Raw genomic sequence first — 57671 nt, 5'->3', positions numbered from 1 at the left:
GAGCCCTGGCGCGAGGGCGCCGAGCTGCTGACGATGGTGACAGGACTGTCTCGGGGCGAAGACGATCTGCGGCGGTCCGCACGCAGGATCGCGGCCGTGCGCCACGCCTTCAACGTGCGCGAGGGCTGGACGCTCGCCGAGGACCGCCTGCCCGACCGCTTCCACGACGAGGCGCTCGAAGACGGCGCGTCGCTGAGCCGGGCCGACGTCGTGGCGATGGTCGACGCATACCACGCCGCCCGCGGGCACGTCCCGCAGGGGGGACCGTCGGAGCGCCTCCGCCGCGAACTCGAGCTCGATGCCTGGCTCACGGACGCCCCCCCCTTGCAAGGCCCCGCGTCGCTCGGCTAATGGGACCCCAGGTGACCAGGAGCGAGACGGAGGGGATCTGCGTCGAGGTGAAGACGCGCTACGTCGGCGGGCGAGCCCTGCCCGAGGGCGCACGCTTCGTCTTCGCCTACACGATCCGGATCTCCAACACCGGCGACGCGCCCGCCCAGCTGTGCCGCCGCCACTGGTTCATCACCGACGCCCACGGCGGCGTGCGCGAGGTCGAGGGCGAAGGCGTGGTCGGCTCGCAGCCGCTGCTCCACCCCGGCGAGTCGTTCGAGTACACCAGCGGCTGCGTGCTCGAGACGCCCCACGGGGCGATGCACGGCAGCTACACGATGTTCCGCCCCAACGGCGCCTGCTTCGAGGCGCTGGTCGACGCGTTCGTGCTGGCTGACCCTCAGGCCATTGCCTGAAGGACATATCCTTCGGGGCAGCTCGCCTGACGGGGTCGTCGGCGGCGGGCGCGGCTCGAGGCTCCTTGCACGCTGCGGCCGCCCCGCGACGGCCGTCGCGGCTCGACCGAGCCGCGCCACGATCGTCGCCCCGGCGACCCGCCCGCCGCGGTCATCGGCAGAACATGCCCGAAAGCGCATGCCCTCAAGAGCATGCCCCGAGGAGCGTGCTCTTGATGACATGTCCGAAGCGACCTACCCGAGCCCGGCGAGGAACGCCGAGATCACCGCCACGGTCTCGTCGGGCCGCTCGACCTGCACGTAGTGCCCCGCCCCGCGGATGACCGCCAGGCGCGCGCCCGCGATCGGGTCGACGATCGTCTGGCGGAGGAACGGCGGCGGCAGGAACGGGTCGTCGGTGGCGACCACCAGCGTGCGGGCGGTGACGTGCTTCAGGCGGTCGGCGAAGCTCAGGCTCGACCACGACTCGAAGCCCTCGGCGATGCATTTTGCGGGGATCGACGCCCCCGCGCCGAGCAGGCGCTCGCGAGCGCTCTCGGACAGGTTCGTGCACGCCATCCCGAGGATCGTCGCCTTCGACTCGCGGTTGTCGGCGCCGCGGAACAGCGCCGCCGCGTCGGGCGGGAACGGGATGCCGGAGGCCGGCACCGGGCACAGCAGCACCTGCCCTTGCACCCGTTCGGGCGCCGCCGAGGCGATCCACTGCGCGATCGCCCCGCCCATGCTGTGGCCGATCAGCACGAACGACCTGTCCCCGAGGACATCCATCAGCTCGGTCACGTCGGCGGCGTAGCGCTCGACCGTGTAGCCGGACTCGGGGCGGTCGGACTCGCCGGAGCCGCGGAGGTCGGGGATCACGAGGCGGAAGCCCGTGAGGTCGAGCCGCTCGGCCAGCTCGTCGTAGACGGTGCTGGACACCATCCAGCCGTGGATCGCCAGGATCGTCCGCGGCCCCTCGCCGAGCACGCGGTAGGCGATCTGGACCTTGTCGCTCGTCGTCATCGTCGACATAGGCGGCGATGATAAGCCGAACGGGCGCGGGCCGACACCGCGGCATATGGGGGCTGAAACGGCGAGAGGCGAGGCCCCGCGGGTGGGACCTCGCCTCCGCCGCTGCGACACCGCCGCGTTACAGCTCGCCGATCTGGCGCAGGAAGTCGGTCGCCTCGGTGCAGTTCGGGTCCTCCATCAACGCCTTCCTGCCCCACAGCACCGCCTTCTGGCGGTCGCCGCGCCGCTCGGCGATGAAGCCCTGGCGCAGGTACGCGACCGCGCGGCTCATCGGCGCGGCCTCCATCAGCGCGATGCTGCGGAGCACGCGGATGGCGAGGTCGTAGTCCTCGAGCTGCTCGGCCAGCGTCGCCAGCGCGACCGCGACGTCCCCGTTGTTGCGGTCGGTGTTGTGGGCCTCCTTGAGCCAGTGCAGCTCCTGCTCGTAGTTCTCCTGGGCCCCGGCGATCATCGCCTTGCGGTACTGCATGGCGCACAGGTCGGGCGAGCGGCGGCCCTTCATCGCCTCGATCGCGGCGTCGAGGATCGCGTTGGCCTCGTCGAACTGCTCGGCGGCGGCGTAGGCCTCGACGAGCAGCAGGTTGACCGCCTGATCGGCCGGGCGCAGCTTGAGCGCCCGCTTGAGCGCGTCGATGGCCGCGTCCGCGTCCTCGTCGAGCAGCAGCTCGCCGGCCTGGCGCAGCATGACGAAGCGGGTCCCCTCGTCGGTGATCACCTCGGCCTCGGAGATCAGCAGCCGCGCGAGCGCCGGATAGTTCTCGGTCTCCTCGAGGATCTGCTTCAGCCGCGCGCGCACGACCTCGTTCTTCGGCTGGGCCTTGTGGGCCGCCTCGAGCCCGGCCTGGGCGTCGTGCGGCCGGCCGACCCTCTCGCACGCGTGGACGAGCTGCATCACCGCCTTGATCTGCTCCTCGCCCGACTCGGCGGCCACCAGCTTGGTCGCCGTCTCGATCACGCTCTCCCACCGGCCGGCGGAGATGTCCATCGCCGTCAGCTGGCGCAGCGCCTCGGTGTCGCCCGGGGCGTGGTCGATCCACCCCGACAGCGCGTGGCGGGCCTGGTCGTCGGCGCCTTCCTTGCGCAGGATGTCGGCCAGCCGCAAGGTCGCGCTGCGCTCGCCGTCGCGGTCGCCGCGCTTGGCGGCCGCGCTGCGCCAGCGCTCGAGGCCGTCGATGAGGTCGGGGATCAGCTCGGCGCCGACCAGGCCGTAGGCCTCTTCGAGGTCGGCGGAGGCGCGGGCCTCGTCGCCGATGATCATGCGCAGCTCGGCGCGGCGGCGCAGGAACTCGACCTGTTCGTCCTGCTCGAGCGGGCGCCAGTCGATCGCCTTCGTCAGCTCCTCGACGGCGCTGGCGTGCTCGCCGGTGTCGCACAGGCGGGCGATGAACTCGCGCAGCAGCTCGTTGTCGTTGGGGTCGATGGCGACGGCGATCCGCAGCACCTCGGCCGACTTCTGCGCGTCCATCAGCTGGTCGACGTAGATCGACGAGGCCTCGCGCAGCAGCGTCACCGCCCGGGTCGGGTCGATCGCGCGGTCGGCCGAGGCGACCAGCAGCTCGGCGAGGCGCTCGAACTCGCCGCGCTCGCGGTACCACGCCTCGAGCCGCTCGCGCAGCACGTCGCTGTCGGGCGCCGCCTTGTGGCCGGCCTCGAGCACGCGGCTGGTGGCCTCGCGGTCGCCGAGCTTGTCGTACTGCGACGCGAGGTCGAGCGTCAGGCGGACCGCCGCCTCCCCGGTCTCGATCGCCAGCAGGCGCTCGCCGATCTCCGCCCGCTCGCGCGGGTCGTGCTCGCCCTCGGTCAGGCTCAGCATCGCCTCGATCAGCGCCCGGCTCTGCGGCGCGAAGTCGAGGGCGGTGCGGTAGACCGTCCGCGCCTCGTCGGGCTGGGTCTTGCGCAGCAGGTCGCCGAGCCGCAGCGAGGCCGCGATCACGCCCTCGCTGTCGCCCGCGCCCTGGGCCGTCAAGATCTGCTGGTTCAGCAGGTCGACCAGCTCGGAGTCGAAGCCTGTCTTTTCGAACACCTCGGCCAGCAGCGCCTCGGCCTGCTTGTGGCCGGGCTCCTCCATCAGCACGTCCTTGAGCAGGCGGACCACCTCTTGCTCGTGGCCCTCGCCCTGCAGCAGCGCCGCGACCAGGTCGAGCCGCAGCTGGTTGCGCTCGCCGACCTCGGCGAGGCTCGGCAGGGTCGACTCGACCAACTGCTGCAGCCGCGACTGGTCGCCGGTCTTGCGGTACACCTCCATCAGCGGCGCCCACACGGCCTTGTTGCTCGGCTCCTGCAGCAGCAGGTCCTCGTAGATCTCGGCGGCCAGCGCGAGCTGATCGGGCTGCGCGGCGGCGAGGCCGGCGATCTCGAGCTGCAGCTCGAAGGTCCGCGGCAGCTGCCAGCTCGCGGCCGACTCGCGCAGGTATTCGACCGCGCCGCGCAGGTCGCCCGCGGTCTTGCGCCGCTCGGCCAGCGTCAAGTACGTCTCGGCGATCGACTGGCCGCTGCCCTCGCGCTCGCCCGCCAGCTCGATCCGGCGGACCAGCAGCTTCTCCGAGCGCTCGGCCTCGCCGAGCTCGAGCGCCAGGTTCGACGCGTCCTCGGCGACCTGCGGGTCGATCCCCTCGACGTTGACCTTCTGCTCGAGCCAGGTCAGCAGCGCGTGCCGGTCGCCGATCTTGCGCACGACCTGCTCGTACAGCTCGCCGAGCTCCTTGTGATCGGGCGCCGCCGCGAGGGCCCGGCGCAGCACCGGCTCGGCCAGGTCGAGGCGCGGCTCGGTCTGCAGCGCGCGCCGCATCGCCGCCACGCCGGCGTCGCGCGACTCGGGCGCGGCCAGCTGCAGCTCGGCCAGGCCGAAGGCCGCGCGGGCGCGGACCTCCGGCGACATCGCGTCGTCGGGCGCGTTGGCGATCCGCTCGAGCAGCTCGACCTGCCGCGCCGAGTCGCCGCGGGCGGCGGCGAGCCGCGCCAGGCCCATCCACGCCTCGACGACCCGCTGGCCGCCGGCCTCGACCCGGCCGTACAGCTCGGCCGCGCGGGCGTGGTCGACGAGCTCGCGCTCGACGACGTCGGCTGCCCGAAGGAGCAGGTCGGCCTGCAGCCCGGCGTCTTGCTTGCGGCGGGCGCGGTCGACGAGGGCGAGCACGGCGTCGACGTAGCGCGCGCTCTGGCCGAGGCGCGCCGCCTGCTCGGCCGCCGACTGCTGCAGCGCGGGCGAGCCCGGGTCTTGCTGCAGCGCCTCGAGCCGCAGCCCCAGCGCCTCCTCGGCCTGGCCCGTGGCGTCGAGCGCGTCGGCGAGGTCGCCGAGCACGCTGGCGCGGGCGGCCGGGTCCTGCGCCGCGGCCAGGCGCGAGCGCAGCACCCGGACCAGCAGCGGCGCGTCGCCGCGGCTCCGCAGCGCGCGCTGCAGCTTGCGGGCCTCGCGGTCGTCCTGCAGCGCGGCCTCGATGGCCGAGCCGAGCAGCTCCTGCGCGAGGTCGGTCTGCCCGCGGCCCTCGGCCAGGCGGCTCAGCTCGTACTGCGCCTCGGCGATGCCGATCAGGCGCTCGTCGCCGTCGACCCCGCGGCGGCGCGCGGCCAGCAGCAGCGCGCGGTAGCTGCGTTCGGCGCGGGCGAGGTCACCTGCATCTCGGGACAGCTCGGCCAGCAGCTGCAGGCTGGCGACGTCGCCGACGTCGATCGCGGTCGCCAGCTCGAGCTGGGCCACCGCCGTCTTCGTGTCGCCCAGCGCGCGCGCGACCTGGGCCAGCTTGTAGTGGACGTGCGCGCGCTCGGGCGGGCGCCGGCGGCCGAAGTCGGCCAGCAGCCGCTCGAGCACCCCCTGCGCGTCGGCCCAGCGCTCGCCGCTGATCAGCGCGTCGGCCAGGTAGGCCAGCACGCCGCGGTCGTCGGGCACCAGCGCGTGCAGGCGCTCGAGCACCGGGATCGCGCGGTCGAGCTCGCCGAGGCGGTCGCGCACGATCGCCGCCGCCTCGTAGAGGAACGCCAGCACCTGCTCGCGGTCTTCGGTGTGCTCGGCCGCGACCTGCAGCAGCGACGCCAGCCGCTCCCAGTCGCCGGCCTCGCGCACCAGCTTGATCAGCAGGTCGCGCGTGCGCGCCTCGGCCGGGTGATCGCTGACCGCGCGGGTCAGCACCTCGATCGCCTTGACGTTGCGACCGGCGCCGAGCAGCGCGCTCGCCAGCCCGAGCACGACGTCGGTCCGCTCCGGCCCGTCGGGCGTGCGGACCAGCCGCTCCGTCAGCCACGGCACCGCCTCGGCCGGCTCGCTCCTGGCCACGTGCAGCCGCGCCAGCGCGTCGAGGTTGTGGAAGTTGGGCGCCAGCGCGGCGGCGCGGCGGTGGCTCGACAGCGCCAGCTCGACGTCGCCGATCCGCCGCTCCGCCAGCTCGGCCAGCTGCGTCCACAGCCGGACCGCGCGCGGCTTGTCGTCGACCTGCTCGAGCCGGGCCGCGTGCTCGCCGAGGAACTTCGCCAGCTCGTCGGGGCTGGCCTTGTCGGCCAGGATCTCGGTCAGCGCCGCCAGCGACGGGTCGTGGCTGGGGTCGTCCTGCAGGTTCGACCGCAGCGCCTCGACCCGCCCGCCGCGCTGCTCGATCACCCCGACCAGCCGGGCGATCTCGAGCCGCAGCTCGAGGCGGCGGGCCGCGTCTGGCTCTTTGGACAGCTCGTGCTTGCGCAGCTTGAGCAGCTCGGGGAACCGCTCCTCGGCCTGCAGCAGCGGGCCGAGCAGGCGCAGCACCTGGAGGTCGTCGGGGTTCGAGTCGAGCGCGACCTCGTAGAGGGCGATCGCCCGCTGGCGGTCGCCGAGCTCGGCGAAGATCCCGGCTGACCTTACGCGCATGTCCTGAGCGACAGGCTGTTCGAAGGGCAAGGTCGAGACCTTGGCCAGCAGCTCGGCCGCGGCCTTGCGGTCGCCGTCCTGCTCGTGCAGCTGCGCCAGCTTCTGCGCCGACCAGCCGACGCAGGCGGCGTTGCTGCGGGCGCCGGTGGTCGCGACCCCGCGGCTCCACAGCGCGGTCGCGCGGGCCAGCAGGCGCTGGAGGATGTCGCGGGTGATGTCGGTGTCGCCGAGCAGCCCGAGCGCCAGCTCCGAGGCCTCGTAGAGCGAATCGAAGTCGGTCTCGCTGAGCCCGTCGAGCGCCAGCAGCGTGTCGATCAGCGCCGGCTCCGGCGCCGCGCGCTGCAGCTCGGCCAGCGTCCGCAGCCGCTCGCGGTGGCCCGGCTGCGCGGCGACGGACCGGAGCAGCGCCTCGCGGGCGGCCGCGCCGTCATTTCGCCGGTCGCGGTGCCACAGCGCCACGCGGGCCGCCACGAACGCGTACAGCTCCGGCGTGAGCGAGCCCTTGCCGGCGTTGGCGGCGGCCTCGAGGGACAGGGTCAGGCGGTCCCAGCCGGCGTGCTCGCCGGCGAGGCCCTCGACCAGCGCGAAGGTGGCCTCGTCGATCTTCTGGTCGCCGACGATCTGCCCGAGCAGCGCGTGCGCGGCGGCCGAGAAGTCGCCCACCGCCGCGGCGGTGCGGATCGCCCCGCGGACCGCCTCGGCGTCGCTGCGGGTCGCCGACAGCACCGCCTGGTAGGCCGCCAGCGCCCGCGCCGCGTCGCCCAGCTTGTGCTCGGCCAGCCGCGCCTCGGCCAGCCGCAGCTCGGTCGCGCGGTGCGGCTCGCCGGCGATCGGGACCCCGGCCGCCTGGTGGAACGCCGTCGCCGCGGGCCCGAAATCACCTGTCTCTTCGGACAGTCGCAGAAGGTCGCGCTCGATCGAGCGGTCGGCCGGCGCCAGCGGGAACGCCCGGGCCAGCGCCGCGACGGCGGCCGGCTTGTCGCCGGTGTGCGCCTCGTGCAGGCGGGCCGTCTCGCGCAGGATGTCGACCTGCTTGACCGCGTCGCCCTCGGCCCCCGCCATGCGGGCGTCGACGATCGACGCCAGGTCGGCCCACTCGCCGCGGCCGCGGTACAGCTTGCCGAGCACCTCGACCGCGCCGGCGCGGGCCTCGGTCTCGAGCGTCGCCAGCAGCCCGGCGCGGGCGCCCTCGTGGGCCGGGTCGGCCGTCAGCGCGGTGTCGTAGCAGGCGACCGCGCGGCCGGGCGCGTCGAGCTGGGTGCGGAACACGTCGCCGAGGCGGGTCGACAGGTCGGCCAGGCGAGCGGTGCCGCGACCGGCTGCCCGATCGAGCAGGTCCGCGAGGTCAGGCCAGCGCGTGACCTGGGCCAGCAGCGACGCCAGCGCCTCGACCGTCTGCTCCGACTCGCCGAAGCCGCGCACGATCTCCTGCCAGGTCGCGATCGCCCCCGGCAGGTCGGCGAGCTGCTCGGCCTGGATCCCCGCGATCCGCACCAGGTCGGCGCGGCGCTGGTGCTCCGGCACCGGCCCGCCCGCGCGCTGGCGCAGCACCTCGACCACCTCGCCCCAGCGGCCGAGGCCCTCGAGCACCGCGATCGCGGCCGTCAGCGCCTCGGGGTCCTCGGCGTCGAGGGCCAGGCGGGCGCGCCAGCTCTTCAGCGCGCGCTCGGGGTCACCTGACCCGAAGGCCAGCTTGGCCGCCTCGCCGAGCACCGTCGTCTGCGCCGGCCCCGTCTCGAGCTCGCCGAGCCGCTCGAGCACCGTGAGCCGCTCCGCCGCCTGTCCCGCCTGCGCCAGCAGCTCGTCCAGGAGTCGCGCGACCCGCAGCGCCAGCGCCCGGTCGGCCTGCGGCTCGCCGAGCACCTGCTGGTACAGCCCGATCGCGCCGGCATGGTCGCCGAGCGACTCGCGGTGGACGTCGCCGGCCTCGGCCCACAGCGCCGCGCGCCTGGCCGGGTCGGGCTCGCTCGCGGCCGCGGCGGCCAGGCCCTTCACGTGCAGCGCGTGCTCGCCGTGCAGCTCCGCGAGGTGCCGCAGCCGCCGGTGATCGCCCTCCGAGCCGGGCAGCGCGCCGACCACCGCGACGTAGTGCTCCATCGCCGGCGCCGGCCGGCCCGCGGTCACCAGGCGCTCGGCGAGCTCGCGGTGGAGCCCGATCGCCGCCTGCGGCTCGGCGAACCCGAGCGCGACCCCGAGGATCCGGATCACCTCCTCGCGCAGGCCGGCCGCGTCGTAGCTGGTGCGCAGCAGGTCGAGGGCCCCCGTGCGCACCGCCGTCGACGCCTCGCCGAGCACCAGGATCCGCTCGAGCAGCGCCCACGCCTCGCGGTTGCCGACATCGTCCTTCAGCAGGCCGCGCAGCTCCTCGAGCGCCTCGCCGGGCTGGGCCAGGCGGTCGAGCCACAGCTCGGCGATCTTGACCGGCAGGCCCGTCGTCGCCTCGCGCCCGAGCAGCCCGATCCGCCGCTTGTACAGCGAGATCAGGTCGCGGTGGCGGCCCTGCTTCTCGAGCAGGCGCTCGAGCGCCGCCTCGAGCCGCGCGTCGCTCGGGCGCAGCGCGAGCAGCTGCTGCATGTAGTCGACCGCGTGATCCGGCTGCCCGGCGAAGTCGCGGGCGATGTCGGTGGCCTCCTCGAGGATCCCGATCCGGCGCGCCTCGTCGAGCGTCGCCTGGGCCAGCACCTGGTCGTACAGCGCCAGCAGCTCGCTCCAGCGCTCGTTCAGGGTCAGCACCGCGGTCAGCCGCTGGAACGCCCAGCCGTCGCCGGGCTGGACCGCGAGCACGCGCCGCAGCACCTCGGTGAGCGCCGCCTCGTCGCCCGGGAACCACTCCTCGAAGAACGCGACGGCCCGCTGACCGACGACGGTGGCCGCGGCGGGGGTGAGGTCCTTGGCGAGGATCTCGCGATAAAGCGCCGCGATCGCGGCGGCGCGCTCCGGCTCGCCGAGCGCCTCGACCTGGTCCCAGCGGTCGGCCCGCTCGGGCTCGCTGCGGACCGCCGCCGCCGCGCTGTCGAAGCCCTGCTCATCGGGGATACGCGAAGATGTGTCTGCCATCGGATGCCTCGTGCCTGCCCTGACCGACGCCGCGCCTGCCCGCACACCAGGCGCGCGTCAGCGCTTTCGGCCAGGGTTGCACCATACCAGGCTTTGCCTATCCCGCGGGCCGGCCGGGCCGCGCACCCCCGCGCCTGCCGTGACGTCCTCGCGAGCCGCCGCGCGACGTACCGCCGTCACGTTTCCGCGCGCTGCGTCCTCGCGTCCGCGACGCGTCGACGCACCACCGGGCTCGAGCCGCGCGCGCCGAGCCGATCGATTCACGCGTGGCGAGCAGTGACACGCAAAGTCTCGCGCTCCTCGCCGCCGATCCTCCGTCACCATCGCCGCAGCTCACCGGCTGCGCGCGCCCGAGTCTCGCACCTCCCGCGGCCGAGCCTCCATCACGCGCCGCGCCTCCGCGCGCCCGCCACCGCCGCGCCGCCCGAGTCTCGCACCTCCCGCGGCCGAGCCTCCATCACGCGCCGCGGCTCCGCGCGCTCGCCACCGCCGCGGCGCCCGAGTCTCGCACCCCTCGCGGCCGAGCCTCCGTCACGCGGCGCCCGCAGCTCGCCCCCTCGCGGCCGGGCCTCCGTCACCCTCACCGGCCCGCGCAGATCACCCCCTCGTCACGGCCGAGGCGCTCGCGCGCCCCTCGCCGGCCGCACCTCGGCGTCCGCGCGGCTGTCACTTGCGGGCGCGCGGTCTCTCGCCGCCGTCATGTTCCTGCGGCCCGCGCTCGGTCGTCACGCCGAGGAAGCGTCGCAACCACGCGTGGCAGCGGGGCAGCACCCGCTCGGGCGCCAGCGACACCGCGTCGGGCATGTGCAGCAGCAAGATCTCCGCGACTCGCTGGGGCGCCCACGATTGCCGGGCCACCCACTGCCAGTCGGCCGCGATCTGCCCGCGGCGCTCCTCGGGGAACGCGGACGCCACCGTCTCCGGCCGCGTCAGCGCCAGCAGCAGCGCCGAGACATCGTTCCGCCGGATCTCCGCGCGCGTCGGCACCAGCCGGCGGTCGATCGCATATAAAAGGATGACGACCACGAACGCCGCCAGGCGCTGCAGCCGCGGCTCGTGCTCCGTCGCCGCCCCCGCGCGCGCCAGCTCGAGGTCGCGAGCCAGCTCGGGCGCGCCGTCGGGCGTCAGCCGGCTCGCCAGCTCGAGCGCCGCGTCGATGTGCAGCAGCCGCGGGCTCAAGTTGCCCGCGCTGCGCGGCCCCGGCGGGCGGGTCTCGCCGAGCTCCGCGAGCAGGGCCCGGTCGAGCGCCGCGTCGAGGTCCTGGTCGCGGGCGAGGACGACGTCGAGCACCTCGCGCTGCAGCACCTCGTCGTCGGCGGCGACGCTGACGAGGGTCAGCTCGAGCAGGAGGGCGCGCTGGAACAGCTCTCGCACCGCCCGCACCTCGGGCGGCGGGGTCTCGGCGAACAGCGCCGCGGTCGTCACCGGGCAGGCCGCGCCGCCCTCGGCCAGCAGGTAGCCGAGCGGCGCGGCGCGCAGCAGCGGCAACGCGAACGTGCCCCACATCTCCTGCAGGCCCGCCAGCGCGTTGAACAGCGGCCGCGGCCGGATCGCCGCCGCTTCGACCTCGAACAGCCGCTCGCGCCCCGGGAGCCCGCGGTGCAGCACGAACGCGTGCTCCGGCCGCCACCAGCCCGCGCGCTGGCCGAACACCAGGAGCCGCGCCATCGCGTCGTCGCGGTCGCCGACGTGGCCCGCGGCCAGCGCCGTCAACTGCTGGGGCACCAGCGACTGCACCGCCGCGATCGGGCACCCGCCCGCGGCCCAGCCCTGCGCTGCCGCGCGCAGCACCTCTCCGCCCGTGAGCGCCAGCGCCGGATCGCGGCCGAGCGCGTCGCCCAGCTCCGGGTGGTCGTGGACCCCCGCGGCGGCGACCAGCGGCGCCACCCACTCCGCCCGCTCGGCCGACGCGATCGGGCTGTCGCGATCGGCGACGATGCGGGCGACGAGCAGGCGGTGCGCCGGCCGCTGCGGGTCGAGCACCGCGAGCAGCTGCCGCTGCAGCTCCTCGAGCGAGTCGGGCGCGACCTCGGTGCGGGCCAGCAGCACCGTCAGCATCGCCAGCGTCACCGGCCGGCGCGCCAGGGCCCGCCGCGCCGGCGAGCCGTCGATCGCCGCCCGCACCCGCCCCGCCGCCGCCGGCTCGAACGCCCCCGGCAGCCGCACCCAGCGGTCGACGAAGCGATCGATCGCCGGCCGGGCCAGCGGTTGCAAGTACACCCGCCGCAGCGACCCGGCCGCGCGCAGCTGCTCGAGCTCCGGCACCTCGGCCGAGCGCGTGGTCAAAAGGACAGGTGCTCCCGCGGCGCACAGCTCGGCCGCCCACCGCCCCACGGCCGCGCGCGTCGACTCCGGCAGCTCGTCGAGCCCGGCCACCAGCAGCAGCGGCCGCCCGCGGCCCGCCCGCAGCTCGGCCGCGACGAACCCCGGCGCGAACGCCCGGCGCACGTCGTGCTCGACCAGCGCCCACCAGCGCTCCAGCGCCTCCGCCGCCGTCTCGCAGCTGTCCCAACGGACATCCATGCCCAGCATGCCCAGCGGCCCGCGCACCGTCCGCCCGCACACCACCAGCGGCACCGGCAGCACGTCGCCCAGCCGCGCCCGCGCCGGCGCCCCGGCCGGCCCGCACAGCCCGAGCAGCAGGTCCTGCACCAGCGTACACCCGCCGGCGCGCGTCGACCCGACCGCCCACAGCGGCGACATGTCCGTGTCACCCTGTCCGAGGAGACATGTCTCGAGAGACTCGCCGCAGCCGTCGAGCGCCTGCTCTTCGTCGTCGTCGCCCGCCGGCTCGGGCCCGACCCGGAGCGAGCGGCACAGCTCGTGCCACACCACCGCCTGGTCGGGCGACATCAGGTCGTCGATGAACGATTGCCCGAGGCGGAGCTCCAACCACTGGCGGTAGGTCTCGTCGGCCGCGGGCATCACTCTGGATCGTGCCCTACCCTCGGCGCCGGCGCCAAAACCCCGGCGCCGCGAGCGGCCCGAGCCCGGCAGGCCGGCGGTCGTCCGTTCGCGCGCGCGCACCGCCGGGCCCGCCGGGGCCCGTACGCGCGCACAAAGGCCTCCTTCGCGGGCCCATGCGAGATCGCCCGGGCCGGACGGGCCCACGGCCGGATCGTGGTCCTCGGCCCCCGTTCGATCGCCCCGCTCGCGGGGCCCGCGAGCCGATCCCTGGAAAACCCTCGCTCGCCCGGATCGACATCCACGCGATCCTTCGCCGATCCGTCGCCGATCCGGCCCCCCGTCAACCCGCCGCGCGGAGCTCGTGGGCCAGGCTGTCGAGCAGGCAGTCGAACCCGGCCGAGAGGTCGGTGTTGCAGGTCGACTCGAAGCAGCAGCGGACCTGCGACTCGTCGGCCGGCGTGTCCGGATCGTCGGCCACGTCGAGCGCCTCGCAGACCTGGCGGATCCGCCCCGGCGGCAGGCCGTTCCCGGTCGCCGGACTCGTGCAGCCCGGCCCGATCCCGTAGTCGAATTCCTTCTCCTGCGGCGAGTCCGGGTCGCCGGGCAGGATGTCCTCCTGCGCCCAGCCGCGGTGGACCAGATCCTCGATCCCGCTCGTCGGGATCCCCGTCACCACCAGCATGTACACCGGCTTGTCCTGCTGCACCCCGAGCGCCTCGACCAGCAACTCGGTGTAGCGCGAGACCGGCTGCAGCACCCCCTTCTCCTCCGGCACGCACGAGTCGTACGCGAGGTCGGGGTCGGTGTCCTCGCAGGTCATGCTCGCGTTCCAGCAGATCGCGCTGGTCGGCTCGCCCTTGACCCCCGGTAGGCCGGGCAGGTCCTCCCAGAACTGGTTGAACTCCGGGTCGTCCACGTTCTTGGGATCGAAGTGCCGCAGGTCCAGGGCCGAGCAGTCGGTCTCGTCGCCGACGAGGACGATCGCCAGCGCCGCCCCCGGGCGGAGGAACGGCGCGGGTCCGACGTTCCACGCCGCCTCCGGGTCGAGCGCCTGCAGCATCGACTCGAGCGGCGACTCGAAGCCGCAGCCGTCGATGCCCTGGGGCACGATGCACTCGAGCGCCTCGATCACCCGATCGCCCTCGCCGCTCGCCTGCACGTTGTCGCCGTCGGCGTCGAACTGCACGTAGGGATCGACGGGCACGGCGATCTGTCGCTCGGGACAGGCGTCGAGGCAGACATCGGGCCGTGACGGCGCGTTGCCGCCGAGCCCGGAGAACCGCTCCAGCCGCTCCGCACAGGCGCTGGCGATCGGCGCGCCCCGGGCCGGGTCGTAGTCGACCTTCTCGAACGGCTCGCAGTACGGATGTCCCATGTCGGTGGTCGTCACCATCACATGCACGTCGGGCGCCACCGGCAGCCCGTCCGCGCCGACCAGCGCGCGCAGCCGCGTCACCAGGTGCGGCAACGCGGCCACCAGGTTCTTCTGCTCGTCGGCCATCCCGCTCGAGTTGTCGATCACGAACAGCAGGTCGAGGCGGTTGCACCCGCCGGTGGCCTCGCAGGTCGGCACGCCGCCCGTGGTGGTGTCCGGTGGCCCGAGGTCGAGCCCGGCCTCGCTCGTCCCCGTCGCCCCGGACGTCGGCCCCGTCGTCCCGCCGGACGTCGTCGGCGGCGCGTCGACCGTCGTCAACCCGGTCGTCGTGCTCGCGGAGTCGGCCGTGTCGGTCGCCATCTCGGGACCCTTCGGTCCGCACGCGACGAGCGACAGGAGCACCACGGAACCGAGCGAGACGGCGCGCATACGACCTCCACCCGACCTCGTATCACGGCCCCGGGCCGGCGCGAGCAGGCCGCGGCGTGCGCTCGCGTCCCCGGCCGATGCGACGGAACCGCGGCTGGCCGGCCACCCCGCGCCCGCCCGGGGGCGGATCACCACATGACTTATAAACCATGTCCGAACCGCCATGCGTGGCCGTCGGCTCGCGATCCGACCGGACCGCCAGGACAGCTCGTGGGCGCCTCCCGGGCACCGCCGAGTGGCGCCTCTCAACCTGTCCACAAGGACAGCTCGCGGGCGCCCTGCCCGGCGTCGCGCCGTGAGCCGCGCGCATTGCCGAGCGGCGTCCCTCAACCTGTCCGCCAGGACAGCTCGTGGGCACCCCCCCCGGCGTCGCGTCGTGAGCCGCGCGCACCCCGGGTGGCGCCCCTCAACCGGACCGCCAGGACAGCTCGTGGGGCCCCGCGCGCACGCCGAGCGGCCCCTCTCAACCTGTCCGCCAGGACAGCTCGTGAGCGCCCCGCCCGGCGTCGCGCCGTGAGCCGCGCACCGCCGAGTGGCGTCCCTCACCTGTCCGCCAGGGCAGCTCGCTGCCTATGCTCGCCACCGCGGCCTCGCCAGCCGCTCGCACCGGCGGGGACAGCTCCATGCCCCTGCCGGCACCGCGGCCTCGCGCGCCGCTCGCCCCCCGGCGGGACCTTGGATCTGTCCCTCAGGCCAGCTCATCGCCGGCGCCGGCGGAGCCACAGCAGCCCGCCGACCAGCCACCACGGCGCCGACTCCGGGCCGCTGGCGCAGCCGCAGCCGCGGCGCTCTTGCGGGCACGTCTCGTGCGCGGGCGCGGGGCCGGCGGCGGCCGGGCCCGGGGCGCCCTCGCCGACCTGCGCGCGCGCCCCGGCGACGCGCAGGCCGCCGACCCCGAGCTCCTGCAGCAGCGCGTCGGCGTCCTCGACCTTGTCGAGCAGCCACAGCAGGTAGCGCACGTCGACGACGATGTTGCGCGAGCGTTCGCTGTAGCCGAAGTCGCCAGCGATGTTCTCCCACACGCGGTCGAAGTTGAGGCCGACGAACTCGCCGCGGCCGTTGATCACCGGGCTGCCGGAGTTGCCGCCGGTGGTGTCGCCGGTCGACAGGAACGCGATCGGCACGTCGCCGAGGATCGGGTCGGCCCAGTAGCTCTCCCTGGCCTTCGGGACAGCCGCCAGCACCCGCTCCGGCATCGTGAACGGGTCCTCGCCGGTGACCTTCGCCATCTGCCCGGTCAGCGTCGTCTGCGGCGTCGCCACCAGCCCCTCGCGCGGCTTGTAGCCCTGGATCGACGCGTACGACAGGCGCAGGGTGCCGTTGGCGTCGGGGTAGACCGGCCCGGAGCGGACCTTGCGGAGCATCGAGAAGTACGCCGGCCCGAGCCGCGACAGCGCCCCCGCCCGCGTCTCGGCCCGCGCCTCGGCCGCCTCGATCGCCGGCGCCAGCGCCAGCGCCAGCGCGACGAACGGGTCGCCGCTGGCCGCCAGCGCGGCCGGGTCGGCGGCGTCGAACAGCGCCTTCGCCTTGCCCTCGCCCAGCAGCTTGGTGCGGGCGATCAGCTGCCGCGCCTGCTTCAGGTAGCGCTCGCGCCCCGAGCCTGACTTTGCGGCCATGTCCTTCGCGCCATCCGCCCCGGGCCTCGCCGCGACTGGCTCCGGGGACATGTCCTTGAAGGCATCCAGCTTCCACGCGGCCGGCAGCGCCTGCGCGCGGGCGATCACCGACGCCAGCAGGTGCGCGTCGACCTCCGGGTCGAAGTCGCGGAGGCGCCGCTCCTGGCGGTCCCACAGCTTCTTCTCGTTGCGGTCCATGTAGCCCGACGAGCGCTCGAGGTCGGGCTTTTGCCGCTCGCGCGCGCGGCGGACCAGGTCGATCGCCAGCCCGAGCAGGTTCGGTCCGTTCGGCACCTGCTCGAGCAGGTAGTCGTGGGCGAAGCTGTCCTTGCGCTCCTCGCTGAGCTTGCGCAGGGCCGGCAGCGCCTCGCGGTGCGAGCGGTCGCCCGAGTCCGCGGCCCACTTCTCGAGCTCGGCCTCCTCGGCGCGGCGGCGCTCGAGCAGGCCGATCGCCGCGAACCCGGCGAGCATGCCGCGGGCGTTCTTCAGCCGGTTGGCGAGGCCCTTCTTCGCGGACGCCACCTTGATCGCGCGCGCCGGGTCGGTCGCGCCGAGCTCCTCGAAGATCGCCACCCACTCGCCGAGGAGGTCGATGCGGGCCGGGAAGATCTGCGACGCGTAGCGCTCGACCTCCGACAGCGGCAGGTAGCGCTCGGTGTTGCCGGGGTAGCCCAGCACCGCCACGAAGTCGCCGGCCTTGACCCCTGAGTGCGCCACCGGCAGCCACACGTCGGGCTTGTACGGCACGTTGGCGTCGGCGCGCTCGGCCGGCTCGCCGCCGGGCCCGACGTAGGCGCGCAGCAGCGTGAAGTCGCCGGTGTGCCGCGGCCACATCCAGTTGTCGATCTCGCCGCCGAACTCGCCGATCGCCGAGGGCGGCGCGTACACCAGCCGCACGTCGCGGAGCTCGCGGTAGGTGAAGCGCTGGAACAGGCTCATGTTGTAGAACGCCGCCACCTCGCAGCGCAGGCCGCCGCCGGGCTTCTCGCAGGCGTCGACGATCTGCTTGCGCGCGCGGTCGATCGCCTGCGCCCGCGCCCGGTCGTCGGTCAGCTCCGCCGCGCCCGCCAGCACCTCCGCCGTGACGTCGTCGATGCGCTCGAGCACCCGCACCGACAGGCCCTTGCCCGGCAGCTCCTCGGCGCGCGTGCGGGCGAGGAAGCCGTCCTTGAGGTAGTCGTGCTCGACGCTGCTGACGGCCTGGATCGCCCCGTGCGCGCAGTGATGATTGGTGGCGATCAGGCCCTCGGCCGACACGAACGCCGCCGAGCAGCCCGAGAGGTTGACGGCGGCGCGCATCAGCCCGGTGTTGTCGCTCCAAAGCTGCTCCAGCGGCAGCTCGAGGCCCATCGCGCTCAGCTTGGCGCGGTCGAGCTCGACGATCTGACCGGGCATCCACTGCCCCTCGTCGGCGCGGGCCGGCGAGGCCACCAGCGAGACGGCGGCGGCGAGCCCGAGGCAGCGGGCGGAGCGCGAGAGGACGAGGTGCGGCCGGGTGTGCATCCCGGCCACCATACCAGCGCGAGATCGGCGCTCAAAGCCCGACGATGTTGCGGGCGCGACGGGCGAAGCCGAAGTGCAGGCCGGCCAGCTCGAGGAACTCGACCATCACCATCACGGGCCCCATGAGCCACGAGATCGGCCGCTTGAGCAGCGCCGGCTTGTTGCCCTCGATGCGGTGCCCCGCGATCTGGAACGCCCAGCCGATCGTCCAGCCGATCACGAACATCTTCCAGCTCAGCGTGGCGACGGCGCCGACGCCGGTCACCACCAGGATCGGGACCCCGAACATGTGGGTCAGCCGGTTGAGCGGGTGGCGGTGCTCGTGCAGGTAGTACGCGAACTCGCGGGTCCAGAACTCGTCGATGCTGGCGATCCGATCCAGGGTGCTCACGGGTCCTGTTGTATCGCATCCCCGGCGCCGTCGGCACACCCGCCTGCGCGCCGGCGCGCGTGCCGTCGCTGGCCGCCGGTGCGCCCGACTCGCGAGCCCGGCGCCGGAAGTGCCAGCACCGCGGGCGCGACGAGGTCGAGCGACGGCGCCGATCCTCGCTGCAGCGCACCCCGACCGGCCTTCGGCGGTGAATTTGGCGGGTGGTCGCTGCCGGAGGTCCCCGCCGCGCAAGGCGAGCCGCGCCTCGGCGCTGACTCCCGCCAGGTGGCCCGAGGTCTGGCCACGCGAGGCGAGCCGCACCTCGGCGGTGATTCCCGCCAGGTGGCCCGAAGTCTGGCCCCGCGAGGCGAGCCGCGCTGATTCCCGCCAGGCGGCCCGAGGTCTGGCCTCGCGAGGCGAGCCGCACCTCGGTGGTGATTCCCGCCAGCTGGCCCGCCGGAGGGCAGGCGAGCCGCACCGCGGTGATTCCCGCCAGGTGGCCGCGGGCCACGCGGGCGCGAGGTGACCGGCACCTCGGTGACTCCGTCAGGCGGCCGCCGGAGGTCTCGACCGCGCGACGCGACCGCCACCTCGGCGGTGATGCCCGCCAGGTGGCCGCCCGCCGGCGCGAGCGCGAGGCGACCGGCACCTCGGCGGCGAACTTCCCCGGGAGGTCACCGCCCGAGGTCCCGCCCGCGCGGGGCGAGGTGAGGGCGGTGGCTCCTGCGAGCCCGCGGTGGCTTCCTGGCTGTCCTTTCGGACAGCTCGGAGATCTCGGCCCCCTCGCCCGCCGATCGGCCGCGCCCCGATCCCGCGTCGGTGCCACGCGGGCGTCTGGCGATGCTGCCGGCGTCGGAGCCACGCGGCGTGGTCGGCATTCGGCTGCGGCGCTCGACGCCCTCGCCGCCCTCGCCGCCCTCGCCGGCGTGGCCCTCGCGACCGCGACGACGAGGACGCCGCCGCCTCGCCGACGGGACCCCGCGCACGGACAATTGCCCGGCGGCCATCGCGGTCGGCGAGCTCGACGTGTGGGTCCGATTCGCGACGGCGCCGCCCGCATTTTTCCGTCGACGTCGCGGCCCGAAGGATCCATAGTTCGCCGGCGTTGGACATGGCAAAGGCCCCCTTCCCCGAGCCGCTCTCCGAAGCGGCGCGTCGCTGGCTGCTTCACCTCGCCCGTCGGGCGTTGCGCGACGCCATGGCCGCGAAAGATCCGGACGCGACGGATCTTGCGGTCGGCGTGGCCGAGCGCCCTGACGAGGAGCCTCGACTCGAGGCGCCGGCGCGGGTGTTCGTCTCGTGGCACGACGTGCGCGAGTTGGTCGGCTGCATCGGCTCGCTCGAGCCGTGGCCCAACCTCGAGCAGGCCGTGGTGCGCTACGCGGTGCAGGCGGGGCTCCACGATCCGCGGACCTCGCCGGCCCGGCCGTCCCGCTGGCACCGCATGAACGGGGAGATCTCGATCCTCGGCGAGCCGCACCAACTCGAGTGCGTCGGCTTCGACGCGATCGCCGAGGCCATCATGCCCGGCCGCGACGGCGTGATCCTCGGCATCGGCTCGCGCCAGGCCGTGTTCTTGCCGGTGGTGTGGCGGCAGCTGCCGCGCCCGCACGACTTCCTGGCCGCGTTGATGCGCAAGGCCGGGCTGTCGCCGATCCACGACGGCCCCCGGATCCGCGCCCGCGTGTTCCTCACCGAGACCTTCGGCGAGCCCGTGGTCGCGCCGGCTCACCCCGGCGCCGCGGCCAGCCACGCGGGCGGTCACTCGCTGCTCGTGCAGTACGTCCACTGAGCCGCACGCCTGCTCGATCCTCTCTTTGTGTGGCTGACCGACGCGGCTCGCCCTCCGGCGGGCCGCTCGCAATTTCGGGCCCGCCTCCGCGCGCAGAGCCTCGACCTGTCGCCCGCGACCTCTCCTTCTTTACGGACCGACGCGGCTCGTCTTCGGACGGGCCGCCCGCACTTTCGGGTCCGCACGCAGCCCGTCGACCTGCCGCCTCGAACCTCTCCTTGCTTCACGAACCGACGCGGCTGGTCCGCCCGACGAGCCGCTCGCAATTCGGGCCCGCACGCGGCCCATCGCCTGCCACCTCGAACCTCTTTACTTCACGAACCGACGCGGCTGGTCCGCCCGACGAGCCGCTCGCAATTCGGGCCCGCACGCGGCCCATCGCCTGCCACCTCGAACCTCTTTACTTCACAAACCGACGCGGCTCGCCCTCCCGACGAGTCGCTCGCAATTTCGGGCCTGACTCCGCGCAGGACTTCGACCTGCCACCTCGCAACCTTCTCCTTGATACACGACGCGATGCGGCTCTCTTCGCGAGCCGCCCGCGCAGACTCGGCCTGCCACCTCGCGGCCTCTCGCACCGGTGCGGCACGAGCAGCACGCTCCTTCTTTCCCACCGGCTCTGCGCACGGCGGGCGTGCCTGAACCGCGGCGCTGCTTCCTCTCCCGGACGCCCCGCGCGGCTCGACCGGCCGCCGACCTCCTCCGCCCCTCACCGCCCCGCTGCCGAGCCACCTGTGCGGCCGGCTTCACGGCGCCGGGCGGGAGCACGCGCCGCGATCGCGAGCCGCGCGGCGATCTTCTTTCTCCGTGATCCTGGCCCCGGCTGCGGCGCTGCGCACCCGCGTGATCGCCCGGGTCGGACCTCCGGGGCGGTTTGCGCCGCGCCGGGGTCGGCGGGCGCGCGGTCGGAAACCTTGCGGGTCCCCGCGGGCCCGTGTCACAGTTGCCGCGCCAACGGGCCTTTTCGCGCATGTGCGCGGCGGGGCCCGCACCACCTGAGAGCTTCTCCTCTATGCGTACGATCCTCATCGGCCCGCCCGGCGCCGGCAAAGGCACCCAGGCCCAGTACATCGTCTCGACCCACGGGATCCCCCACATCTCCTCCGGGGACATGCTGCGCGAGGCGGTCCGCAACGGCACCGAGCTGGGCAAGAAGGCCGACGCGGCGATGAAGCGCGGCGACCTCGTCCCGGACGACGTGGTCATCGGCATGGTGATCGAGCGGATCCAGCGGCCCGACTGCGCCCGCGGCTTCCTGCTCGACGGCTTCCCGCGCACGCGGGCGCAGGCCGAGGCGCTGGACGTCGCGCTCGCCGCCGCCGGGGTCGCGCTCGACGCCGTCGTCCTGTTCGAGGTGCCGGACTCGCTGATCGTCGAGCGCGTCACCGGCCGGCGCAGCGACCCCGAGACCGGCGCCATCTATCACCTCAAGTTCAACCCGCCGCCGGCCGAGGTCGCCGGTCGTCTGGTCCACCGCAACGACGACTTCGAGACCGCCGTGACCGCGCGGCTCGACAAGTACCACCGCGAGACCTCGCCGATCGTGCCGTTCTACGAGGCCAAGGGCCTGCTGAAGCGGGTCGACGGCGTCGGCTCGCCCGACGAGGTCACCGCCCGGCTGCTGGCGGTGCTCGGCGCGCCGCGCTCCGCCGGCTGAGGCGAATCATGTCGAAGGTCCCGTACCTCGCGCCGAACTTCATCACCGTGGGCGCCATGGCCTGCGGCCTCGGGGCGATGCTGCTGGCGCACCGCGGCGACTACGTCGCCGCCGCCTGGCTGCTGCTGTTCTCGACCTTCCTCGACCGGGCCGACGGCTTCGTCGCCCGCCGGCTGCAGGCCACCAGCAGCTTCGGCGTGCAGATGGACTCGTTCGCCGACTTCTTCAACTTCGGCGTGGTCCCGCCGTTTCTGGTGTTGACCGCGCTGAGCTCGACGCCCGGCCTGCCCTTCGGGTCAGGTTCGGGCCTCGCCTGGGCGCTGCTGGCGGCCGGCCTGTGGCTGGCCGCCGCGGCCGTGCGGCTGGCCCGCTTCAACGTCCTCAGCGACGCCGAGATCACCGACAAGACCATCTTCCACGGCGTGCCGACCACCCTCGCCGCCGGCCTTTTGGTCAACTGGTTCCTCGTCTGCCTCAAGTACGGCGGGCCCGACAACCCGCTCGCCGCGCCCGACCGGTTCGCCGAGGGCCGGCTGTTCGGCGACCTGCAGCTCGGGCCCGAGGTGTGGGGCGCGTTCCCGTGGGCGATGATCGTCGGCGCGCTGCTGATGGTCTCGAACCTGCGCAACAAGAAGTTCGGGGCGCTGCGCGCCCGCTGGGCCAACCTCGTCGTCGCCGCGCTGTCGCTGGTGGCGATGGCGTTCCTCGTCATGCGCGTCTACCCCGAGTTCATGGTCCTGCTGCCGTCGACCTGGCTGGCGATCTGGCTGGTGTGGGGCCAGATCGGCCCGGAGTACCGCGGCCAGCCCAAGCCGCCGCTGTTCCCCGTCGGCGACGAGTGAGCCGCGCCCGCGGCGAGCAGTCCTCCTGGCGGCTCGCCGCGCCCTGTCCCTTCGGGCAGCAGGGCACGCCTGTCCTCTCGGACAGCCCCTGCCGAGCGCGGCCCCCGGCCGCGACAGCGCGCCGCGTCGGTCTCTCCGGCAAGCCGCGCCTGTCCTTCCGGACAGCCGAAGCGGCTCCGCATAAAGCCGAAGGGACATGTCCATGCAGACATGTCCCTCGAACCATCCGCGCGCCCTCGGGCGCGCCCGCCGGGCGTCACGCCGGGATGGCGCAGGCGCCGATGTTCTCCTGTCCCGGAGGGGCCATGCCCTCGGTGTACCAGGGCACGCACTCCTGGCCCTCGGAGGCGCCGGGGCAGGTGTTGGGCTCCTGGATGTTGCAGTACGAGCTGCAGCAGCCGTCGGCGTTGTCGCAGCCGGGGACGGCCTCGGGCGGGGCGCAGTACAGGCCGTAGTCGCACACGTTGACGTACGCGCACGGGTCGCCGTAGGCGCCCATGTCGCCGCTGGCGTCGAAGTCGCAGATGAACTGGTCGACGAAGTCCCAGAAGCAGATCTGGCCGGCCGGGCAGCTCTGGACCAGCGGGTCGCAGGTCTCGAGGCAGAGGATCAGCACGCCGTCGTTCGACACGTCGCAAGTCTTGCCCATGTCGCAGGTCGGCGCGTCGGGCGTGCCCTTGCACATGTCGATGCAGGAGCCGTTGTTGTTCTCGTCGAAGTACCAGCAGAGCAGGCCGACGTCGCAGGTGTCGACGCCGCTGACCGCGCTGCCCTCGACCGTGCACGGGTCGCCTTCCTTGCCCGGGTTGGCGTCGACCGGCGAGCACTTGGTGGCGTTCCACGAGCTGCTGCCGTTGTCCGCCCACGGCATGCACTTCTGGCCGGCCGGGCAGTCTTGCGTCCACACGTCGCACTCCTTCACGCCGCCGCCGCCGTCGGGCGGGGTGATGAAGGAGCCGGTGCTCTCGGTGCCGGCGCTGTCGGTGACGACGCCGGTGGTCGGGTTCGGCGGATCGCTGGTGGCCGGGGACGCGGTCGTCGTCCCGTTGGACGTCGGGTCGCCGCCGCTGCCGGTCGAGGTGTCGCCCTCGGTGGCGTCGTTGGTCGGGTTGGTGCTCGGGTTGGTCGCGTTGGTGCCGCTGCCCTTGCCCTCGCTGTCGTTACAGGCCCCGAGCGCCAGGGCGGCGCCGATCGCGGTGAATCGAACGTATTTACGCATGATCTTCTCCTTCAGCCGGCGCATGCGGCGCTCGTCTCGGCGATGATTGGCCAAAGCGCGCCCGGACGCAAACCCGATCCTGCCAGGATACCCGGGTCCGATCGGACCTCGGCGTCTTCAGCCGATCTGGAGCGCATAGATCATGTTCTTGGTGCCGGCCGACGCGCAGAGCGCGTGGGCCACCGTCTTGAGCCCGGGTGTGGCCACGAACTTGCGGTCCTTGAACACCTTGAACGGGTAGCGCTCGCGCAGCGCGCGATAACGCGCCTGCTCCTGATCTCGCAGCCGGTCGCGCAGGAGCGGCGAAATCGGGTCGTTGCTGCGTTCCTCGCGGATGTCGATCGCGGCCGAGTCGGTGGCGAACGCCGCCAGCAGCTCCGGCCGCTCGTGCTCGGCCGCCCCGGGGCCGACCGACCACGCGTGCCACTCGCGACCGAGCGCGTCGTCGGGGGCCTCGGCGGTGCGGACCACCTGGACCCCGCTGCCGGTCGGCACCGCGAACAGCACCGGCCCGATCACGCCGCGCTGGACCCGCTCGACGCTCACGCCCTCGGCCCCGTGCAGGCGTATGAACAGCGCCTCGGCGTCGAGGTCGGCGCAGCGGTACACCATCGCCCGGAACGCCTCGCTGGCGGCCGCCGTCTCGCCGTCCTTGTCGAGGTCGATCACCTTGCGCCGCCACAGCGACGACACCTGCGTCAGCTCGATCTGCAGGCGCACGTACACCCCGCTGGCGTCGAGCTTCGTCAGCTCGATGCGGAACGCCGCGGTGCCGCTGGCCGGGTCGTGGCGGCGCAGCAGCACCCGCTGGTGGTCGACCGGCGCCAGCTCGCGGTCCTGCAGCTTCTCGTAGTAGGCGTGCTTGGCGGCCAGGCGGGCGAACAGCTCCGCCTCGCCGGCGCGGGCCTCGAGCGCGGCGCGGTCGCCCATGCGGGCCAGCGACTCGCGGGCCACGCTCTTGTCGGTCAGCGGCCGGGTGAAGCTGGCGAGGTTGGGCAGGCCGGCGCGCGAGTCGACGTAGAGCTCGCCGTGGAGCCCGAGGCGCAGCGACTCGGCCAGCGTCTCGAGCGACTGCTGCAGCGGGCGGCGCTCGGGGAACGCGCTCGACAGGCGGGCCGCGTGCAGCGAGCGGCCGAGCAGGTCGAGGTAGGTCGCCGCCTCGGGCAGGACGAGCGCCTGGGTGTGCAGCGCGACGACCGTCATCGCCCCCTCGCCGAAGGCGTCACGAGGCGGCCGGGGCCGACGACGGCGAGGCCGGGGCGGCGGCCCGCTTGACCGCCTTGTCGATCGCCGCCTGGATCCGCGCCTCCTCGATCTCCTTCGACTTGCGGAGGTTCTCCTCGAGCACCGACGTGGTGTTCTCGTCGAAGGTGTCGAGCTCCTTAATCAGCGTGTCGAGGTTGCTGCGGAAGAAGATCTGGGTGTCGCTGACGAATTGGGTGGTGACGTTCATCGACTCGGTCATGACGTCGAGGCTGCGCTTCATCTCGAGCATGACGGTCGAGGCGTCGGCGGCGCGGCCGATCGCCTGGATCTGGGCCGAGGCCATGTCGAGCTTGATCGACGACGCCGTGGTGTACTGCTGGATGTCCTGGGCCAGGTTGCGGATCGTCTCGGCCAGCTTGCGGGTGTTTTCCTTGAGGCGGGCGTAGCGCTCCTCGGCCGAGCCGTACAGCTGTACGTTGGTCGAGTGCTCGGCGAGCTTGGCGCGGACCTTGTCGATGTTGGCCTGGATGTCGCGCTGCTCGACGCTGCCGGCCTCGACGGCCTGCTCCTCGGCCTCGAGCTGCTCCTGCAGCGTCTTCAGCTCGAGCACGTAATTGAGCGCCTCGCGCTCGTTCTTGGCCATCTCGACGATGCGCACGTTGATGCGGTCGATCTCTTTGTAGAGGTCCTGCTCGCTCTGCTTGAGCGTGTCGACGTACTCGGCGGCCTCCTTCACGCGGCGGGCCGAGATCTGGTACTGCGCCTTCAGCAGCTCCTCGATCGACCGCTGGCTCATGCTCATCGACCCGAGCCCGGGGATGTAGCTCAGGACCTCCTTGAAGCCGGCCCAGAACCCGCCCTTGGTGGCGGTGCCGTTGAGGTAGTCGCTGAACTTGCGCAGCTTCTTCAGCTCCTCGGCCATCGCGGTCTGGATCGACACGTTGCGTTCGCGCAGGACCTTGAGCTCCTCGACCTTGTTGTCCTGGATCGTGCGTTCTTTTTGGATGTCCGTCTCGAGCGACTTGACGGAGATCCCTTCACCGGAGTACGCGACCTGGCGGCTCAGGACGTCGAGGTTTGCCTTCGAACTCATCGTGGGCGAAGGGTGACACAAATCGGCCGTGAAGGGGGCGGCAAGTCGCGCCGCGAGCCTCGCCTCGGGTCCGCGCCCTCGCGCGCGCCGCGGGACCGACGCGAGGCCCTCGGCGGCCGGCCGCGACGCGCCGGCGAGACCTCGCCCCGCGTGCCGCCGAAACCCGCGTGACGCCCGCGCGGGCGAGCCGCCGCCGCTGCGGCGCGAGGTCGCCTGTCCGCCGCGCGATCTCCGCAGCAAAACGATCGCGGCCGCGGGGCCCCCCTGCGTTGTCACGAACGCGCAAACGAGTATGCTGCGGCCGCGCCTATGGATATCGAATCCACGCTCAGCGGGCACAACCTCGCCTTCCTCGAGGCCCTGTACGAGGCCTACGAGAACGACCCGAACTCGGTCGATCCGCAGTGGGTGCCGATCTTGCGCGAGCTGGGCGCCAGCGGGGGCAAGGCCCCCGCGGCGCTGCGGGTCGACAGCCGCGAGGCCGAGCAGCTGCTCCTGCAGAGCCGCGTCGACAAGCTGATCGAGCACTACCGGCTGCACGGCCACACGGCGGCGCAGATCGACCCGCTGGGCCGCCCGCGCGAGGCCCCGGCGACCGGCCTCGACCCGGCTTACTTCGGCCTCGGCGAGGAGCACATGGACCGCGAGTTCGACCCCGGGCTGCTGATGCCGGGCCGGCGCGCGACCCTGCGCCAGATCTTCACCAAGCTGCAGAACACCTACTGCCGCAGCATCGGCGTCGAGTACTGGCACATGCACAACCTCGAGCAGCGCACCTGGCTGCAGGCGCGCATGGAGGCGTGCGAGAACAAGGTCGTGCCGTCGCCGGCCGAGCAGCAGCGGCTGCTCAACCAGCTCGCCGGCGTCGAGGACGTCGACAAGTTCCTCCACACCAAATTCCTCGGCGCCAAGCGGTTCTCGGTCTCGGGCGCCGAGGCGATGATCTCGCTGGTCGACACCGTCATCGAGGAGTCGGCCGAGCTCGGCGTCGGCGAGGTGTGCATCGGCATGGCCCACCGCGGGCGGCTCAACGTGCTGATGAGCATCATGGGCAAGCCGTTCGAGGACGTGTTCCTCGAGTTCGAGAAGTCGAACCACCCCGAGGAGCTGCTCGGCGCCGGCGACGTCAAGTACCACCTCGGCCACTTCCGCGAGTACAAGACCTCGCGCGGCCACGACATGTACCTCGCGCTGGCCTTCAACCCGAGCCACCTCGAGGCGATCACCCCGGTCATCGCCGGCCGCGTGCGCGGCAAGCAGGACCAGATCGGCGACGCCGACGGCAGCCGGGTCATGGGCCTCACGCTCCACGGCGACGCCGCCTTCATCGGCCAGGGCGTGGTCCAGGAGACGCTCAACCTGTCGCGCCTGGCCGGCTATCGCACCGGCGGCAGCGTGCGCGTCGTCATCAACAACCAGGTCGGCTTCACCACCGACCCGAAGGACGCCCGCTCGACGCCCTACGCGACCAGCATCGCCCACATGCTCGACGCGCCGATCTTCCACGTCAACGGCGACGACGTCGAGGCCGTGGTGTGGGTCGCCAAGCTGGCCGCCGGGTTCCGCCAGCGCTTCAAGACCGACGTCATCGTCGACCTGGTGTGCTTCCGCCGCTTCGGCCACAACGAGGCCGACGACCCGACCTTCACCCAGCCGGTGATGTACGACCTGATCAAGTCGCACCCCTCGGTGCGCACGATCTACCAGCGCGAGCTGCTCGCGCGCGGCACCCTCACCGCCGCCGAGGCCGAGGCGATCGACGCCGCCTGGCTGGCGACCTTCGACCGCGCGCTCGCGGTGGCCCGCGGCGAGAACGCCCACAAGCCGCGCCTGCGGCCGATGCACGGCGTGTGGAGCCAGTTCCGCGGCGGCCCCGACCGCGACACCCCCGAGGTGCCGACCCGCCTGCCGCGGGCCCAGCTCGACGCGCTGGCCGAGCGGATCGTCCGCTGGCCGGCGGACTTCAACCTCCACAACAAGGTCCAGCGGTTCGCGGCTGAACTGAAGGACATGTACTCCGGGGCAGCCCCGCTGACGTGGCAGGCCGCCGAGCTGCTGGCCTACGCCAGCCTGCTCAAGGCCGGCCACCCGGTCCGCTTCTCCGGCCAGGACGTCCAGCGCGGCACCTTCAGCCACCGCCACGCCGTCTACACCGACACCAAGAGCGGCCGCTCGTGGTCGCCGCTGTACGAGCTCGGCGAGGGCCAGGCGCGGTTCGAGATCTTCAACAGCCCGCTGTCGGAGTACGGCGTGCTCGGGTTCGAGTTCGGCTACAGCATCTGCTCGCCGGAGTCGCTGATCGTGTGGGAGGCCCAGTTCGGCGACTTCGCCAACGGCGCCCAGATCATCATCGACAACTTCATCGTCGCCAGCGAGGACAAGTGGAACCGCCTCAGCGGTTTGACGCTGATGCTGCCCCACGGCTACGAGGGCCAGGGCCCCGAGCACTCGAGCGCGCGGCTCGAGCGGTTCCTCCAGCTGTGCGCCGAGGACAACATCCAGGTCTGCAACCTCACCACCCCGGCGCAGGTGTTCCACGCGCTGCGGCGGCAGGTGCTGCGGCCGTGGCGCAAGCCGCTGGTGCTGATGACGCCGAAGAGCCTGTTGCGCTCGCGGCCGTCGTTCTCGCCGATCGAGGCGTTCACCGACGGCGGGTTCGCCCGCGTCCTCGACGACGACCGCGCCGACCCGGCGCAGGTCGAGCGGATCATGCTGTGCACCGGCAAGATCTTCTACGACCTCGCCGAGGAGCGCGAGCAGCGGAAGGAGGGCCGCGTCGCCATCGTCCGCGTCGAGCAGCTCTACCCGTTCCCGGAGGCGCCGCTGCTGGCGGTGCTGAACCGCTACCCGGCCGCCCGCGAGCTGTTCTGGGTGCAGGAGGAGCCGCGCAACTCCGGCGCCTGGAGCTTCATCCGCGGCTGCCTCGGCGACGCCCTCGCCGCCCGCAACCAGCAGCGCCCGCTCAAGTACATCGGTCGAGCCGCCAGCGCCAGCCCGGCGACCGGCTCGCCCGACAGCCACGCCTACGAACGCAAGCTCATCCTCGAAGAAGCCTTCGCCAACCTGCCCGAAGCCGCCCGGAGTGCCGCCAATGCCTAGCCCGATCAAAGTCCCGCCGCTCGGCGAGTCCATCACCGAGGCCGTCGTCTCGTCCTGGCGCGTCAAGGCCGGCGACCGCGTGGCCGTCGACCAGCCGCTCGTCGAGCTCGAGACCGACAAGATCACCGTCGAGGTCCCCTCGCCCGCCGCCGGCGTGATCGCCGAGATCTCCGCCGAGCAGGGCGCCAAGGTCAACGTCGGCGACACCATCGGCCTCATCGGCGAGGCCGGCGCCGCACCTGCCCCTTCGGGCACGTCCCCCGCGCCAGGTGCTTCGGGACAGGCTCCATCGGACAGGTCGCAACAGGCAGCCGCCGCGCCGGCCCAGCCGCAAGTTCAGGCCCAGCCGCAGGCCAAAGCCGGCGGCGAGCCGATGCCGGCCGCCCGCGCCGAGGCCGGCCGCACCGGCGTCGACCTCGGCAGCGTCGAGGGCACCGGCCGCGGCGGCCGCGTGCTGAAGGAGGACGTCCAGCGCGCCGCGGCGGCCCAGGCCCAGTCGGCGCCGGCCCAGCCCGCGCCGGCCCAGCCCGTGCCGGCCCAGCCGGCCGAGGCGAAGAAGCCGGCGCCCGCCGCCGAGAGCAAGCCGGCCGCGCCGCCCCCGACCCCGCGCCCGCAGGCCGGCGGCCGCGAGGAGATCGTCGCCATGACCCCGCTGCGCCGGCGCGTCGCCGAGCGGCTGGTCCAGGCCCAGCAGACCGCGGCGATCCTGACCACCTTCAACGAGGTCGACATGTCGGCCGTCTACCGCCTGCGCAACGCCTACAAGCAGGGGTTCGTCGACAAGCACGGGGTGAAGCTCGGCTTCATGTCGTTCTTCGTCAAAGCGGCGGTGTCGGCCCTGCAGGCGTTCCCGGCGGTCAACGCCGAGATCCGCGGCGACGACATCGTCTACAAGCGCTACTACGACATCGGCGTGGCCGTCGGCGGCGGCAAGGGCCTGGTCGTCCCGGTCGTCCGCGGCGCCGACCAGCTCGGCTTCGCCGACATCGAGAAGGAGATCGCCCGCCTGGCCGTGCGCGCCCGCGAGAACAAGCTGACGCTCGACGAGCTCAGCGGCGGCACCTTCACGATCTCCAACGGCGGCATCTACGGCTCGATGCTGTCGACCCCGATCCTGAACCCGCCGCAGACCGGCATCCTCGGCCTCCACAACGTCGTCGAGCGCCCGGTCGCGGTGAACGGCCAGGTCGAGATCCGCCCGGTCATGTACCTCGCGCTGTCCTACGACCACCGCCTGGTCGACGGCCGCGAGGCGGTGCAGTTCCTGGTCCACATCAAGGAGCGCATCGAGGCGCCCGAGCGCCTGCTCCTCGACGTCTGACCGTCAAGACATGCTCCTGAAGCCAGGTCCGTAACACCATGTCCCAAGAGACCTACGATCTCGTCGTCATCGGCTCCGGCCCCGGCGGCTACGTCGCCGCCATCCGCGCCGCCCAGCTCGGCCTGCGCACCGCCTGCGTCGAGAAGGACCCGACCCTCGGCGGCACCTGCCTCAACGTCGGCTGCATCCCCAGCAAGGCGCTGCTCGAGTCGAGCGAGCGGTTCGCCGCCGCGCGCCTGCACTCGGCCGAGCACGGCATCAAGCTCGCCGGCGTCGAGCTCGACCTGCCGACGATGCTGGGCCGCAAGGACAAGATCGTCAAACAGCTCACGGGCGGCGTGGCCGGCCTGTTCCGCAAGCACAAGATCCACTGGGCCAAGGGCCTCGGCAGGATCGTCGCGCCGGGCAAGGTCGAGGTCACCGGCGAGACCACCGAGGTGCTCGAGACCCGGCGGATCCTCATCGCCACCGGCTCGGTGCCGGCCACCATCCCGGGCGTCGCCTTCGACGGCGACCGCATCGGCCACTCGACCCACGCGCTCGCCTACCCGAGCGTGCCCGAGCACCTGATCGTCATCGGCGCCGGCGTCATCGGCCTCGAGCTCGGCTCGGTGTGGGCCCGCCTCGGCGCCAAGGTCACGGTGCTCGAGTACATGCCGGCGCTCCTGCCGATCATGGACCCCGACGTCAGCAAGGTCGCGGCCAAGCTGTTCGCCAAGCAGGGCCTCGACATCCGCCTCGGCGTCAAGGTCACCGGCGCGACCCGCAAGGGCGACACCGTCGAGGTCGCCTTCACCGCCCCGGACGGCCAGGCGCAGACGATCACCGGCGACCGCGTGCTCGTGTCCGTCGGCCGCAAGCCCAACACCGAGGGCCTCGGCGCCGAGGCCGTCGGCGTCCAGCTCGACCGCCGCGGCTTCGTCCAGGTCGACGCCCACTACGCCACCGCGGTGCCCGGCATCTGGGCCATCGGCGACGTCATCCCCGGCCCGATGCTGGCGCACAAGGCCGAGGAGGAGGGCATCGCCGCCGTCGAGGGCATGGCCGGCCAGCCGGGCCACGTCAACTACGACGCGATCCCCAACATCATCTACACGCACCCGGAGATCGCCAGCGTCGGCAAGACCGAGCCCGAGCTCAAGCAGGCCGGCGTCCCGTTCAAGAAGGGCAGCTTCCCGTTCCTCGCCAACGCCCGCGCCAAGGCGCTCGGCGAGACCGACGGCCTGGTGAAGGTCCTCGCCCACGCCGAGACCGACCGCGTCCTCGGCGTCCACATCATCGGCCCGCGCGCCGGCGACCTCATCGCCGAGGCCGCGGTGGCGATGGAGTTCTCCGCCAGCGCCGAGGACATCGCCCGCAGCGTCCACGCCCACCCGACCCTGTCCGAGGTGGTCAAGGAGGCGGCGCTCGACGCCGGCGGCCGCGTCCTCAACATCTGAGGCCGCGGGCGGACCCGGCCGTCGGCTCCGGAACGGGCTGAAGGCCGCCCTGCGCGGCTTTCAGGCCCGTGATCTCGCGGCCCGCGCCCGTGTTAGGCTGGCCTCGTCATGGCGCGCCAGGCTCCGATCAAGCGCTCGAGCACCGGTCAACGGACCATCGCCGGCTCGAAGTCCGCCGATGTCGCCAACCTCGACGATCGCCCGCTGTCGATCCACATCACCCGCGACGGCAAGCACCTCGTCGTCCCGCTGCCGTACGAGCTGTGGGTCCTCGGCGTCAGCAGCTTCGAGGTCGTGCGCGCGATCGAGTGTGCGAACCCCGAGCCGTCGGTCAGCGAGGGCGCCAAGGACGGCCAGCTGTGGATCGGCGGCCACCACCTCTACTTCGGCAGCGTGTTCTCGACGGCGCTGACGAAGGTCGGCAGCAAGCTCGGCGACTTCGTCGACCGCGTCGCGCTGGTCCGTCCGAACGTCCTGTGCGGCGTCGGGGCGACCGGCGAGATCCTGTTCGACATCGACAAGGAGGCCCCGCTGCACCGGCGCAAGGTGTCGGAGCGGACCGTCACCGGGCTCGTCAACCTCGACGGCCGCGCGCTGTGGGCCGACGGCTCGGCGACCGCGTGGCTCATCGATCCCGACCGTCCGTCCGGCTACACCCAGCTGAAGCTGCGCGCCACCAGCCCGACCGACGTCGACGCCGAGGGCATCGCCGCGCTCGGCACCACCACCACCGGCCGCGCGATCCTCTGCGCCCGCGACGGCGCGGTCGCGTGGACCGGCAAGCACCTGCGCGTCGACGGCGAGCGCTTCCCTCGCCTGGCCGCGCGCCAGGCCGCCCCGCTGGCCTGCGGCGGCGACGAGCGCCACGTCTACGTGCTGCGGCCCAAGGGCCTGCTGCAGCGGTTCCTGATCGAGCAGCCGAAGCCTCAGCCTGGCGAGGAGGACAGCTTCGTGCCGCTGCCCGAGGCCGAGGAGACGCGGCTGCAGTGGCCTGCCACCTGCATGCTGGTCCTCGGGACAGGTCACGGCGGGGCCCGGATCGTCCTCGGCGGTCCGCAGGCCGAGGGCATGCTCGGCCGGCTGTGGCGCGTCGATCCCGACGCCCTCACCTGGCAGAAGATCGCGCCGGGCAAGCGCACTCTGGTCGAGCCGCGCCCCGCCGAGCCCGAGGAGGCCAACAAGCGCCCCGACTTCACGCCGACCCGCAGCAAGCTGACCGGGGCGCCGATCTCCGCGCTCAAGGTCGACGCCGTGCTCGGCGCCGACGCCTCGCAGGTGTTCGTCACCCACGGCCACGGCACCCTGCTCGAGCGCCCCGTCGTGCGCCGCCTCGCCAGCGACGTCCTGCCCGGCGACGCGCTCCTGCTGCCGGCGATGGTCCGCTTCCGCGAGGGCACGGCGCGCCCGGCCCTGGTCCTGTGGCCGGGCACGCCGGACGCGACGCGTGAGCCGCCGCCGCTGCGCTGGCTGGCGTGGGCCGACAACCCGCGCGGGTGGATCGAGCTGGTGACGCCGGAGATCCGCAAGCAGGGCTGGTCGCGCGCCGACGTGTTCCCGCTGCAGGTCGCCGTCGCCGCCGCGCCGACGGTCGCCGGCAACCGCGAGCCGATCCCCGACAAGTGGGTCGACCCCGAGCTGTTCGCCGCCCTCGCCCGCGAGTGCAAGAAGCTGCTCAAGGTGCTGTGGGAGTGATCCGCCCGGCAGGACATGTCCTCGCGAGCATGTCCTGAGGAGCATGCGTCGAGGCGCATGTCTCCCCAAACATGTCCCCGGATGAAGGGCGAGCGCGCACGAAAAAGGGCGACGCGGTCGCCCGCGTCGCCCTCTACGATTCGCGCGGCGCTCAGCCGCCGGCGATCACGGCCTTCACTTCCTCGGTGGTGAGGGTGTGGTTCTGGCTCTTGGCGAAATTGAACACCCGGTCGACCAGCTCGTCGGACGGCTCGTAGCCGTGCTCGCGCAGCCAGAAGATCACGTTGGAGCGGCCGCTGTAGTGGCCGATCTCGATCTCCTGCTTGCGACCGAACACCCGGGCCGGCACCGACGAGTACACGCGGTCGGCGAGGTCGAGGTCGCCGGTCTTGGTCGCCTTGATGATCGCCGCCGCGTGGACGCCCGTGGCCGTACGGAACGCGTCGCGGCCGGCCAGCGGGTAGCTGGGGTGGATCGGCACGCCGGTGGCCTCGCTGATCTTCTCGACGTACTCGACCAGGCACGACAGGTCGTGCTGCTTGGGGTCGAGCTGGCCGAGCAGGTACAGGTTGAGCAGCAGCAGGTCGAGCGAGCAGTTGCCGACGCGCTCGCCGATGCCGAGGCCGCAGCCGTGGACGCGGTTGAAGCCCCACTCGAACGCGTAGAGCCCGAGCACGAGCGCCAGGCCGCGGTCGTTGTGGCCGTGCCAGTCGAGCTCAACGGTGTCCTCGAGGTCCATCGAGCGCAGCACCCCGCGCGCGAAGTTGAGGAGGTTGCGCAGGCCGTCGGGCGTCGCGTGGCCGCAGGTGTCGCACAGCACGAGGCGGCCGGCGCCGGCCTCGAGCGCGGTCCGGAACAGCACGTCGAGCGTCTTCGGGTGCGAGCGCGTGGTGTCCTCGGTGACGAAGCCGACCGGCAGCCCATGGTCGACCCCGAGCTTGACCGCCTCGTGGGTGTGCTTCTTGAGCCGGTCGTTGTCCCAGCCCTCCGTGTAGCCGCGGATCGGGCTCGAGCCGATGAACGTCATCACCTCGATCGGCACGCCGACCTTCTGCGAGATGTCGATGATCGGGTGGATGTCGGAGGCCACGGTGCGCGCGGCGCAGTTGGCCGTGATCCGCAGCTTCTCCTCGACCATGAACCGCAGCAGGCGCTCGACGTCCTCCTGCGCGCGGCGACCCGCGCCCGGCAGACCGAGGTTGACCGCGTGGACGCCCATGCGATCCATCAGCCGCACGAGCTCCATCTTCTGCTCGATCGACGGGTCGCGCACCGACGGCGACTGGATGCCGTCGCGGATGCTCTCGTCGACGAAGCGAGGCGCCCGCCGCAACAGCGGTGCGGTCCGCTCCTTCTCGTTCCAGTCGTAGATCAGGGCCGCCGTGTTCGCGTGGGTCGTCGCCATGGGCTGTCAGTCCTCCGTTCCGGTCGCCACCTCGAGCCCCTCCAGGCGGAAGAAGCGGCGCAGCTCGTCGACGAGACCGATCATCAACAGCTCGGGGATGTCGTCGTCCCCTTCGATCTCGTCGAGCAAGAAGTCTCGCATGAGCACGATGCTGTCCAGCCGCGCCTCGGCGTCGTCGGTGCGTGCGCGACCGACGAAGGTGACGATCCCGCGCGGATCCGCCCCGGCCTCGACCTGCGCCGCGGTCGGCCGGTCTTGCACCGTGATCGGCGCGCTGGCGACCAGCTTGAGCACCTGGTCCGGGATGTCCTCGAGCAGCGCCTCGAACTGGCCGCGCAGGTCCTCTGCCAGCTCCTCGCTGACCGGCTCGTGGTCCTCGAGATCGCGCGCGTCGAGCTCGAGCACCTTGAGCATCTCGGCCCGCGCGCCCGCGACGTCGCCGAGCACCTCGAGCGCCTGGCCGTACCAGTAATGGACGTCCGGGTCTTCGGGGTCGACCGCGACCGCGCGCCCGAGCGACTCCGCCGCCTCCTTCGGGCGGTTCGAGTTCATCAGCACGAACCCGTGGATGCTGAGGTACGCGGCGTCGTTCTTGCGCTCGGCGCTGATGCCCTCGAGCAGCTCGAGCGCCTCGTCGGTGTCGTCGTCGCTGAGGCGGATCTGCGCCAGCAACAGGCGCGCCTGATCGATCGAGTCGGTGTCGGCGCCCTCGAGCCGGAGCACCGCGCGCGCGGCCGCCTCGGCCTCGTCGAGGTCCTCGCCGTGCGACAACAAGCACTCGGCGCAGTCGAGGTAGATCTGCGGGTCCTCGGGCGCGCCGTCGGCGGCCTGCATCAGATAACCCGCCGCCTGATCGAGGCGACCCTGCGCCCAGGCGACCATCCCGGCCAGGTGCAACACCCGCACGTGGTTCTCGCCGCCGAGCCGAGCCGCCTCCTCGAGGGCGTCCTCCGCCGTCTTGAGGTCGTCGTCATCGACGGCCGCGAGCCCGCGGTCGACGATTGCATCCAGTGACTGCTGCTTCATGGGCGCGAACTCTAACACGGCGTCTCGCGCGACCGACCGCGGCGTGCGGCCGCGCGCTCGAGGTAGAAGCGGACTCGACATGCCGCCTGCCGCCGAATCGCCCGCCCCGCCAGACGTGAGGCTGCTCATGAGGCTCTTGCAGGAGCGCTGGGTCATCGCCCTCGCCACGCTGGCCGACGACGGTCTGCCCTACGCGACTCCTCTCTTCTACGCCGCCGCCGGCTTGCCCGGCTCGGCCGCGCCGATCGTCGTGTTCGCCAGCCGCGCCGACACCTGCCACGGGCGGTCGATCGGCGACGGGCCGACGGCCGTGGCCGCCGCGCTCTACCTGGAGACCGAGGTGATCGGCGAGGTCCGCGGCCTGCAGCTCCGCGGCGAGGTCGTGGTGTGCAGCCGGCTACACGGAGACGCCGCCGCGAGCCTGCGCGCCGCCTATCTCGAGCGCCACCCGGTCGCCGCGGCCCACCTCGGCGAGCGCGACCGGCTGTACGCGCTGGCGATCACGTGGGCCAAGTTGACGGACAACCGGATCGGGTTCGGCAAGCGACTGGTGTGGACCTTCGAGCCGCCCTGGCGCGAAGAATTTCCCGCCGGGCCGGGTGAACAAACCGCGCTACGCTGACGTCGTCGGGAATTGCGCATGATCACTCGGCGACTTTGGCTCTCGGCGGCGGCAGCGATCGCGATGACTTCCATCACCGGCCCCGCGATCGCGGCCGAGCCGCTCGAAGTCGCCGTCCCCACGCGCGTGCTCGGGGCGATCGTCGCCGCCGAGGGTGGTGCGGCGGTGGTCGTCCGCGTCGACGCGGCGCTCGGACCGGCCGACATCCGCGTCGGCGGCGCTGTCCACAGCGTCGCCGCCAGCCAGCGCGACCTCCTCGACGACCCGCGCAACGCCCCCCGCGTCGGCGCGGGCGTGCGCAAGATCCTCTCTGCCGTACGACCCGACCTCGCGTCGACGTTCGAGGCCAACCACAAGGCGTGGACCATGACCTTCGTGCGCAAGGTGCTGGCGTGGAACGCTCGCCTCGCCGCCTCGCCGGTCCGCGGCAAACGAATCAATAATTCCTTTGATCGCGCCGCCTTGCTCGCGTGGGCCGGGGCCGTCGTCGACCCCAAGGGACAGCCGTCGCCGCCGGCTCTCGCGCGAGCGCCGAAGGACGCGACCGCGGCCACGCTCGAGAGCTACGTCGCATATGTCGAAGCGCTCGTGCGCAGCCTCGAGTGAGCCGCGACAACACGCGTCGACGTGGCGCACGTAGCTTGTGCTGGCTCACGGGCCTGGCCGAGGGCCCGCGATGACAACGAAACCGACCACGGCGCATACTCTGACACGCGCGCGCGCCACGGCTGCGCGCGCTCGTTGCGGTCATGGATACGTTCGCTTCCACAAATTCGACCTCCCAGCGCGAGCTCATCGAATCGGTCGTGATTCGCTTCGCCGGCGACTCCGGCGACGGTATGCAGCTCACCGGCTCGCAGTTCTCCGACACGACCGCGCTGATGGGCAACGACCTGTCGACGCTGCCCGACTTCCCGGCCGAGATCCGCGCCCCCGCGGGCACGACCTTCGGCGTGTCGGGCTTCCAGGTCCACTTCGCCGCGCACGACATCATGACGCCGGGCGACGCGCCCGACGTGCTCGTGGCGATGAACCCCGCGGCGCTGAAGGTCAACCTGCGCGACCTCAAGCCGGGCGGTCTGCTCGTCGTCAACACCGGCGCCTTCACGGCGGGCAACCTCAAGAAGGCCGGCTACGACAAGAACCCGCTCGAGGACAGCAGCCTCGACGGCTACCGCCTGCTCAAGATCGACATCACCAAGCACACGCTGCAGTCGGTCGAGTCGTTCGGCCTCGGCAACAAGGAGGCCGTGCGCGCCAAGAACATGTGGACGCTCGGCCTGATGATGTGGATGTTCGGGCGCGAGCGCGAGAGCACCGCCGAGTGGCTGCGCGGCAAGTTCGCCAAGAACCCGAACATCGCCGAGGCCAACATCGCCGCGCTCAACGCCGGCCACGTCTACGGCGAGACCGCCGAGATGCCGCAGGGCATCCACGCCTACGAGGTCCCCAAGGCCAGGCTGCAGGAGGGCCACTACCGCAACGTCACCGGCAACGAGGCGACCGCGTGGGGCCTGCTCACCGGCGGCAAGCTGGCCGGCCTCGAGCTCGTGCTCGGCAGCTACCCGATCACGCCGGCCTCGACGATCCTGCACACCCTGTCGAACCTGCGCGCCTACGGCATCACCACCTTCCAGGCCGAGGACGAGATCGCGGCGGTGTGCGCCGCGATCGGGGCCTCCTACGCCGGCTCGCTCGGCATCACCACCACCTCGGGTCCGGGCCTCGCGCTCAAGACCGAGGCGATCGGCCTCGCCGTCTCGACCGAGCTGCCGCTGGTCGTCGTCGACGTCCAGCGCGGCGGCCCCTCGACGGGCCTGCCGACCAAGACCGAGCAGAGCGACCTGCTGTTCGCGGTCTACGGCCGCAACGGCGACTGCCCGCTGGTCGTGCTCGCCGCCTCGACCCCCGGCGACTGCTTCACCATGGCGGTCGAGGCCGTGCGCCTCGCCACCAAGTACATGACCCCGGTCATCCTCCTCACCGACGGCTTTTTGGCCAACAGCGCCGAGCCGTGGAAGATCCCGGACATCAACAGCTTCGAGCCGTTCCCGGTCAAGCACCGCACCGACCCGGCCGGCTTCCACCCGTTCCTGCGCGACCCGCAGACGCTCGCGCGCAACTGGGCGATCCCCGGCACCCCGGGGCTCGAGCACCGGATCGGCGGCCTCGAGAAGAACTACGACTCGGGCAACATCTCGTACGACCCGGACAACCACCACAAGATGGTCAAGGTCCGCGCGGCCAAGGTCGCCGGCGTCGCCGACGACATCCCGCTGCAGAAGATCGACCAGGGCGACGACAGCGGCGACCTGCTGGTGGTCGGCTGGGGCTCGACCTACGGCGCCATCAGCTCGGCGGTGCTCGGCGCGCGCAAGGCCGGCCTCAAGGTCTCGCACGCGCACATCCGCTACATGCACCCGATGCCGAAGAACCTCGGCGAGGTGCTGAAGCGCTTCAAGCACGTCCTCGTGCCCGAGATGAACAACGGCATGCTGGTCAAGCTCCTGCGCAGCGACTACCTGGTCGACGCGCGCGGCCTCAACAAGATCGCCGGTCAGCCGTTCAAGATCGCCGAGATCGAGGCCGAGATCCGCGGCCTCCTCGCCTCTTCCTGATTTCCCCGAGAGCTTTTGGAGTCACGACGATGACGCCCCTCGATCCTCCGAACCCGCCGCTGACCCGCAAGGACTTCACCTCCGACCAGGAGGTGCGCTGGTGCCCCGGTTGTGGCGACTACGCCATCCTCGCGGCGGTCCAGCGCATGCTCCCCGAGCTCGGGGTGCGGCGCGAGAACACCGTGTTCATCTCCGGCATCGGCTGCTCGAGCCGGTTCCCGTACTACATGAACACGTACGGCTTCCACACGATCCACGGCCGCGCGCCCGCGATCGCCACCGGCCTCAAGCTCGCCAACCCGCAGCTCGACGTCTGGCTGATCACCGGCGACGGCGACGGCCTCAGCATCGGCGGCAACCACCTGATCCACGTCCTGCGGCGCAACCTCAACCTGCAGATCATCCTGTTCAACAACCGGATCTACGGCCTCACCAAGGGCCAGTACTCGCCGACGTCGCTGCTCGGCAAGCGCTCGCCGTCGTCGCCGATGGGCTCGGTCGACAACCCGATCGCCCCGGCCGCGTTCGCGCTGGGCTGCGGCGCGCGGTTCGTCGCCCGCGGCATCGACACCGACGCCAAAAATTTGATCGCCACCCTGAAGCGCGCCCACGAGTTCCAGGGCACCGGCTTCGTCGAGGTGTTCCAGAACTGCCCGGTCTTCAACGACGGCGCGTTCGACCACTTCACGGCCAAGGACGTCGCGGCGCAGCAGCAGCTGCACCTCGAGCACGGCAAGCCGATGCGCTTCGGCGACAACAAGGGCCTGCGCCTGCGCCCGGGCAGCCTCGACATCGAGGTCGTCACCGTCGGCGAGGACGGCGTGACCGAGGCCGACCTGCTGGTCCACGACGAGACCAACCGCTCGCAGGCGTTCCTGCTGGCCAACCTCGACCCGCCGACCTTCCCGGTCGCGGTCGGCGTGCTGTTCCGCAGCGACGAGAACCTGGTCCCGTTCGAGGTCGGCATGCACGAGCAGAACAAGCAGGCCCGCGCGCGCGGGCTCGGCGACCTCAACGCCCTCATGCGCAAGGGCCACACGTGGAAGGTCGACGCCGACCCGTCGGCGGACCCGGCTGGCTGAGCGCGCTGGCTCGCGCACGACGATCGCGTGCGGGTCTGCACGACCGGCGCGAACACTGTCCGGCCGCTTGGCTCAGATCGCCCGCGCACGCCCGTCTGCGCGGGCTTCTGCGTTAAGTCCGCGCCCGGCGCGGCGGCGCGGCCCGCGTACTTTTTCGCGAAGAATCAACCACGCGCCCCTGTCGTCGGACCGGTTGATTCCACAGGATCGAGTCATGCAACGCCTCTCTCCGCCTTCCTCCTTCTTGGCTTCTGTCTTCTCCTTCGCCTCGGCCTTCGCGCTCGGCTGCGTGATCACGGTGGGCCCGGGCGGAGACGACGCCGGCATCCACGACTGCGGCAGCCTGCTCGCCAACAACGACGCCAACTGCGTCTGCAACCCCGGCTACGAGCGCTGCAACCCCGGCACCGACGACACCGACTGCTGCGAGAAAGAGGGCAAGGGCGGCGAGTGCGAGCCCAACAGCACCCTCTCCGGCGATCAGTGCTTCTGCGACGTCGGCTACACGTGGTGCAACCCGGACGACGACGCCGACCTGACCTGCTGCCCCGACGACGGCCAGACCTCGCAGGGCACCGACGGCACCGCCACCGACAGCTCGACCGACGGCACCACGACCGAGCAGATCCCGACCACCAGCGTCGGCACCACGGGCGAGCCCGAGGAGTGCCTCGAGGCGGTCGAGCCCCCCGGCACGTGCAACCCCGACACCGAGTCGTTCTTCTGCACCAACCCCGACACCTGCGGCCCCTACGGCAGCAAGCAGTACTACTGCGAGGGCGGCGTGTGGGTCGAGGACACCACGCTCGACGACACCTGCAAGCTCGACGGCTACGACTTCTCGTACGGCTGCGTCGACGACGGCATGAACATCTACACCGAGTGCGGCAGCGGCTCCGGCGCGGCCTGCTCCGGCGAGGCCCCGAGCTGCCTCGACGCCAACACCTGGGCCGGCTGCAAGTGGGGCAAGACCACCGAGGCCGACTGCTTCACCCTCTGCACCGAGATCGGCGACGACATGGGCGCCACCTACGACTTCGGCTCGTGCGAGGTCCAGGACGGCCTGGCCGTGTGCGCCTGCTGCGACGAGGGCGAGGAGGGCTGCCCGATCAACGAGACCGGCACCGACACCGACACCAGCAGCACCGGCGGCGACAGCACCAGCAGCACCGGCTAGCGCGCCCGCCCGGGCCTGTCCCTTCGGACCGGTCCGAGCACACATGGACCCGGGCACATGAACGAGCGGGCAGGCCCTTGGGGACCTGTCCGTTCGTTCATCCGCGCCAGCGGACCAGCCTCGCCTGCCCGCTGTGCTTCAGCACCCGCGCCAGCTTGAGCAGCTCGCTCGCCACCCACTCGTCCTCGGGCGTCGGCGCGAGCGTCGCCTGCCCGGCCGCGTCCCAGCTCAGCGCCGCGGTGACGGTCGCCCCGCCGGCCACGTACACGCTGGCCCGGTAGCGCAGCGGCTCGCCGGGCTCGCGCTCGCACACGAAGCGCGCGCCGGCCGACGGATGCAGATCCTGGCTCGAGACCACCCGCCCTCCTTCAGAACCGCAGGCCCAGGCCCGTGGGCGCCTCGCCGCGGGTGGGCCCGATGTTGCCGAGCTCGGCCGGGCCCCGCTCGTCGCGCCGGCTCGCCAGCACCCCGGCCGTGACGCCGCCGGCGACCGCGAGCGCGCCGACGACGATCACGCCCCAGAACCAGCCCTTCTTGTAGACCGGCTGCTTGCTCGGCGGCGGCACGTCACCGCCGCGCGGCGGCGGAGCGCCGGCGGCCTCGGACGGCCCCTCGGGCGGCGTGGCGACGGGCGTGCGCGCGGCGATCTCGGCCAGCTGCTCGTCGATCTTGGCGATCTGCGCCTCGGCGTCGTCGCGCTGCTCCTGATCCATCTTCGGATCGTCGGCCAGCGCCTTGAGGTAGTTCTGGAACAGCCGCCGGGCCTTGCGCAGGTGGCCGGCGTCGTTCGACAGCCCGTACCACTGGGTGTACGCGAGCCCGAGGTTGTAGAGCAGGTACGGGTGGTTCGACAGCGCGTAGCTGCGCTCGAAGTGCGCGATCGCCTGCTCGTAGTTGCCGAGCGCGTAGGCCTGCGTCCCGGCCTTGTACTCGACCGCCGGATCGTCCGACAGCGGCACGGTCGAGGTCGCCTTCTCGCCCTCGCCCGCGCTGGCTGTCCCGAAGGACCTGTCCCCGGAGACAGCCGGTGCCGCGTGGACGCGCGCGCGCGCGCCGGTCGGGGTGAACACCATCACCGCCGCGAGCGCGACGGCGAGCGAGCGACACGAGGACCGCGCAACCTGGTTCACGGCGCGAGCGTGCCATCGCCCGCTCGCAAATGCCACACCCCGCCCGGGTCGGCGCTCCGACTCCGCGAGCGCACTTCGCGCGACTTGCGCCATCGGCATCCCGCTCACCTGGCCTTCGGGCCAGCCTCAGACGTTGAAGCGGAAGTGCATGACGTCGCCGTCCTGAACCACGTACTCCTTGCCCTCGACGCGGAGCAGGCCCTTGGCCTTGACGGCGGCCTCGGAGCCGAGGCGGACCAGGTCCTCCCAGCTCTGGACCTCGGCGCGGATGAAGCCGCGCTCGAAGTCGGTGTGGATCTTGCCGGCCGCCTGGGGGGCCAGGGTGCCGCGGCGGATGGTCCAGGCGCGGACCTCCTGCTTGCCGGCGGTGAAGAAGGTGATGAGGTCGAGCAGCGCGTAGGCCTGGCGGATCAGGCGGTTCAGGCCCGGCTCGGCGACGCCGAGGCCGTCGAGGAACTCGCGCCGCTCGTCCGGCGACAGGCCGACGATCTCGGCCTCGATCGCCGCCGAGATCACCACCACCTCGGACTTCTCGCGCGCCGCCAGCTCGACCACCTTGGCGACCAGCGGGTCCGACGTGCCGGCCGACAGCTGCGCCTCGGCGACGTTGGCCGCGTACAGCATCGGCTTGGCGGTGAGCAGCTGCAGCGACTTGACGACCTCGCGCGACTCCTCGTCGAGCTCGATCGTCCGCGCCGGCTGGCCGCGGTTCATCGCCGCCAGCAGCTTCTCGCAGGTCGCCGCCGCCAGCTTCTCGGCCTTGTCGCCGCCCTTCGAGTTCTTGACCGCCTTCTGCAGCCGCGCCTCGACCGACTGGATGTCGCGCAGCAAGAGCTCGGTGTTGATCACCTCGGCGTCGTCGACCGGGTCGACCTTGCCGTGGACGTGGACGATGCCGCTGTCGTCGAAGCAGCGCACGACGTGGACGATCGCGTCGACGTTGCGGATGTGGCTGAGGAACGCGTTGCCCTTGCCCTCGCCCTGGCTCGCGCCCTTGACGAGGCCGGCGATGTCGACGAACTCGACCGCCGTCGGCACCTCCTTGTGCGGCTCGAACAGCTTGATCAGCGCGTCCATCCGCGGGTCCGGCACCGGGACCACGCCGATGTTCGGGTCGATCGTGCAGAACGGGTAGTTGGCCGCCTGGGCGCCGGCGTTCGACAGCGCGTTGAACAGGGTGGACTTGCCGACGTTGGGCAGACCGACGATTCCGACAGCGAGCGACATGAGCCGCGGGGAGGTAGCACGATCTCCCGCGCTCCGCGAACCGGGTTTTCACACACGCGCGCCGGTCGCGCGCACGGGCCGGAGGCGCCGCTAGAACCGGTGTTCCACGATCAGCGGCAGGACTTCCATGCCGATCAGGAAGTTGGCGTTGGTCTCCGGCGGCCTGGCCAGCGGGCGGTCGCGGGAGATCGTGAAGCCGAGCACGAGGTTCACGTCGAGCCCGAGGGCCAGGTTGCGCAGCAGGAAGATCCGCAGGCCGCCGCCGCCGCGGACGCTCATCGACCAGGTGCGCTCGCGGGCCTGCTGGCGCGACTCGGTGATGTACGGGTACCACCACGCCCCGCCGTTGAGGCCGACGCGGGCGATCGGCACCAGGTACGGGTGCTCCTTGAGGAACCACTTGTGGGAATAGCCGAGGCCGAGGTCGAAGCCGGCGACGGTGCCGCGGTTGCACGAGCCCATGGACGCACCGAGGCCGCACTCCGGCAGGCGGAAGGTGTGCCAGTCGCCGCGGTCGAGCAGGCCGGCGATCTGTACGTACACCCAGTGCGCCTTGTACAGCTGGCGCTCGTACTGGAAGCCGATCCTCACCCGCGGCAGGTAGCCGGCGAAGCCGACCTGGACCGGCAGCAAGGCGGTGATCGCGTTGCCGCCGATGATGTTCTCCGGCAGCTCGAAGCCCGAGCGCTTGGGGCCGCTGGCCGAACCGCTGGTACCGCCGGTGGTGCTGGCCTTGCCGCCGACCGTGACGGGGGCGGCCTCGGCGGCCCGCGGCAGCAGCGCCAGGGCGCACAGCAGGGTCCACAGCACGAACAGCTTGCGATGGGTCATGGGCGAAGGCTCCTGACGCGTGCGGCCGACGGGGCCGGAGGACGGCGCGGGCCCGGAAGAGCCCCTGGAAGTCGTCCAGGCCGCGGCGGCATCGCCGCCTGCGCGGGCGCGCCCGCAAGGGTAGCACTGCCCCCGCAGGCGCCAGCAAATTCCCGGCAACCGCAGCGGCGCGGGCGGCAGGACGCGCTCTGACGCACACTCCCCGCTCAGGCTGCGGCCGCGCGCCGCAGCGCGTCGAACGCGGAATAAGGCCGCCCAGCCGGTGTTAGGCTAGGTGTCCCATGCGTCGTGACGTCCGCGAACTGCTCGCGCTGCTCGCCGCCGGCCTCGCCCTCGGCCTCATGCACCTGGCTCTCCGGCCAGATCTGCCGTGGGTGCCCGCCCCCCGGGCCGAGGAGACCATGTGCGGCGGCGAGGCCGAGCCCGAGGCGCCCGCCGCCGCCGAGGCGCCCGCCGCCTCGTTCGCGCCGGCCACGCCGATGTCCAGCCCCGGCCCGGAGGATGTCCAATGAGCCAGGTCCAAGCGGACATGTCCGATCGGGCAACTCAGTGGCGGCGCGGCGGTATCTGGGTCCTCCGCCTGGTCGTCGCCGGCGTGCTGCTCGCCGCGGCCGCGCCGAAGCTGGCCGATCCGGCCGCGTTCGCGGCCAAGCTGCCCAACTACCGCCTGTTCCCCGACGTCTTGGTCAACGTGGTCGCCACCACCGCGCCGATGCTCGAGCTGCTGGCCGCGCTGGCGCTGCTAAGCGGGCGGCTGTACCGCGGCGGCGTGTGGCTGTCGGTCGGGCTGATGGCGACCTTCACCGCGCTGATCGGGTCGGCGCTGGCGCGGGGGATCGACCTCGACTGCGGCTGCTTCGGCAGCGCCGTCCAGGCCGAGCCGGTCGGCGCCCTCGACCTCGTGCGGAACATCGTGCTCCTGGGCCTCACCGTGGTGCTGGCGCTCGACCTCGGGCGTGAGCGGGCGCGGTGAGGAGCTTCACGCGCCCGTCCGCATGTCAGGCTCACTGCGAAGTCGCGAGCCCCGCCGGGCGCGCGTGGTAGACACGCCTCGATGACCGGCGTCCCGTACATCCTCTCGATCGACCACCTGCTCACCGACGAGGAGCGCCTGACCTGGCAGGCCGCGCGGGACTTCGGCACCAAGCGGATCGCCCCGGTCATCGAGCAGCACTACGAGCGCGCCACCTTCCCGCGCGAGCTCATCCCCGAGTTCGCCGCCATGGGCTTCCTCGGCGCCCCGCTGCACGGCTACGGCTGCGCCGGCATGAACCCGGTCGCCTACGGCCTGACGATGATCGAGCTCGAGCGGCAGGACAGCGGCATCCGCAGCTTCTGCTCGGTGCAGTCGGCGCTGGCGATGTGGCCGATCTTCACCTACGGCGACGAGGCCCAGCGCGAGCGCTGGCTGCCCGGGATGGCCCGCGGCGAGATCATCGGCGCCTTCGGCCTGACCGAGCCCAACAGCGGCAGCGACCCCGGCTCGATGCGCACCCACGCCCGCCAGCGCGAGGCCGGCGGCGACTACGTGCTGACCGGCCAGAAGATGTGGATCACCAACAGCCCGATCGCCGACGTGCTGGTGGTGTGGGCCAAGACGCTCGACTTCGGCAGCGACAACCCGGTGATCCGCGGCTTCCTCGTCGAGCGCGGCATGGCCGGTCTGCAGACCCCGGAGACCCACGGCAAGCTCAGCCTGCGCGCCTCGATCACCGGCGAGATCGTGCTCGACGAGGTGCGCGTGCCCAAGGAGAATTTGCTGCCCGGCGTGCGCGGCCTCAAGGGTCCGCTCGGCTGCCTCACGCAGGCCCGCTACGGCATCGGCTGGGGCGCCGTGGGCGCGGCCATGAGCGTGTACGAGCGGGCCCGCGACTACACCTTGCAGCGCACCCAGTTCGGGCGGCCGATCGCCGGCTTCCAGCTGACGCAGCAGAAGCTGGTCGAGCTGCACAACGACATCGGCAAGGGCCTCCTGCTCGCCTACCACTTCGGCCGGCTCAAGCAGGACGGCAAGCTCACCCCCGAGCAGGTGTCGTACCTCAAGCGGGACAACGTGCGCATGGCCTTGGAGTCGGCCCGCACCGCCCGCTCGATGCTCGGCGGCAACGGCATCATGGGCGAGTTTCACATCATGCGTCACCTGTGCAACCTCGAGACGGTCTACACCTACGAGGGCACCCACGAGATCCACACGCTGGCGATCGGTCGCGCCCTGACCGGGCTGTCGGCCTTCAACAGCTGAGCGCGGACCCTCGCGTGAGCGCCACCTCGCCGGCCTCGCGCCGCTCGCGGCGCCGTGGGCCGCACGCGTCTTCGCGGCTCACCACGTCAGCGGGATGACGCCCTGGACCACGAGGCCGACGAGCACCAGGGACAGCGACAGGATCAGCACGAAGAACCCGGTCGACGGCGCTGCGCCCGGCGTGGGCGCGGGCGCGTGGCAGGAGCAATAACCGGGGCCGTGGATCTGCATCGGACGGGGTGGAGCTTAGCACGCCGGTCCGGGGCGCGCGCAAATCGGGCCTCGCGGGCGGCTGCGCGGGCGAGTGGACGTGAGGATGGCAGGGCTGCGCGGCGAGCGGACTTGCGAGGCGCTGCGACGGACGACGCCGGCTACGGGCCTCTGCGGAGGCCCCGGCGCCGCGCGGAAAAGGCCGCGACCCTCGCCAGTCCGGTCGACTTCCGCTAGCTTAGGCGGGCCATGGTCCACCCGGTCCAGAGTGTCATCGAGTCGCTGTACGCGGCCGGTCGCTGCCCTCGCCTCCACGTCGACGCGACCCACGCCTCCGTGACGGTGCCGGACTTCATCCGCCAGCAGTGGCGGGAGCGGCTCATCATCGACCTCGACGCCAGCTATCCGCTCGACCTGGTGTTCGGCGAGACCGGCCTCGCGGCCGATCTCTCGTTCGGCGGGCACGTGACCCGCTGCTCGTTCCCCTGGGAGTCGATCTACATCGTCACCGACCGCTCGACCGGCCGCGGCATCGTCCTCGACCGCCACGTCCCGGAGTCGGTCAAGCGCCAGGCCGCCGGGCAGCAGCCGGCGCCGGCCTTCGACAACGCGATCACCAAGGTCGAGCCGCCGGCCGAGGCCAAGCCCGAGCTGCGGCGCGTCGAGGCCGAGCCCGCCGCCGCGGAGCCGGCCGTGGCCGAAGCCGCACCGCCCGCCGTTGCGCCCAGCCCGAGCGACGATCAGGCCAAGAAGCGGCGCGCGGCCTTCCGCGTCATCGACGGCGGCGGTTGATCGGCCGACGTGCCACGATCGTTCGTCACCGCGATCGCCGACCCGCGACGATCGCCGCACAGCCGGCCGGCCGGCGCACGGCGGCCTGACCCGGCGCTCACCCTTCGCCCCAGCGGAGTCCGGCCATGAAGCTCGCGGCCACCTTCGTCACCATCTTCCTCGCGTTGCTCGCGGCGCTGTGGATCGCCTTCGTCCGCGCTCCCCCGCCGCACGAAGTGTGTCAGCGCAAGGCCGACATCCTGCGCGCCGAGGCCGGCGGCGAGCACGGCGAGGCCGTCGAGCGCCTGCTCGACCAGTACCGCCTCGGCTGTCGCAAACAGGCCGAGGCGCTGCTCCAGCTGCGCGGCAAGCTCGTCTACGCGCGGCACGCCAAGTGCGTGATGGCGGCGCGTACGTTGGCTGACGCCGAGCGGTGCGGCTGAGCTCTCGACCCGCCGGGCCGGACCTCTATACTCCGGCCTCGCCATGACCACGCAGTTCATCCCGAGCGCCGGCCTGTTCCCCTCGCGGAAGGCCGCCGCGCCGGCCGTCGCCGACGACGAGACCAGCACCTACAAGCTCCACCGCCGCTTCGACCGTATGGGTCGGCTGGTCGGCGACACCGGCATGCAGAAGCTGTTCGCCAGCCACGTCGTCGTCGTCGGGCTCGGCGGCGTCGGCAGCTGGGCCGCCGAGTCGCTGGCCCGCAGCGGCGTCGGCAAGCTCACGATCGTCGACTTCGACCTGATCTGCGTGACCAACGCCAACCGCCAGCTGCACGCCGTGCGCGGCACCACCGGCAAGCCCAAGGCCGCGGTCATGGCCGAGCGCCTGCGCCTCATCAACCCGCGCTGCGAGGTCGTGCCGCGCCAGGAGTTCTACAACGCCGCCGCCAGCGACGATTTGTTGGCCGGCGCGCCCGACCTGGTCGTCGACGCGATCGACAACCTGGCCGCCAAGACGCACCTGATCGCCACCTGTCGCAAGCGGCAGATCCCGCTGGTCGTCTCGGGCGGCGCGTCGGGCCGGATGGATCCGACGCAGATCCGGATCGCCGACCTCAACGCCGTCGAGAACGATCCCTTCCTGGCCGCCACGCGCAAGCTGCTGCGCAAGCACCACGAGTTCCCCCACCGCGACAAGGAGTCGTGGGGGATCCCCGCCGTCTACTCGCCCGAGCCCGCCCGCGACCCGCTCGAGCTCGACTACGACAACGGCGAGGGCTTCCGCTGCGTGTGCCCGCAGGGCGAGAACGACCTCCACGGCTGCATGCACCGCAACGTCATCTACGGCACCGCCAGCTTCGTCACCGGCGCCTTCGGCCTCGCCTGCGCCAGCGCGGCCGTCCGCACCCTGCTCGGCCAGCCGGTCTGATCGTGTGTGGGGTCTCGGGCGGGCTCGATTCAGCATGTTCAAGGGGGCATGTTCGGGAGAACATGCTCTCGTGCGCATGCCTCTCGGAGCATGCCCGCGAGACCATGCCGACATCGGCCCGCGAGCCCGCAGCCTCGCGCCCCCGACTCGCCGCGGCCGCTCCCGCGCGACCGGCCTTCAGCCCGTCGCGACTCGAGCGCCCCCTGACCGGCGCGCCGCGCCTCAGCTGCCCCAGCGGACGAACTGGGCCACCAGCTCGGCCAGGTCGGCGACCGAGGTCGGCGCCGGGTCGCGCAGCGGCAGCAGCCACAGCGGCAGGCGCGGGTAGGCGCGGGTCAGCGCTTGCCCGGCCGCGACCGACTGGTCGCCCTGGACGCGCAGCCCCGCGTAGACGCCGAGCACCCGCTGCAACATGTCCTCGAGGACAGCTGGCTCCACCTGTTCGGCCAGCGTCGCGCGGACCGCCTCGACCGGCGGCGGCGGCGGGAACGGCGGCAGCACGCGGTTGAGCACCACGCTGTCGACCCGCAGCCCGCGGTCGTGGAGCACGCGGAGGAAGTCGAGCGCCTCGCGCACGCTGAGCGGCGACGCGGACGTCGCCAGCACCACCCCGGTCTCGGGCGACGTGAGCAACGTCGAGAAGTCGCCGGCGCGCTGCTGGAACGCGGACAGCACCCCCGAAAAGTCGCGCAGGAACGCCCCCAATTCCGCCAGGAATTCGCCGCCGCCGATCGCCCCGAGGGCCTTCAGCACGACCCCGTTGCCCACCCCTAACAGGCGCGCGCCGAGCTTGCCGCCGCCGGTGATGATGCGCGTCGCCGGGTTGGTCACGACCTCGTGGATCCGCTCGGGCGCGCTGAGGAAGTCGATCGCGTTGGCGGTCGGCGGCGTGTCGAGCACGATCAGGTCGTAGCGGCGCTCCGCGTGCAGGATCTGCAGCTGGGCCATCGCCGCGTACTCGAGCGCCCCGCCGAGGTTCTCGGCGATCGCGCGGTAGATCGGGTTCTGCGTGATCTGGCGGGCCGCCGCCGGCGTCTCCGCGTAGGCGCGGACGATGCGGTCGAACACCACGTCCGGGGCCAGGAGCAGCGCGTGCAGGCTGCCCTGGCCGCCCTCGGGCAGCGTCACCGGCAGCTCCTCGCCCGCGCGGGCGCGGTCCTGTCCGAGCGCCTGCGCCAGCCGGCGCGACGGGTCGATCGTCACCACCAGCACGCGCTTGCCCTGGCGAGCCGCGCCGAGCGCCAGCGCCGCGGCGCAGGTCGTCTTGCCGACCCCGCCCGGGCCGACGCACAGCAGCACGCGGCGCGACGGCCCCGCGGACAGCGGGTCCCCTCCTGGTCTGGGTGCGGTCATCGCCGGTCCACCGTCCCGGTCCGGGCCGTGGACGAGCCCGAAAGAAATGCCGTAGTCTCGCCCACCGTGAGCGCGAGCAGAGAGTTTGTCGTGCGAGTCGGCGAGCGCGAGCTCGTCGCCAGGGTCACCGCCTCCGATCCGCCCGTCGTCATCGTCGACGGCGTCGCCCACGAGGTCACCGCGATCGCCGGCGGGCGCAGCCACGTGCGCGTGCAGGGCGAGACCGCCCAGCGGATCGTCAACCTCGACGGCCAGGGCCTGCCGACATCCGCGGCCATCGGCGGTGTCGCCGTCGCCCTCGACGTCCGCACCGCCCAGGCCGCCGCCCGCGACGCCGCCCTCGCGGCCGGCCGCACCGGCGGCGCCGGCGGCGGGCTCGTCAAGGCGCCGATGCCCGGCCGGGTCGTCCGCGTGCTCGTCAGCGCCGGCCAGAGCGTCGAGCGCGGCACCCCGCTCGTCATCGTCGAGGCCATGAAGATGGAGAACGAGCTGCTCGCCACCACCGCCGGCGTCGTCAAGGCCGTGCACGTCGGCGAGGGCGTCGCCGTCGACGCCGGCCAGGCCCTGGTCGAGCTCGACCCGTCCTGAAGGTCATGTCCTGAAGGACCTGTCCGTTTGACCATCTGATTCACGCCGCCCTCCGCGGCTCGAGCGTCGCCAGCACGTCGTCGGCGTCGGCCAGGCCGGCGAAGCCCTGGAAGCGCCACGGCAGCGAGACGACCGGCGGCACGCGGCGACCCGCGGCCTGCTCGCCGGCCAGCCAGGCCTCCACGTGACCGCGCTGGCGGGCCGCCTGTTGCGCGACCACGTTGGTGGCGGCCAGCATGCGGGCGACCTGGCCGTCGGGGTCGAGCTCCGCCGGGCCGGCCTGGAACGCCGGCAGCTCGGGCCAGGTGCCGTTGACGAAGATCCCGCCGATGTGCACGCGCGACTCGCTGCGCAGCGACGCCGCCATCTCGCCCAGCTCGGTCAGCGGCCAGCGGTCGGGCAGGCCGACCAGCACCGCCTGCGTCACCATCGGGTCTTCGAGGCTCGCTTGCATCGCCTGGGCCTCGCGGGGCAGCGGGCCGATGCGCACCGTCTTGAGGATCGCTTGCGGGATCCCCAGCGTGTAGCGGAGGTGGCCCGTCGCCGGCCCGTCGAACACCACCACGTCGAAGCTGCGCGCGCGCACCGCCTCGTGCCAGATCTTGCCGAGCACCGCGAAGTCGTCGAGGCCGGGCACGGCGCGCACGAGCCGGCGGATGGGCGCGCTGTCGAAGACCGCGCCGGCGATCCGCTCGCTGCGCAGCACCATCGCCCCGTACTCGCGGACGCTCACCGTCGGGACCACGCGCTGGATGTAGAGGCCGGGGCCTGCGACCGACGGCGTCTCGGCCAGCGTGCGTTGACCGAGCATCCAGGCCAGGCGGTCGTCGAGGCCGACCGTCGCCACCAGGACCCGCCGGCCGCGCCGGGCCAGGGACAGGCCGAGCAGCGCGGCGACCGTCGTTCTGCCGACGCCGCCCTTGCCGCTGACGACCAGCAGCTGGCGCTGGGCGAGGGCATCGAGGACGGCTCCGAACCCGGAGGCGGGGGCGCTGGAGACAGCCATGGGGCGGGGCGAACCTTGGCACAGACCCGGGCCGCTCGCTACCACAAGGCGCCAAACCCTCACGTGCGCCTGCCCTCCTGGGGAGGTCTCCGGCCGCGCCTTGACCTCCCCGCCGCTGGCGACCATTCTCCGCGCACGATCGGCCGGGAGATTTACGGACGTGGCAGTCGAGATCAAGAGCAAGCGCGACATCGAGAAGATGCGGGCCACGTGCCGGCTGGCGGCCTCGGTGCTCGACCACATCGCCCCGCACGTCGTCCCCGGCGTCACCACCGGTGAGCTCGACAAGATCTGCCACGAGTACATCGTCGGCCACGGCGCCTATCCCTCGCCCCTCAATTACAAGGGCTTCCCGCGCTCGATCTGCACCTCGATCAACGAGGTCATCTGCCACGGGATCCCCGGCGACCGCGTCCTCAACGCCGGCGACATCCTCAACATCGACATCACCACCACCCTCGACGGCTACTTCGGGGACTGCTCCGACATGTTCATCGTCGGCGGCAGCACCACCCCCGAGGCCCAGCAGCTCGTCGACGTCACCCGCGAGTCGCTGTGGCTCGGCATCGCCGAGGTCGGCCCGACCAAGCGGATCGGCGACATCGGCGCGGCGATCTACGAGTTCGCCCACGGCCGCCACGGCTACGGCGTCGTCGAGGCCTTCTGCGGCCACGGCATCGGCCGCGAGTTCCACATGCCGCCGCAGGTCTCGCACGTCGGCAAGCGCGGCAACGGCCTGCGCATGAAGCCGGGCATGACCTTCACCATCGAGCCGATGATCAACCTCGGCACCCCCCACTGCGACATCCTCGCCGACGGCTGGACCGCCGTCACCAAGGACGGCAAGTGGAGCGCCCAGGTCGAGCACACCATCCTCGTCACCGAGCACGGCTTCGAGGTCCTCACCCTGCGCGACGCCTCCTGGCGGCCGTCCTGGGCCCGCGCGAGCTGATGTCCCGGGGGACATGGCCTTTGGGCCAGGCTCCCCGCTCGAAAGCGCACCTCGAGTGCACGTCTCTCGGGACATGCCCGATCGGGCATGCCCCTCGGGTCCTGCCCCCGAGGACATGTCTCCTCGCGCCGCTCAGCCGGCCGCGCGCGTCCGCCCGCGGGCCAGCGCCCCGTGCAGCAGCAGGTCGATGAGCCGCTGCAGCCACGCCTCGTCGGCCGGCACGCGGTCGAGGAACAGCCGCCGGTTGAGCGCCGCGCCCATCACGTCGAACAGCAGCCGCGGATCGACGCCCGGCGCGATCTCGCCGCGCTTCTCCGCCGCCTCGAGGATCGCGCGCGGGACCGCCTCGAAGCTCGCGCGCAGCGAGCGGACGATCGCCGCCAGCTCCGGATCGTCGCCCTCGACCACGAACAGGCGGAACAGCCCCTGGTACTCGGCCTGCGCCCCGAGCGTGGCGATCCGGCGGGCGATCGCCAGCATGTCCTCGCGCAGCGAGCCGCTGCCGGCGACCGTGAACGTGTCGCTGGCGATCGACAGCAGCGCGTCGCGGACCAGCTCCTGCTTGGTCGGCCAGCGCCGGTACACCGTCGTCTTGTTGACCCCGGCCAGCGCCGCGACATCCTCGATGCGCAGCCCGTGGTAGCCGGCCCGGGCGACCTCGCGCAGCGTCGCCGCGAGCACCCCGCGCACGACCGCCTCGCCGCGCACCAGCGGCTCCGATTTGCCCCTCCGTTTCGCCTGGACCACGCGCACCCCCCAGCGTAACACCGCCTCCTGCGAGTCATCGCAACTTTTTGTTGCCATCCCCTCGCGCCGTGTCACCCTACCATCGCAACAAATTGTTGCGGTACCGCCCATGCTCGACACGACCGACCTCCTCACCCCCGCGATGTTCGCCGACCCGTACCCGATCTACGCCCGCCTGCGCGAGCAGGCGCCGGTGCTGCAAGTGCCGCAGATCGGCATGTGGCTGGTGACGCGCTACGACGACGTCCACCAGGTCCTCAAGGCGCCGGACGTCTTCTCTTCCTCGCGCACCAAGGCGCTCGACAAGCTGCGCGACCCCCGGCTCACCGAGAGCATGGAGATGCTGGCCAGCAGCTCGCTGGTCGCCCTCGATCCGCCCGATCACACCCGCCTGCGGCGGCTCGTCAACGTCGCCTTCACCCCGCGGGCGATCGCCCGCCTCGAGGCGAGGGTCCGCGAGCTCGCGCGCGAGCTCGTCGACGCCATCGCCCGCAAGGACCGCTTCGACCTCATGGACGACCTCGCGATCCCCCTGCCGGTGATCGTGATCTCCGAGCTGCTCGGCGTCGACCCGGCGCGGCGGGCCGAGTTCAAGCGCTGGTCCGACGACCTGATCCTCGGTTCGCGGCTCGACGGTCACCTCGACGACGCCGAGATCGATCGGATCGTCGCCAGCCGGCGGGAGTTCGTCGCGTTCTTCCACGCGATGATCGAGCAGCGCCGGCGCCGGCCCGGCGACGATCTGCTGAGCGACCTCGTGCGCGCCGAGGCCGAGCGCGACGCGCTGACCCCCGAGGAGGTGCTGACGATGGCGGTGCTGCTGATGGTCGCCGGTAACGAGACCACCACCAACCTGATCGGCAACGGCACGGTCGCGCTGCTCGAGCACCCCGATCTGCTGCCGCGCCTGCGCGCCGACCCGACGCGGATCCCCGCCTTCCTCGAGGAGGTGCTGCGCTGGCGCTCACCGGTCGTCATGCTCGTGCGCACGACCAGGCGGGACGTCACGCTCGGCGGCGTCGACGTGCCCAGGGACAGCGTCCTCGGCGTCCTCGTCGACTCGGCCAACCACGACCCGACGCACTTCCCCGAGCCGGAGCGCTTCGACCTCGAGCGCCAGCCGGCCCACCTGTCGTTCGGCTACGGCATCCACTTTTGCGTCGGCGCGCCGCTGTCGCGGCTCGAGGGCCGGATCGCCTTCGAGGAGCTGCTCGCGCGCGTCCCCGAGTTCGCGCGCGAGCCCGGGCCTCTCGAGTGGACGCCGAGCTTCAACCTGCGCGGGCTGAGGCGGCTCCCGCTGCGTCGGGGCGGCCCGCTCAGCGCTGCAGCGACACGCGGAAGTACGGCATGATCGACTTCCAGTCCTGCTGGATCGCCCGCGTGTCGCCGTACGGGTACTCGGTGCGGGCGATGTAGAGCACGTCGCCGTACGGGAACATGAACTGCTGGATCTCGCGGGTCGCGTTGCCGCTCTCGTCGGTCACCTGCAACTTGGCGAAGATGCCGGTCTTGTCGAAGTAGTCGTCGTTGAACGACAGGTCTTCGATGCTGAGGCCGGCCTGCTGGTACTCGTTGCGGTAGAACGCGACCGCGCGCTCGTCGACGGGGCGGTCCTTGGGCGCCAGGTAGAAGGTCAGCGCGATCGCCTCGCTGTCGGACGGCGCGCTGGCGCCGAGGTCCTCGTCGGAGCTCGACACGGCGCCGCCGGACGAGCAGGACACCACGGTCACCCACTCCGGGTTGCTCTCGAGCTCACCCTTCGAGTGGCCGGTCTCCTCGCAGTTCTTGAACACGTACAGGGTGTCGGGGATCTCGAACTCGAGGCCGATCTGCGGGATCTTGATGATGTTGCCCTCTTTCTTGCCGCTGGTCGGGTTGTCGATCCACTTCCGGGCCTCGGACTGCTTCCCCTTGCGCCGCGAGCTGCTGCCGCCGCAGCCGGACGCCGTGAACGAGCCGGCCGCGACGGCCAGCGCGAGAGCAAGGGACACGTTCTTGGGGAAGCTGCGAGAGAGGGACATCATGGCTGTTTGGAGACCGGTCGCGCGCACAGTACCGAAGTGCGCCGCGGGCGGCAAGCATCCGCCGGTTCGCTGCCGGCGCCGACGCCTGCGCCTCGACCCTCGCTGCCCGCGAGACGCCGCGCCGCGGGCCGCCCACGTCGCGAGCCCGACGCGATGCGTGCACCGTCCGCATGCGTCGGCCCGCCTTCTGCCCCGCCTTTTTGCCCCGCCCGCGCCCGCAAGCGCGAGCGCGCTCACCGGGCCAGCAGCGACGCCCGGTAGCTCTCCGGGGGCGAGAAGCCGAGCAGCTCCAGGCACGTCGACGCCACGTTCGACAGCCCCGCCGACGGCGGCGGCGCCAGCCCCGGGCCGCCGCCGGGCGCCCGCGGGTCGACGATCGCCAGCGGGACCCGGTTGAGCGAGTGGCTGGTGCGCACCTGCAGCGCGCCGTCCGGGCGGAGGTCGAACATCTGGTCGGCGTTGCCGTGGTCGGCGGTCACCACCGTGATGCCCTTGCGCACGCGCACCGCCTCGATGACGCGGCCGAGGCACAGGTCGACCGCCTCGACCGCGAGGATCGTCGCCGCGAGGTCGCCGGTGTGGCCGATCATGTCGCCGTTGGCGTAGTTGACCCGCACGAACTTCGGCTTGTAGGCGTCGAGCTCGGCGATCAGGCGGTCGGTGATCTCGGCCGCGCGCATCCACGGCCGGTGCTCGAGCGGCGGCCCGTCGGACGGCACCTCGACGTACTTCTCGCGCGCCGGGTCGAACGGCTCCGAGCGGTTGCCGTTCCAGAAGTAGGTCACGTGGCCGAACTTGTGCGTCTCGCTGATCGCCAGCTGCGTCACCCCGGCGTCGGCCAGCAGCTCGCCCATCGTCCCGCTGATCGCCGGCGGCGCGACCAGGAAGTGCGTCGGCAGCTTGAGGTCGCCGTCGTACTGCGTCATCCCGGCGAACTCGACCCGCGGCTTCGGCCCGCGGGGGAACTTGTCGAACTGCTCCTCCTCGAACGCGCGCGTCAGCTCGAGCGCCCGGTCGCCACGGAAGTTGAACAGGATCACCGCCGCCCCGTCGCGGATCGGGCCGACCGGCCCGAACGCGTCGGCGATCACGAACGCCGGCAGGTTCTGGTCGTCGAGACCTGTCTCTTTGTACAGCGTCTCGACCGCCTCGCGGGCGGTCGCGAACCGGCGCCCGAGCCCGCGCACGTGGGCGTCCCAGCCGCGCTCGACGATCTTCCAGTCGGCCTCGTAGCGGTCCATGGTCACGACCATGCGCCCGCCGCCGCTGGCGATCCGGTAGTCGCGGCCGTCCTGCGACAGGCGGGCGAGCATCACCTCGAGCCGGTCGATGAACGGCAGCGCCGAGCGGGCCGGCACGTCGCGGCCGTCGAGCAGCGCGTGGACGCGGGCCCGCTTCACGCCCTCGAGCGCCGCCTGCTCGAGCATCGCGATCAAGTGGTCGATGTGGCTGTGGACGTTGCCGTCGGACAAAAGCCCGATGAAGTGCAGCGGCTCGCCCGAGGCCTTGACCGTGTCGACGCAGCGGCGCCACGCGGGCCCGAAGATCGCCCCCGACGCGATCGCCCCGCTGACCAGCTTGGCCCCCTGGTCGACGATCCTGCCGGCCCCGAGCGCGTTGTGGCCGACCTCGCTGTTGCCCATGTCGGCGTCGCTCGGCATGCCCACGGCTGTCCCGTGGGCCAGGAGGCTGGTGAACGACGGCAGCCCGCGCAGGCGGTCGAGCGTCGGCGTGCGCGCCTGGGCCACCGCGTCGCCGAAGTCGCCGCGACCGATCCCCACCCCGTCGAGCACCACGCACACCACCGGCCCCTCGGGCGGGCGGCGGATCGGGTGCGGCAAGAGCCTCGTCAACATGTCCCTATCCTCCTGTCCTCAAAACCATGCCTGATAGGCCAGCGTCACATTGAGGAGCATGTCGAACACCACGCTGTCGGGCGGCGCGCCGACCGGCGCGGCCGGGTCGACTACCACCTTCGTGCGCGAGAACGCCTTCTGGAAGTCGACCCCCAGCGCGAGCCCGTGGTTGTTGCGGATCGGCACGCCGATGCTGGCGCCGGCGCGGATCAGCGGGTCGTA

General features: G+C 72.5%; 45 protein-coding genes (2 of these 45 running past the window's edge). 23 read left to right on the top strand and 22 right to left on the bottom strand.

Annotated features, from left to right (window positions below; genetic code table 11):
* On the top strand, positions 1–351 hold the 3' portion of the coding sequence (locus tag NAEX_RS31845; RefSeq protein WP_096331253.1) for an aldehyde ferredoxin oxidoreductase family protein. 1464 nt of this gene lie to the left of the window's left edge; the window shows 351 of its 1815 coding nt (coding positions 1465–1815); its start codon lies beyond the left edge, outside the window; it ends in the stop codon at positions 349–351.
* Positions 352–362: 11 nt separating this feature from the next.
* A complete protein-coding gene (gene apaG, locus NAEX_RS31840) occupies positions 363–746 on the top strand; it encodes a Co2+/Mg2+ efflux protein ApaG (protein WP_211302507.1) in 384 nt (127 codons plus the stop codon).
* A gap of 234 nt (positions 747–980) precedes the next feature.
* Here apaG and NAEX_RS31835 read toward each other — a convergent pair whose 3' ends face one another.
* The 6 genes from NAEX_RS31835 to NAEX_RS50985 form a co-directional block, all read right to left on the bottom strand.
* Positions 981–1757, bottom strand: coding sequence for an alpha/beta fold hydrolase (locus tag NAEX_RS31835; RefSeq protein ID WP_096331251.1), 777 nt, complete (start codon positions 1755–1757; stop codon positions 981–983).
* Positions 1758–1875: 118 nt separating this feature from the next.
* Positions 1876–9648: a tetratricopeptide repeat protein gene (locus NAEX_RS31830; RefSeq protein WP_096331250.1), complete on the bottom strand. Its 7773-nt coding sequence runs from the start codon at positions 9646–9648 to the stop codon at positions 1876–1878.
* A gap of 666 nt (positions 9649–10314) precedes the next feature.
* Entirely contained in the window at positions 10315–12573 is a 2259-nt protein-coding gene (locus NAEX_RS31825; protein ID WP_096331249.1) for a hypothetical protein, read from the bottom strand.
* 322 nt (positions 12574–12895) lie between these two features.
* Positions 12896–14290 (bottom strand): hypothetical protein, encoded by a 1395-nt coding sequence (locus tag NAEX_RS31820; RefSeq protein ID WP_143140510.1) that lies wholly within the window; start codon positions 14288–14290, stop codon positions 12896–12898.
* Positions 14291–15057: 767 nt separating this feature from the next.
* Positions 15058–17478, bottom strand: a complete 2421-nt coding sequence (locus NAEX_RS31815) for a S46 family peptidase (protein ID WP_170136152.1) — start codon at positions 17476–17478, stop codon at positions 15058–15060.
* Between the two features lie 31 nt (positions 17479–17509).
* The gene (locus NAEX_RS50985; RefSeq protein WP_170136151.1) at positions 17510–17869 is read right to left on the bottom strand and encodes a DUF962 domain-containing protein; all 360 of its coding nucleotides are present in this window, start codon (positions 17867–17869) and stop codon (positions 17510–17512) included.
* Between the two features lie 1090 nt (positions 17870–18959).
* Here NAEX_RS50985 and amrA point away from each other — a divergent pair.
* The 3 genes from amrA (at position 18960) to NAEX_RS31795 (ending at position 22139) form a co-directional block, all read left to right on the top strand.
* Positions 18960–19640 carry an AmmeMemoRadiSam system protein A gene (gene amrA, locus NAEX_RS31805; protein WP_096333788.1) on the top strand — a complete coding sequence of 227 codons (681 nt, stop codon included), beginning with the start codon at positions 18960–18962 and terminating at the stop codon, positions 19638–19640.
* A 1012-nt stretch (positions 19641–20652) separates the two neighbouring features.
* Positions 20653–21297: an adenylate kinase gene (locus NAEX_RS31800; protein ID WP_096331245.1), complete on the top strand. Its 645-nt coding sequence runs from the start codon at positions 20653–20655 to the stop codon at positions 21295–21297.
* Between the two features lie 8 nt (positions 21298–21305).
* Positions 21306–22139 (top strand): CDP-alcohol phosphatidyltransferase family protein, encoded by an 834-nt coding sequence (locus NAEX_RS31795; protein ID WP_096331244.1) that lies wholly within the window; start codon positions 21306–21308, stop codon positions 22137–22139.
* Positions 22140–22395: 256 nt separating this feature from the next.
* Here NAEX_RS31795 and NAEX_RS31790 read toward each other — a convergent pair whose 3' ends face one another.
* The 3 genes from NAEX_RS31790 to NAEX_RS31780 form a co-directional block, all read right to left on the bottom strand.
* Entirely contained in the window at positions 22396–23358 is a 963-nt protein-coding gene (locus NAEX_RS31790; protein WP_143140511.1) for a hypothetical protein, read from the bottom strand.
* 117 nt (positions 23359–23475) lie between these two features.
* Positions 23476–24561, bottom strand: coding sequence for a hypothetical protein (locus tag NAEX_RS31785; RefSeq protein WP_096331242.1), 1086 nt, complete (start codon positions 24559–24561; stop codon positions 23476–23478).
* Between the two features lie 19 nt (positions 24562–24580).
* Entirely contained in the window at positions 24581–25657 is a 1077-nt protein-coding gene (locus NAEX_RS31780; protein ID WP_096331241.1) for a hypothetical protein, read from the bottom strand.
* 309 nt (positions 25658–25966) lie between these two features.
* On the opposite strand from NAEX_RS31780, the gene NAEX_RS31775 reads away from it, so the two are divergent.
* From NAEX_RS31775 to NAEX_RS31760, 4 genes are all read left to right on the top strand, one after another.
* Positions 25967–28756 (top strand): 2-oxoglutarate dehydrogenase E1 component, encoded by a 2790-nt coding sequence (locus tag NAEX_RS31775; RefSeq protein ID WP_096331240.1) that lies wholly within the window; start codon positions 25967–25969, stop codon positions 28754–28756.
* The gene (gene odhB / locus NAEX_RS31770) at positions 28749–30077 is read left to right on the top strand and encodes a 2-oxoglutarate dehydrogenase complex dihydrolipoyllysine-residue succinyltransferase (protein ID WP_096331239.1); all 1329 of its coding nucleotides are present in this window, start codon (positions 28749–28751) and stop codon (positions 30075–30077) included. The genes NAEX_RS31775 and odhB overlap by 8 nt, the downstream gene beginning before the upstream one ends.
* 38 nt (positions 30078–30115) lie before the next feature.
* Positions 30116–31516: a dihydrolipoyl dehydrogenase gene (lpdA, locus tag NAEX_RS31765; RefSeq protein WP_096331238.1), complete on the top strand. Its 1401-nt coding sequence runs from the start codon at positions 30116–30118 to the stop codon at positions 31514–31516.
* A 108-nt stretch (positions 31517–31624) separates the two neighbouring features.
* Positions 31625–33208: a hypothetical protein gene (locus NAEX_RS31760; protein WP_096331237.1), complete on the top strand. Its 1584-nt coding sequence runs from the start codon at positions 31625–31627 to the stop codon at positions 33206–33208.
* 151 nt (positions 33209–33359) lie between these two features.
* On the opposite strand, the gene NAEX_RS31755 is transcribed toward NAEX_RS31760, so the two are convergent.
* Together NAEX_RS31755 and NAEX_RS31750 are read right to left on the bottom strand one after the other, a co-directional pair.
* Positions 33360–34613, bottom strand: coding sequence for a LeuA family protein (locus NAEX_RS31755; RefSeq protein WP_096331236.1), 1254 nt, complete (start codon positions 34611–34613; stop codon positions 33360–33362).
* A gap of 6 nt (positions 34614–34619) precedes the next feature.
* Positions 34620–35639 (bottom strand): tetratricopeptide repeat protein, encoded by a 1020-nt coding sequence (locus NAEX_RS31750; protein ID WP_170136150.1) that lies wholly within the window; start codon positions 35637–35639, stop codon positions 34620–34622.
* Between the two features lie 127 nt (positions 35640–35766).
* Between NAEX_RS31750 and NAEX_RS31745 the strand changes: the two genes are divergently transcribed.
* The 5 genes from NAEX_RS31745 (at position 35767) to NAEX_RS31725 (ending at position 41138) form a co-directional block, all read left to right on the top strand.
* The gene (locus tag NAEX_RS31745) at positions 35767–36261 is read left to right on the top strand and encodes a hypothetical protein (RefSeq protein ID WP_143140512.1); all 495 of its coding nucleotides are present in this window, start codon (positions 35767–35769) and stop codon (positions 36259–36261) included.
* Positions 36262–36324: 63 nt separating this feature from the next.
* Entirely contained in the window at positions 36325–36867 is a 543-nt protein-coding gene (locus NAEX_RS31740; RefSeq protein ID WP_096331233.1) for a hypothetical protein, read from the top strand.
* Between the two features lie 143 nt (positions 36868–37010).
* A complete protein-coding gene (locus NAEX_RS31735) occupies positions 37011–38879 on the top strand; it encodes a 2-oxoacid:acceptor oxidoreductase subunit alpha (RefSeq protein ID WP_096331232.1) in 1869 nt (622 codons plus the stop codon).
* Positions 38880–38908: 29 nt separating this feature from the next.
* Positions 38909–39961 (top strand): 2-oxoacid:ferredoxin oxidoreductase subunit beta, encoded by a 1053-nt coding sequence (locus NAEX_RS31730; protein ID WP_096331231.1) that lies wholly within the window; start codon positions 38909–38911, stop codon positions 39959–39961.
* A 214-nt stretch (positions 39962–40175) separates the two neighbouring features.
* Complete coding sequence (locus NAEX_RS31725; protein WP_143140513.1) at positions 40176–41138, top strand: hypothetical protein; 963 nt, start codon at positions 40176–40178, stop codon at positions 41136–41138.
* A 97-nt stretch (positions 41139–41235) separates the two neighbouring features.
* On the opposite strand, the gene NAEX_RS31720 is transcribed toward NAEX_RS31725, so the two are convergent.
* The 4 genes from NAEX_RS31720 to NAEX_RS31705 form a co-directional block, all read right to left on the bottom strand.
* Positions 41236–41496, bottom strand: a complete 261-nt coding sequence (locus tag NAEX_RS31720; RefSeq protein WP_096331229.1) for a hypothetical protein — start codon at positions 41494–41496, stop codon at positions 41236–41238.
* A gap of 10 nt (positions 41497–41506) precedes the next feature.
* Positions 41507–42268 (bottom strand): outer membrane protein assembly factor BamD, encoded by a 762-nt coding sequence (locus tag NAEX_RS31715; protein ID WP_096331228.1) that lies wholly within the window; start codon positions 42266–42268, stop codon positions 41507–41509.
* A 126-nt stretch (positions 42269–42394) separates the two neighbouring features.
* The gene (gene ychF / locus NAEX_RS31710) at positions 42395–43495 is read right to left on the bottom strand and encodes a redox-regulated ATPase YchF (RefSeq protein ID WP_096331227.1); all 1101 of its coding nucleotides are present in this window, start codon (positions 43493–43495) and stop codon (positions 42395–42397) included.
* A 90-nt stretch (positions 43496–43585) separates the two neighbouring features.
* The gene (locus NAEX_RS31705) at positions 43586–44326 is read right to left on the bottom strand and encodes a hypothetical protein (protein WP_096331226.1); all 741 of its coding nucleotides are present in this window, start codon (positions 44324–44326) and stop codon (positions 43586–43588) included.
* A 281-nt stretch (positions 44327–44607) separates the two neighbouring features.
* Here NAEX_RS31705 and NAEX_RS31700 point away from each other — a divergent pair, with 281 nt between their 5' ends.
* From NAEX_RS31700 to NAEX_RS31690, 3 genes are all read left to right on the top strand, one after another.
* Positions 44608–44838 carry a hypothetical protein gene (locus tag NAEX_RS31700; protein WP_096331225.1) on the top strand — a complete coding sequence of 77 codons (231 nt, stop codon included), beginning with the start codon at positions 44608–44610 and terminating at the stop codon, positions 44836–44838.
* Positions 44839–44855: 17 nt separating this feature from the next.
* Positions 44856–45299, top strand: coding sequence for a MauE/DoxX family redox-associated membrane protein (locus tag NAEX_RS31695; RefSeq protein WP_170136149.1), 444 nt, complete (start codon positions 44856–44858; stop codon positions 45297–45299).
* Between the two features lie 81 nt (positions 45300–45380).
* Positions 45381–46568 carry an acyl-CoA dehydrogenase family protein gene (locus tag NAEX_RS31690; RefSeq protein WP_096331223.1) on the top strand — a complete coding sequence of 396 codons (1188 nt, stop codon included), beginning with the start codon at positions 45381–45383 and terminating at the stop codon, positions 46566–46568.
* Between the two features lie 78 nt (positions 46569–46646).
* Here NAEX_RS31690 and NAEX_RS50980 read toward each other — a convergent pair whose 3' ends face one another.
* Complete coding sequence (locus tag NAEX_RS50980) at positions 46647–46799, bottom strand: hypothetical protein (RefSeq protein WP_170136148.1); 153 nt, start codon at positions 46797–46799, stop codon at positions 46647–46649.
* Positions 46800–47027: 228 nt separating this feature from the next.
* On the opposite strand from NAEX_RS50980, the gene NAEX_RS31685 reads away from it, so the two are divergent.
* From NAEX_RS31685 to NAEX_RS31675, 3 genes are all read left to right on the top strand, one after another.
* Positions 47028–47570, top strand: coding sequence for a ClpXP protease specificity-enhancing factor SspB (locus NAEX_RS31685; RefSeq protein ID WP_096331222.1), 543 nt, complete (start codon positions 47028–47030; stop codon positions 47568–47570).
* Positions 47571–47695: 125 nt separating this feature from the next.
* The gene (locus NAEX_RS31680; protein ID WP_096331221.1) at positions 47696–47992 is read left to right on the top strand and encodes a hypothetical protein; all 297 of its coding nucleotides are present in this window, start codon (positions 47696–47698) and stop codon (positions 47990–47992) included.
* 43 nt (positions 47993–48035) lie between these two features.
* A complete protein-coding gene (locus NAEX_RS31675) occupies positions 48036–48923 on the top strand; it encodes a tRNA threonylcarbamoyladenosine dehydratase (RefSeq protein WP_096331220.1) in 888 nt (295 codons plus the stop codon).
* A gap of 222 nt (positions 48924–49145) precedes the next feature.
* Here the strand turns inward: NAEX_RS31675 and NAEX_RS31670 are convergent, their stop codons facing one another.
* A complete protein-coding gene (locus tag NAEX_RS31670) occupies positions 49146–50276 on the bottom strand; it encodes an ArsA family ATPase (protein WP_096331219.1) in 1131 nt (376 codons plus the stop codon).
* Positions 50277–50342: 66 nt separating this feature from the next.
* On the opposite strand from NAEX_RS31670, the gene NAEX_RS53980 reads away from it, so the two are divergent.
* A complete protein-coding gene (locus tag NAEX_RS53980) occupies positions 50343–50864 on the top strand; it encodes an acyl-CoA carboxylase biotin carboxyl carrier protein subunit (RefSeq protein WP_143140515.1) in 522 nt (173 codons plus the stop codon).
* A gap of 40 nt (positions 50865–50904) precedes the next feature.
* Here the strand turns inward: NAEX_RS53980 and NAEX_RS31660 are convergent, their stop codons facing one another.
* The gene (locus NAEX_RS31660; RefSeq protein ID WP_177325909.1) at positions 50905–51870 is read right to left on the bottom strand and encodes an ArsA family ATPase; all 966 of its coding nucleotides are present in this window, start codon (positions 51868–51870) and stop codon (positions 50905–50907) included.
* Between the two features lie 160 nt (positions 51871–52030).
* On the opposite strand from NAEX_RS31660, the gene map reads away from it, so the two are divergent.
* Positions 52031–52822: a type I methionyl aminopeptidase gene (map, locus tag NAEX_RS31655; RefSeq protein WP_096331216.1), complete on the top strand. Its 792-nt coding sequence runs from the start codon at positions 52031–52033 to the stop codon at positions 52820–52822.
* Between the two features lie 132 nt (positions 52823–52954).
* On the opposite strand, the gene NAEX_RS31650 is transcribed toward map, so the two are convergent.
* Positions 52955–53569: a TetR/AcrR family transcriptional regulator gene (locus NAEX_RS31650; protein WP_245913837.1), complete on the bottom strand. Its 615-nt coding sequence runs from the start codon at positions 53567–53569 to the stop codon at positions 52955–52957.
* Between the two features lie 109 nt (positions 53570–53678).
* Here NAEX_RS31650 and NAEX_RS31645 point away from each other — a divergent pair, with 109 nt between their 5' ends.
* Positions 53679–54920, top strand: coding sequence for a cytochrome P450 (locus NAEX_RS31645; protein WP_096331214.1), 1242 nt, complete (start codon positions 53679–53681; stop codon positions 54918–54920).
* On the opposite strand, the gene NAEX_RS31640 is transcribed toward NAEX_RS31645, so the two are convergent.
* The 3 genes from NAEX_RS31640 to NAEX_RS31630 all read right to left on the bottom strand — a co-directional run.
* Complete coding sequence (locus tag NAEX_RS31640; RefSeq protein ID WP_096331213.1) at positions 54886–55593, bottom strand: hypothetical protein; 708 nt, start codon at positions 55591–55593, stop codon at positions 54886–54888. The genes NAEX_RS31645 and NAEX_RS31640 overlap by 35 nt on opposite strands.
* 233 nt (positions 55594–55826) lie before the next feature.
* Positions 55827–57449, bottom strand: a complete 1623-nt coding sequence (gene gpmI, locus NAEX_RS31635) for a 2,3-bisphosphoglycerate-independent phosphoglycerate mutase (protein ID WP_096331212.1) — start codon at positions 57447–57449, stop codon at positions 55827–55829.
* Between the two features lie 18 nt (positions 57450–57467).
* Positions 57468–57671: the 3' end of a hypothetical protein gene (locus tag NAEX_RS31630; RefSeq protein ID WP_096331211.1), read on the bottom strand. It continues 528 nt past the right edge of the window; the window shows 204 of its 732 coding nt (coding positions 529–732); its start codon lies off the right edge, out of view; its stop codon occupies positions 57468–57470.

The sequence above is a fragment of the Nannocystis exedens genome, assembly GCF_002343915.1.
GTDB lineage: Bacteria > Myxococcota_A > Polyangia > Nannocystales > Nannocystaceae > Nannocystis > Nannocystis exedens.
Note: the sequence above shows the minus strand (reverse complement) of the source record. Positions and strands in the feature narration are given on the sequence as shown.

Bases quoted from the DNA above. Each gene is read 5' to 3' on its own strand.
- NAEX_RS31800 (WP_096331245.1), top strand. From the start codon at position 20,653: ATGCGTACGATCCTCATCGGCCCGCCCGGCGCCGGCAAAGGCACCCAG.
- NAEX_RS31640 (WP_096331213.1), bottom strand. From the start codon at position 55,593: ATGATGTCCCTCTCTCGCAGCTTCCCCAAGAACGTGTCCCTTGCTCTC.
- odhB (WP_096331239.1), top strand. From the start codon at position 28,749: ATGCCTAGCCCGATCAAAGTCCCGCCGCTCGGCGAGTCCATCACCGAG.
- NAEX_RS31750 (WP_170136150.1), bottom strand. From the start codon at position 35,639: ATGAAGCAGCAGTCACTGGATGCAATCGTCGACCGCGGGCTCGCGGCC.
- NAEX_RS31725 (WP_143140513.1), top strand. From the start codon at position 40,176: ATGCAACGCCTCTCTCCGCCTTCCTCCTTCTTGGCTTCTGTCTTCTCC.
- NAEX_RS31645 (WP_096331214.1), top strand. From the start codon at position 53,679: ATGCTCGACACGACCGACCTCCTCACCCCCGCGATGTTCGCCGACCCG.
- NAEX_RS31735 (WP_096331232.1), top strand. From the start codon at position 37,011: ATGGATACGTTCGCTTCCACAAATTCGACCTCCCAGCGCGAGCTCATC.
- NAEX_RS31830 (WP_096331250.1), bottom strand. From the start codon at position 9,648: ATGGCAGACACATCTTCGCGTATCCCCGATGAGCAGGGCTTCGACAGC.
- lpdA (WP_096331238.1), top strand. From the start codon at position 30,116: ATGTCCCAAGAGACCTACGATCTCGTCGTCATCGGCTCCGGCCCCGGC.
- NAEX_RS31685 (WP_096331222.1), top strand. From the start codon at position 47,028: ATGGTCCACCCGGTCCAGAGTGTCATCGAGTCGCTGTACGCGGCCGGT.
- NAEX_RS31740 (WP_096331233.1), top strand. From the start codon at position 36,325: ATGACTTCCATCACCGGCCCCGCGATCGCGGCCGAGCCGCTCGAAGTC.
- NAEX_RS31695 (WP_170136149.1), top strand. From the start codon at position 44,856: ATGTCCGATCGGGCAACTCAGTGGCGGCGCGGCGGTATCTGGGTCCTC.
- NAEX_RS31700 (WP_096331225.1), top strand. From the start codon at position 44,608: ATGCGTCGTGACGTCCGCGAACTGCTCGCGCTGCTCGCCGCCGGCCTC.
- NAEX_RS31785 (WP_096331242.1), bottom strand. From the start codon at position 24,561: ATGACGGTCGTCGCGCTGCACACCCAGGCGCTCGTCCTGCCCGAGGCG.
- NAEX_RS31775 (WP_096331240.1), top strand. From the start codon at position 25,967: ATGGATATCGAATCCACGCTCAGCGGGCACAACCTCGCCTTCCTCGAG.
- NAEX_RS31755 (WP_096331236.1), bottom strand. From the start codon at position 34,613: ATGGCGACGACCCACGCGAACACGGCGGCCCTGATCTACGACTGGAAC.
- NAEX_RS31825 (WP_096331249.1), bottom strand. From the start codon at position 12,573: ATGCCCGCGGCCGACGAGACCTACCGCCAGTGGTTGGAGCTCCGCCTC.
- NAEX_RS31835 (WP_096331251.1), bottom strand. From the start codon at position 1,757: ATGTCGACGATGACGACGAGCGACAAGGTCCAGATCGCCTACCGCGTG.
- NAEX_RS31680 (WP_096331221.1), top strand. From the start codon at position 47,696: ATGAAGCTCGCGGCCACCTTCGTCACCATCTTCCTCGCGTTGCTCGCG.
- NAEX_RS31795 (WP_096331244.1), top strand. From the start codon at position 21,306: ATGTCGAAGGTCCCGTACCTCGCGCCGAACTTCATCACCGTGGGCGCC.
- NAEX_RS31730 (WP_096331231.1), top strand. From the start codon at position 38,909: ATGACGCCCCTCGATCCTCCGAACCCGCCGCTGACCCGCAAGGACTTC.
- NAEX_RS31815 (WP_170136152.1), bottom strand. From the start codon at position 17,478: ATGCACACCCGGCCGCACCTCGTCCTCTCGCGCTCCGCCCGCTGCCTC.
- NAEX_RS31670 (WP_096331219.1), bottom strand. From the start codon at position 50,276: ATGACCGCACCCAGACCAGGAGGGGACCCGCTGTCCGCGGGGCCGTCG.
- NAEX_RS31675 (WP_096331220.1), top strand. From the start codon at position 48,036: ATGACCACGCAGTTCATCCCGAGCGCCGGCCTGTTCCCCTCGCGGAAG.
- NAEX_RS31660 (WP_177325909.1), bottom strand. From the start codon at position 51,870: ATGGCTGTCTCCAGCGCCCCCGCCTCCGGGTTCGGAGCCGTCCTCGAT.
- NAEX_RS31820 (WP_143140510.1), bottom strand. From the start codon at position 14,290: ATGGCGACCGACACGGCCGACTCCGCGAGCACGACGACCGGGTTGACG.
- NAEX_RS31745 (WP_143140512.1), top strand. From the start codon at position 35,767: ATGAGGCTCTTGCAGGAGCGCTGGGTCATCGCCCTCGCCACGCTGGCC.
- NAEX_RS50980 (WP_170136148.1), bottom strand. From the start codon at position 46,799: ATGCAGATCCACGGCCCCGGTTATTGCTCCTGCCACGCGCCCGCGCCC.
- NAEX_RS31760 (WP_096331237.1), top strand. From the start codon at position 31,625: ATGGCGCGCCAGGCTCCGATCAAGCGCTCGAGCACCGGTCAACGGACC.
- NAEX_RS31790 (WP_143140511.1), bottom strand. From the start codon at position 23,358: ATGCGTAAATACGTTCGATTCACCGCGATCGGCGCCGCCCTGGCGCTC.
- NAEX_RS31690 (WP_096331223.1), top strand. From the start codon at position 45,381: ATGACCGGCGTCCCGTACATCCTCTCGATCGACCACCTGCTCACCGAC.
- gpmI (WP_096331212.1), bottom strand. From the start codon at position 57,449: ATGTTGACGAGGCTCTTGCCGCACCCGATCCGCCGCCCGCCCGAGGGG.
- amrA (WP_096333788.1), top strand. From the start codon at position 18,960: ATGGCAAAGGCCCCCTTCCCCGAGCCGCTCTCCGAAGCGGCGCGTCGC.
- NAEX_RS31705 (WP_096331226.1), bottom strand. From the start codon at position 44,326: ATGACCCATCGCAAGCTGTTCGTGCTGTGGACCCTGCTGTGCGCCCTG.
- ychF (WP_096331227.1), bottom strand. From the start codon at position 43,495: ATGTCGCTCGCTGTCGGAATCGTCGGTCTGCCCAACGTCGGCAAGTCC.
- NAEX_RS31780 (WP_096331241.1), bottom strand. From the start codon at position 25,657: ATGAGTTCGAAGGCAAACCTCGACGTCCTGAGCCGCCAGGTCGCGTAC.